At 51.6% G+C, this 57414-nt stretch carries 55 protein-coding genes and 1 riboswitch (2 of these 56 running past the window's edge); of the genes, 7 read left to right on the top strand and 48 right to left on the bottom strand.

Annotated features, from left to right (window positions below):
- Nucleotides 1–886 carry the 5' portion of a carbohydrate ABC transporter permease gene (locus QNH46_RS08210; protein WP_155609322.1) on the bottom strand. 8 nt of this gene lie to the left of the window's left edge, so the window shows 886 of its 894 coding nt (coding positions 1–886); it begins with the start codon at nucleotides 884–886; its stop codon lies off the left edge, out of view.
- Between the two features lie 91 nt (nucleotides 887–977).
- Nucleotides 978–2333, bottom strand: coding sequence for an ABC transporter substrate-binding protein (locus QNH46_RS08205; RefSeq protein ID WP_283927667.1), 1356 nt, complete (start codon nucleotides 2331–2333; stop codon nucleotides 978–980).
- Between the two features lie 553 nt (nucleotides 2334–2886).
- Between QNH46_RS08205 and QNH46_RS08200 the strand changes: the two genes are divergently transcribed.
- Nucleotides 2887–3912, top strand: coding sequence for a LacI family DNA-binding transcriptional regulator (locus tag QNH46_RS08200; protein WP_283928384.1), 1026 nt, complete (start codon nucleotides 2887–2889; stop codon nucleotides 3910–3912).
- Between the two features lie 143 nt (nucleotides 3913–4055).
- On the opposite strand, the gene aroF is transcribed toward QNH46_RS08200, so the two are convergent.
- The 22 genes from aroF to metA form a co-directional block, all read right to left on the bottom strand.
- On the bottom strand, nucleotides 4056–5099 hold the full coding sequence (gene aroF, locus QNH46_RS08195) for a 3-deoxy-7-phosphoheptulonate synthase (RefSeq protein WP_283927666.1): 1044 nt from the start codon (nucleotides 5097–5099) through the stop codon (nucleotides 4056–4058).
- A 218-nt stretch (nucleotides 5100–5317) separates the two neighbouring features.
- Nucleotides 5318–7093: a DUF5605 domain-containing protein gene (locus QNH46_RS08190; RefSeq protein ID WP_283927665.1), complete on the bottom strand. Its 1776-nt coding sequence runs from the start codon at nucleotides 7091–7093 to the stop codon at nucleotides 5318–5320.
- Between the two features lie 15 nt (nucleotides 7094–7108).
- On the bottom strand, nucleotides 7109–7939 hold the full coding sequence (locus QNH46_RS08185) for a carbohydrate ABC transporter permease (protein ID WP_213589058.1): 831 nt from the start codon (nucleotides 7937–7939) through the stop codon (nucleotides 7109–7111).
- Between the two features lie 26 nt (nucleotides 7940–7965).
- Nucleotides 7966–8841, bottom strand: coding sequence for a carbohydrate ABC transporter permease (locus tag QNH46_RS08180; RefSeq protein WP_155609327.1), 876 nt, complete (start codon nucleotides 8839–8841; stop codon nucleotides 7966–7968).
- A 189-nt stretch (nucleotides 8842–9030) separates the two neighbouring features.
- On the bottom strand, nucleotides 9031–10329 hold the full coding sequence (locus QNH46_RS08175) for an ABC transporter substrate-binding protein (RefSeq protein ID WP_283927664.1): 1299 nt from the start codon (nucleotides 10327–10329) through the stop codon (nucleotides 9031–9033).
- A gap of 196 nt (nucleotides 10330–10525) precedes the next feature.
- On the bottom strand, nucleotides 10526–11722 hold the full coding sequence (locus QNH46_RS08170) for a response regulator transcription factor (RefSeq protein WP_283927663.1): 1197 nt from the start codon (nucleotides 11720–11722) through the stop codon (nucleotides 10526–10528).
- A 1-nt stretch (nucleotide 11723) separates the two neighbouring features.
- Nucleotides 11724–13505, bottom strand: coding sequence for a sensor histidine kinase (locus tag QNH46_RS08165; protein ID WP_283927662.1), 1782 nt, complete (start codon nucleotides 13503–13505; stop codon nucleotides 11724–11726).
- 272 nt (nucleotides 13506–13777) lie between these two features.
- Nucleotides 13778–14728 (bottom strand): 4-hydroxy-3-methylbut-2-enyl diphosphate reductase, encoded by a 951-nt coding sequence (locus QNH46_RS08160; RefSeq protein ID WP_213589062.1) that lies wholly within the window; start codon nucleotides 14726–14728, stop codon nucleotides 13778–13780.
- 76 nt (nucleotides 14729–14804) lie between these two features.
- Nucleotides 14805–16262, bottom strand: coding sequence for a sensor histidine kinase (locus QNH46_RS08155; protein WP_283927661.1), 1458 nt, complete (start codon nucleotides 16260–16262; stop codon nucleotides 14805–14807).
- A gap of 2 nt (nucleotides 16263–16264) precedes the next feature.
- The gene (locus tag QNH46_RS08150) at nucleotides 16265–16957 is read right to left on the bottom strand and encodes a response regulator transcription factor (protein WP_280530398.1); all 693 of its coding nucleotides are present in this window, start codon (nucleotides 16955–16957) and stop codon (nucleotides 16265–16267) included.
- Between the two features lie 194 nt (nucleotides 16958–17151).
- Nucleotides 17152–18780 (bottom strand): S1C family serine protease, encoded by a 1629-nt coding sequence (locus QNH46_RS08145; protein WP_283927660.1) that lies wholly within the window; start codon nucleotides 18778–18780, stop codon nucleotides 17152–17154.
- 153 nt (nucleotides 18781–18933) lie between these two features.
- Nucleotides 18934–19596, bottom strand: coding sequence for a response regulator (locus QNH46_RS08140; protein ID WP_283927659.1), 663 nt, complete (start codon nucleotides 19594–19596; stop codon nucleotides 18934–18936).
- 15 nt (nucleotides 19597–19611) lie between these two features.
- A complete protein-coding gene (locus tag QNH46_RS08135; RefSeq protein WP_283927658.1) occupies nucleotides 19612–20640 on the bottom strand; it encodes a sensor histidine kinase in 1029 nt (342 codons plus the stop codon).
- 2 nt (nucleotides 20641–20642) lie between these two features.
- The gene (gene liaF / locus QNH46_RS08130) at nucleotides 20643–21587 is read right to left on the bottom strand and encodes a cell wall-active antibiotics response protein LiaF (protein WP_283927657.1); all 945 of its coding nucleotides are present in this window, start codon (nucleotides 21585–21587) and stop codon (nucleotides 20643–20645) included.
- A 205-nt stretch (nucleotides 21588–21792) separates the two neighbouring features.
- Entirely contained in the window at nucleotides 21793–21954 is a 162-nt protein-coding gene (locus tag QNH46_RS08125) for a hypothetical protein (RefSeq protein WP_283927656.1), read from the bottom strand.
- A gap of 101 nt (nucleotides 21955–22055) precedes the next feature.
- Nucleotides 22056–22610, bottom strand: a complete 555-nt coding sequence (locus QNH46_RS08120) for a 3D domain-containing protein (protein WP_430691925.1) — start codon at nucleotides 22608–22610, stop codon at nucleotides 22056–22058.
- A 213-nt stretch (nucleotides 22611–22823) separates the two neighbouring features.
- Entirely contained in the window at nucleotides 22824–24761 is a 1938-nt protein-coding gene (thrS, locus tag QNH46_RS08115) for a threonine--tRNA ligase (protein WP_283927654.1), read from the bottom strand.
- Between the two features lie 395 nt (nucleotides 24762–25156).
- Nucleotides 25157–26059, bottom strand: coding sequence for a putative sporulation protein YtxC (locus QNH46_RS08110; RefSeq protein ID WP_283927653.1), 903 nt, complete (start codon nucleotides 26057–26059; stop codon nucleotides 25157–25159).
- Between the two features lie 148 nt (nucleotides 26060–26207).
- Nucleotides 26208–27344 carry a cyclic dehypoxanthinyl futalosine synthase gene (gene mqnC, locus QNH46_RS08105; protein ID WP_283927652.1) on the bottom strand — a complete coding sequence of 379 codons (1137 nt, stop codon included), beginning with the start codon at nucleotides 27342–27344 and terminating at the stop codon, nucleotides 26208–26210.
- A gap of 200 nt (nucleotides 27345–27544) precedes the next feature.
- The gene (locus tag QNH46_RS08100) at nucleotides 27545–28735 is read right to left on the bottom strand and encodes a trans-sulfuration enzyme family protein (protein ID WP_283927651.1); all 1191 of its coding nucleotides are present in this window, start codon (nucleotides 28733–28735) and stop codon (nucleotides 27545–27547) included.
- The gene (locus QNH46_RS08095) at nucleotides 28728–29915 is read right to left on the bottom strand and encodes an aminotransferase class I/II-fold pyridoxal phosphate-dependent enzyme (RefSeq protein WP_283927650.1); all 1188 of its coding nucleotides are present in this window, start codon (nucleotides 29913–29915) and stop codon (nucleotides 28728–28730) included. Before QNH46_RS08095 ends, QNH46_RS08100 begins: the two co-directional genes overlap by 8 nt.
- A gap of 19 nt (nucleotides 29916–29934) precedes the next feature.
- Entirely contained in the window at nucleotides 29935–30870 is a 936-nt protein-coding gene (gene metA / locus QNH46_RS08090) for a homoserine O-acetyltransferase MetA (RefSeq protein ID WP_283927649.1), read from the bottom strand.
- Nucleotides 30871–31006: 136 nt separating this feature from the next.
- A riboswitch (SAM riboswitch) is annotated at nucleotides 31007–31131 on the bottom strand.
- Nucleotides 31132–31576: 445 nt separating this feature from the next.
- On the opposite strand from metA, the gene corA reads away from it, so the two are divergent.
- Nucleotides 31577–32512: a magnesium/cobalt transporter CorA gene (gene corA / locus QNH46_RS08085; protein ID WP_283927648.1), complete on the top strand. Its 936-nt coding sequence runs from the start codon at nucleotides 31577–31579 to the stop codon at nucleotides 32510–32512.
- 85 nt (nucleotides 32513–32597) lie between these two features.
- Here corA and QNH46_RS08080 read toward each other — a convergent pair whose 3' ends face one another.
- Nucleotides 32598–33602 (bottom strand): HRDC domain-containing protein, encoded by a 1005-nt coding sequence (locus tag QNH46_RS08080; protein WP_283927647.1) that lies wholly within the window; start codon nucleotides 33600–33602, stop codon nucleotides 32598–32600.
- A gap of 281 nt (nucleotides 33603–33883) precedes the next feature.
- On the opposite strand from QNH46_RS08080, the gene QNH46_RS08075 reads away from it, so the two are divergent.
- Nucleotides 33884–34186 (top strand): DUF3055 domain-containing protein, encoded by a 303-nt coding sequence (locus QNH46_RS08075; protein ID WP_155609345.1) that lies wholly within the window; start codon nucleotides 33884–33886, stop codon nucleotides 34184–34186.
- Here the strand turns inward: QNH46_RS08075 and QNH46_RS08070 are convergent.
- From QNH46_RS08070 to QNH46_RS08025, 10 genes are all read right to left on the bottom strand, one after another.
- The gene (locus tag QNH46_RS08070; RefSeq protein ID WP_283927646.1) at nucleotides 34176–35282 is read right to left on the bottom strand and encodes a phosphodiester glycosidase family protein; all 1107 of its coding nucleotides are present in this window, start codon (nucleotides 35280–35282) and stop codon (nucleotides 34176–34178) included. The two genes, QNH46_RS08075 and QNH46_RS08070, sit on opposite strands and share 11 nt — an antisense overlap.
- Entirely contained in the window at nucleotides 35275–36144 is an 870-nt protein-coding gene (locus QNH46_RS08065; protein ID WP_283928383.1) for a 5'-3' exonuclease, read from the bottom strand. The genes QNH46_RS08070 and QNH46_RS08065 overlap by 8 nt, the downstream gene beginning before the upstream one ends.
- 58 nt (nucleotides 36145–36202) lie before the next feature.
- Nucleotides 36203–36565 carry an arsenate reductase family protein gene (locus QNH46_RS08060; RefSeq protein WP_283927645.1) on the bottom strand — a complete coding sequence of 121 codons (363 nt, stop codon included), beginning with the start codon at nucleotides 36563–36565 and terminating at the stop codon, nucleotides 36203–36205.
- A 47-nt stretch (nucleotides 36566–36612) separates the two neighbouring features.
- Complete coding sequence (locus QNH46_RS08055; protein ID WP_283927644.1) at nucleotides 36613–37584, bottom strand: RluA family pseudouridine synthase; 972 nt, start codon at nucleotides 37582–37584, stop codon at nucleotides 36613–36615.
- A complete protein-coding gene (locus tag QNH46_RS08050; protein ID WP_283927643.1) occupies nucleotides 37581–38156 on the bottom strand; it encodes a cob(I)yrinic acid a,c-diamide adenosyltransferase in 576 nt (191 codons plus the stop codon). Before QNH46_RS08050 ends, QNH46_RS08055 begins: the two co-directional genes overlap by 4 nt.
- Before the next feature lie 174 nt (nucleotides 38157–38330).
- Nucleotides 38331–38576 carry an aspartyl-phosphate phosphatase Spo0E family protein gene (locus QNH46_RS08045; protein WP_155609350.1) on the bottom strand — a complete coding sequence of 82 codons (246 nt, stop codon included), beginning with the start codon at nucleotides 38574–38576 and terminating at the stop codon, nucleotides 38331–38333.
- A gap of 147 nt (nucleotides 38577–38723) precedes the next feature.
- The gene (locus QNH46_RS08040) at nucleotides 38724–39926 is read right to left on the bottom strand and encodes an aminotransferase class I/II-fold pyridoxal phosphate-dependent enzyme (protein ID WP_155609351.1); all 1203 of its coding nucleotides are present in this window, start codon (nucleotides 39924–39926) and stop codon (nucleotides 38724–38726) included.
- A 13-nt stretch (nucleotides 39927–39939) separates the two neighbouring features.
- Nucleotides 39940–40440, bottom strand: a complete 501-nt coding sequence (locus tag QNH46_RS08035; RefSeq protein WP_155609352.1) for an Lrp/AsnC family transcriptional regulator — start codon at nucleotides 40438–40440, stop codon at nucleotides 39940–39942.
- 200 nt (nucleotides 40441–40640) lie between these two features.
- Nucleotides 40641–41033 carry a spore coat protein gene (locus QNH46_RS08030; RefSeq protein ID WP_283927642.1) on the bottom strand — a complete coding sequence of 131 codons (393 nt, stop codon included), beginning with the start codon at nucleotides 41031–41033 and terminating at the stop codon, nucleotides 40641–40643.
- Nucleotides 41034–41064: 31 nt separating this feature from the next.
- Nucleotides 41065–41298: a hypothetical protein gene (locus QNH46_RS08025; RefSeq protein WP_283927641.1), complete on the bottom strand. Its 234-nt coding sequence runs from the start codon at nucleotides 41296–41298 to the stop codon at nucleotides 41065–41067.
- A 186-nt stretch (nucleotides 41299–41484) separates the two neighbouring features.
- Here QNH46_RS08025 and QNH46_RS08020 point away from each other — a divergent pair, with 186 nt between their 5' ends.
- A complete protein-coding gene (locus QNH46_RS08020; RefSeq protein ID WP_283927640.1) occupies nucleotides 41485–42732 on the top strand; it encodes an NAD(P)/FAD-dependent oxidoreductase in 1248 nt (415 codons plus the stop codon).
- A 20-nt stretch (nucleotides 42733–42752) separates the two neighbouring features.
- On the opposite strand, the gene QNH46_RS08015 is transcribed toward QNH46_RS08020, so the two are convergent.
- From QNH46_RS08015 to QNH46_RS08000, 4 genes are all read right to left on the bottom strand, one after another.
- The gene (locus tag QNH46_RS08015; RefSeq protein ID WP_283927639.1) at nucleotides 42753–43940 is read right to left on the bottom strand and encodes an MFS transporter; all 1188 of its coding nucleotides are present in this window, start codon (nucleotides 43938–43940) and stop codon (nucleotides 42753–42755) included.
- A gap of 69 nt (nucleotides 43941–44009) precedes the next feature.
- Entirely contained in the window at nucleotides 44010–44537 is a 528-nt protein-coding gene (locus QNH46_RS08010; protein ID WP_283927638.1) for a hypothetical protein, read from the bottom strand.
- 128 nt (nucleotides 44538–44665) lie between these two features.
- On the bottom strand, nucleotides 44666–45037 hold the full coding sequence (locus QNH46_RS08005) for a DUF350 domain-containing protein (RefSeq protein WP_155610001.1): 372 nt from the start codon (nucleotides 45035–45037) through the stop codon (nucleotides 44666–44668).
- A gap of 65 nt (nucleotides 45038–45102) precedes the next feature.
- On the bottom strand, nucleotides 45103–47469 hold the full coding sequence (locus tag QNH46_RS08000; RefSeq protein WP_283927637.1) for an endonuclease MutS2: 2367 nt from the start codon (nucleotides 47467–47469) through the stop codon (nucleotides 45103–45105).
- Nucleotides 47470–47665: 196 nt separating this feature from the next.
- Here QNH46_RS08000 and QNH46_RS07995 point away from each other — a divergent pair, with 196 nt between their 5' ends.
- Together QNH46_RS07995 and QNH46_RS07990 are read left to right on the top strand one after the other, a co-directional pair.
- Complete coding sequence (locus QNH46_RS07995; RefSeq protein ID WP_283927636.1) at nucleotides 47666–48028, top strand: phage holin family protein; 363 nt, start codon at nucleotides 47666–47668, stop codon at nucleotides 48026–48028.
- 209 nt (nucleotides 48029–48237) lie between these two features.
- Nucleotides 48238–48576: a cupredoxin domain-containing protein gene (locus tag QNH46_RS07990; RefSeq protein ID WP_347342966.1), complete on the top strand. Its 339-nt coding sequence runs from the start codon at nucleotides 48238–48240 to the stop codon at nucleotides 48574–48576.
- Between the two features lie 48 nt (nucleotides 48577–48624).
- Here QNH46_RS07990 and QNH46_RS07985 read toward each other — a convergent pair whose 3' ends face one another.
- The 3 genes from QNH46_RS07985 to pheS all read right to left on the bottom strand — a co-directional run bounded on the left by QNH46_RS07985 (nucleotide 48625) and on the right by pheS (nucleotide 53800).
- A complete protein-coding gene (locus tag QNH46_RS07985) occupies nucleotides 48625–50175 on the bottom strand; it encodes a hypothetical protein (protein WP_283927634.1) in 1551 nt (516 codons plus the stop codon).
- Between the two features lie 112 nt (nucleotides 50176–50287).
- A complete protein-coding gene (gene pheT, locus QNH46_RS07980) occupies nucleotides 50288–52738 on the bottom strand; it encodes a phenylalanine--tRNA ligase subunit beta (RefSeq protein ID WP_283927633.1) in 2451 nt (816 codons plus the stop codon).
- Between the two features lie 27 nt (nucleotides 52739–52765).
- Nucleotides 52766–53800 (bottom strand): phenylalanine--tRNA ligase subunit alpha, encoded by a 1035-nt coding sequence (gene pheS / locus QNH46_RS07975; protein WP_155609362.1) that lies wholly within the window; start codon nucleotides 53798–53800, stop codon nucleotides 52766–52768.
- Nucleotides 53801–54367: 567 nt separating this feature from the next.
- Between pheS and QNH46_RS07970 the strand changes: the two genes are divergently transcribed.
- Entirely contained in the window at nucleotides 54368–54592 is a 225-nt protein-coding gene (locus QNH46_RS07970) for a YwbE family protein (protein ID WP_283927632.1), read from the top strand.
- 87 nt (nucleotides 54593–54679) lie between these two features.
- On the opposite strand, the gene QNH46_RS07965 is transcribed toward QNH46_RS07970, so the two are convergent.
- From QNH46_RS07965 to QNH46_RS07940, 6 genes are all read right to left on the bottom strand, one after another.
- A complete protein-coding gene (locus QNH46_RS07965; protein ID WP_283927631.1) occupies nucleotides 54680–54865 on the bottom strand; it encodes a hypothetical protein in 186 nt (61 codons plus the stop codon).
- Complete coding sequence (locus tag QNH46_RS07960; RefSeq protein ID WP_347342965.1) at nucleotides 54858–55271, bottom strand: hypothetical protein; 414 nt, start codon at nucleotides 55269–55271, stop codon at nucleotides 54858–54860. Before QNH46_RS07960 ends, QNH46_RS07965 begins: the two co-directional genes overlap by 8 nt.
- Before the next feature lie 472 nt (nucleotides 55272–55743).
- Nucleotides 55744–56463: an N-acetylmuramoyl-L-alanine amidase family protein gene (locus QNH46_RS07955; RefSeq protein WP_283927630.1), complete on the bottom strand. Its 720-nt coding sequence runs from the start codon at nucleotides 56461–56463 to the stop codon at nucleotides 55744–55746.
- Nucleotides 56460–56921: a phage holin family protein gene (locus tag QNH46_RS07950; protein ID WP_283927629.1), complete on the bottom strand. Its 462-nt coding sequence runs from the start codon at nucleotides 56919–56921 to the stop codon at nucleotides 56460–56462. The genes QNH46_RS07955 and QNH46_RS07950 overlap by 4 nt, the downstream gene beginning before the upstream one ends.
- Before the next feature lie 59 nt (nucleotides 56922–56980).
- Nucleotides 56981–57130 carry an XkdX family protein gene (locus QNH46_RS07945; RefSeq protein ID WP_283927628.1) on the bottom strand — a complete coding sequence of 50 codons (150 nt, stop codon included), beginning with the start codon at nucleotides 57128–57130 and terminating at the stop codon, nucleotides 56981–56983.
- Nucleotides 57123–57414, bottom strand: partial view of a hypothetical protein gene (locus QNH46_RS07940; RefSeq protein WP_283927627.1) — the 3' portion only. Its footprint extends 212 nt past the window's final position; only the last 292 of its 504 coding nucleotides appear in the window; its start codon lies off the right edge, out of view — the gene reads right to left on this strand; its stop codon occupies nucleotides 57123–57125. Before QNH46_RS07940 ends, QNH46_RS07945 begins: the two co-directional genes overlap by 8 nt.

The raw sequence follows: 57414 nt of genomic DNA, 5'->3' as shown, positions 1-57414 counted from the left end.
CCACCTCTCTCTTGCGCGTCTGTCTTACGGCCACGACAACAAAGACCAAAATAATCAGGAACTGTACAACGGACAGCGCGGACGGAAGTCCCATGTCAAGGCTGCCGCGGAAGGTCTCCTTATAGACGTCATATGCCATTGTTCTCGTATTAAAGCGGCCATCCGTAGTTGCCAGAATAATATCGAAGGTCGACATGGCGCCGATGATCGATAGCAACATGTTTACTGTAAAGGATGGAGCGATAAGCGGGAACGTAATATGGCGGAAGGACTGCCATTTGCTCGTTCCGTCGATATAGCCAGCCTCATACAAATCCTTGGGAACGGATTGCAGGCCAGCGAGAAAGATGAGCATGGAATAACCCATGTACATCCATATTTGCACGAATATAATGTAGCCAAAAGCATGCGTGAAGCTAGCAAAGAACATGTCCTTATAACCGAACAGCCAGTCATACAGCATGTTTACCGGACCGCTCATCGGGTCGAACATCATCCCCCAGATCAGGGCAACAACCGCAACCCCAAGCACAACCGGGAGGAAAAATACGGCGCGATAGAAATAATCGCCGCGCAGCCGCTGATTCAGCAGAACCGCTACGAACAGGGCGACACCGTTCTGCACAATCGTTACTATAAACATGAAAATCAGTGTATTCGTAATGGAGCGCCAACGTTCTCCAGAGTTTCCGGAGTAAAATAAATCATGATAATTTTCCAGCCCGACGAATTTCATCGTACTGCCGGGAAGATTTTTAACATCTGTAAAGGAATAAATCACCGTCATCACAGAAGGTCCAAAATAAAAAACTACGTACAATGCAAAAGGTATTAATAAAAGCAACAGGGGTACGTAGCGGGCCATGCCTTTTCCAAATGGGTACATCTCTCTCACCTCGCGGGTTACGAATCAATAAATGATCGGGGCCTGAACAATCAGACCCCGAGACAGTACAGTATGGTTATCGCTTTGAAACTTATTTAGGAGCCGCAGCTTCCCATTCTTTCTGTTGTACGTCAGCAAGCTCTTTCGCTGTCTTGAACTCTCCGCCTGGTGCAAGGTATTCCGTATGCACGCCTTCAGCAGCAAGATGCTCACCTACGTTTTCGCGGTTGATCATCATGATTTCATAAGCCAGTTCGAAATCGCCAAGATAAGGCGTCAACTCGTTATCGATGAAGTCGCTGTCCGTCGAGATTCCATCCATTGTAGGGATGAATCCGGCAGCTTTAACAAATGTCGTGTAGTTCTCAGGCTCGGAGAAGAACTCCAGCCATTTCAGGGCGCCCTCTTTGTTCGGGCCTTTCTCGGCAACATACCAGGTTACATCGTATTTTCCTACGAAAGAAGCGTTTTTCGCAGCATCTTCGGTAGCCGGCACTGGGAAATAACCGAACTTCAGGTCTGGATTCGCCATAGCGATCGTCGGTGCATCCCAAGAACCGTCAGCCAGCATAGCTACTTTGCCCGTTGCAAAAATTGCAGGAGCGGATGCATAGTCGATACCCATGAAGCCTTCGATCATGTAATTGTCTTGAAGAGTCTTCATTTTCTCAAGCACTTCAACTGCTTCGGCATCATTGAACGCCGTTTCGCCTTTCCATACGCCTTCAATCCATTTTTGCTGATTGCCGCCACCCAGAATTTTCGCTTGCAGCGCGAACACTGGCAGCTTCAGCGGCCATACGTCTTTGCCCGCTACGCCGATTGGCGTAATGCCTTTGGACTTCAGTGTTTCGTTCAATTGAATGAACTCGCTCCACGTCTTCGGCACTTCAAGTCCATGCTCTTCGAAGATCTCTTTATTGTAGAACAAACCGGACATCGCTACTTTGCCAGTAGGAATGGCGTATACTTTGCCTTTATATGTACCGGCTTTTTCAATATCGTTGGCGTTCCATTTGCTGACGAAAGCTTGATCTGACAGATCGGCGATCAGACCGGAGTTGATCCACTGCTCCCAGTCAGGCACCTTTGCGCCAGGCGTCCACTCCTGCGGAGACAATCTCATGCCGGACAAATCGGCAAGAATGTCAACGTCGTTCGCTGTGAGTCTTGCTCTTTGCGCTTGCTTATACTCATCATCCGGTCCTGTCGTCGTGTACTCGATTTTGTACTCCGGATATTTCGCTTCGAACGCTTCATTGATTTCTTTCATTGCCTTATTAATGTTCTCTTGCTTCCAGTGAAGAATCTTGATCACTTGTTTCTGTCCGGAAGCTTTGCTGGCATCGCCGTTGGTTCCGGTAGCTTCTTTGTTTCCGCTGCCGCATGCCGCCAAGCTTAGCGTCAATGCGCCCGCAAGAACGATCGCAGAAATTTTCTTGACCATGATATTTCCCCCTATTTACAGTCATTGATTATTCGAAACCTCATCGGCTGCTTTCTCCATTGAAACATTTAAACTATGAAAATAGCCCTAGCTAACTCAAGCATTTCGCCGTTTCGTATTTTCGTAGTTCCAATGCTCTAACGACAGAATTTCCGAAAGCGGTTTCGTCGAAATCATTATTACATCATTTATTTTTTTTGTAAAGTCCTATTTTAAATAAATTCGTTTTTCTTGTCGTATCCTAGGATTTCTTCTCATATTGTTAAATGATCCCTTATAAATCAAGGGTTAATTATGTCCTTCTGACTTTTTCCGCATTGACCGAGGCAAAAAAAAGAGGTAAGATATTTTACGAAAGTGCTTTCGTGATTTTCGCGAAGCATGAATTTTAACGCTTTTCTGTAATGAAATTTTCGTAAACAAAGCATATCCAGCTATGTCTAAAGCTCCATAATTCGCAGCGAAGCTTGCTTCTCTATGCCAAGGACTAACGGCTTACCATCCGAATGTCCATGTGCTTGCCTTATCAAGAAGGGGGTTATGTCTCTTGTCCATCAATATTAGAACGATCGCGGAAATGGCCGGGGTTTCGGTATCGACCGTATCCAAGATTATTAACAATTATAGCGATATTTCTGAAGATACGAAAAATAAAGTTCTGGAAATTATGAAGCAGACGGGTTACGTTCCTTCCAACTCGGCTAAAACATTGGCAACGAAAAAGTCGAACCTGATCGGCGTTATTTTTGCTGGTAAACTCAATATCGATTTCACCCATCCCTTTTTCGTTGAGGTGCTAAACTCCTTCAAGAAGCAGGTGGGCCTGCTCGGCTACGATCTTCTTTTCTTCTCTAACGAAAAGTTCTATGCCGTCGATGGTGAGTATCTCGCTCGTTGTAAGCACTTCCAAGTAGATGGCTGCATCATTGTTACAGGCCAGCAGCTGGAACCCTCCATCAGCGAGCTGGATTTGAGCGACATTCCTTGCATCGGCGTCGATATCGAGCTCAAGGGCAAAAACTCCGGGTATATTATGTCTGATAATTACAAAATGTCATACAAAGTAGTAGAGCACTTTTACCTGCAAGGCTATCGGGAGCTTGGATATATCGGAAGCACGCAGGAATCAGATATTTCCAATATGCGCGAGGCCGGCTACAAGGACGCGATTGACAGCTTCGGCCTGCCTTTGAACGGGGATTGGTTCGTAAACGGAGAGCATTTTTTTGAAACGAGCGGATATGAAGCGATGAATCGGATGATTCGATCCGGCTCTCTGCCGCGCGCAATCTTTGCCGCCTCCGACCTGATTGCGATCGGCGCCATGCGCGCGCTGAAGGAGCACAAGCTGCGGGTGCCGCAGGATGTGGCCATCATCGGCTGCGACGATATCGAAGCCTGCAAATATACGAATCCGGCGCTTACGACAATCCGGCAGAACAAGGAGAAGATCGGCAGGCTGGCCGGCTTAATGCTGTACGACCTGATGAATAGCCAGTCCGAGACGAGCAGCATCGTCGTGGAGCCCGAGCTCGTTATCCGTGAATCCTGCGGCAGCAGATTCGATAATTTTAAATAAACCGATCTGGAGATGAAATAGACAAAGGGCTCCCACAAAATACAGCGTCCATACAACAACACCCCTCTAGCCGTTCTCATGAAGGCCAGAGGGGTGTTGTTGGTATTTATATAAAAAATTCAATTCGTCGATAGAAGCTTCTCTTATACCTGAACAGCCGCTTTCGGTGTATCGAAACGTTTGCCGACCAATGGGGCGAGCTTCTCCAGATCGCGGAGCAATGCAGCGAATTGATCAGGGAACAAGGACTGTACCCCATCGCCTGTCATCGAATTGTCCGGATCAGTATGCATTTCGATAATGAGTCCGTCCGCGCCTGCGGCAACCGACGCTTTCGTCATCGGTTCTACCAGCTCGCGGCGGCCCGTGCCATGGCTCGGGTCAGAGATGACCGGCAGATGGCTCAAGCCCTGCAATACCGGAATCGCCGACAGGTCCAGCGTATTTCTTGTGTAGGTTTCAAAAGTTCGGATACCGCGTTCGCAGAGCATTACGTTCGGATTCCCGCCTGCCAAAATGTACTCCGCCGCATTCAGAAACTCGTCGTAGGTCGCGCTGAAGCCGCGTTTCAGCAGCACCGGTTTGCCGCAGGTTCCTAGCTTGCGCAGCAGGTCGAAGTTTTGCATGTTGCGCGTACCAACCTGCAGAATATCCGCATACTCTGCGCATACATCAACGTATTCCGGCGTCATCACTTCCGTAATCGTAAGCAGGCCATGCTTTTTCCCAGCCTCGGCCATCATGACCAGCCCCTCTACCCCAACGCCTTGGAAGCTGTATGGGCCCGTCCGCGGCTTGAACGCTCCGCCGCGCAGCACCTGGCCGCCTGCCGCTTTAACCAGCCGGGCGATTTCATCGATCTGCTCCGGGGATTCCACGGCGCATGGGCCGCCCATTACGACGAGATCCCCGCCGCCAATCTTCACGTCGCCGATCTCGATCACCGTATTCTCCGGATGGAACTCGCGGCTGGCCAGCTTGTAGGATTTAGAAATTTTAATGACATTTTCTACGCCCTTCATCTGGCGCAAGTGTTCGGCGAGCTTCGGCTCGATCGCGCCGATCAGCCCGATCACCGTACGGTCGCTGCCCCGCGAGACATGTGCCTGCAAGCCTTCCTTCTCAATGACGGCGATAATTTCCTGAATACGCTCTTCCGGCGTTTGGTTAGAAGTAATTACGATCACGATTCATCATCCTTTCATCGTTTCGGCCTGGTGGCCCTATCTATAACATATCCAGACTTAGTTTGTCGCTTAAACGCTTGTTCGCTTTGAAGCTTTTAACCACTAAAGTAACTATAACCGAATCCGCTCACCTCGTCAAGTATTACATCCGGCAAAACGGCAAAAGCCGCAAACCTCATCTAGCTGGTTTGCAGCTTATCCTCGCCTTAGTTAGCGGCCTATTCTGTTCTTGTCAGACGCACGGCCATATACGGCCTGCCGGGGAGCTCGATGCGGAACGAGCCTTCGTGAACGCCAGCGCTCTCATCGATCGTCATGCCCCATGTGTCTATGATATCTACTTTATACTTGATGCCCGGCCTCATGTGGAAGATCCGAAATTTGGGCTGGTTGAAGCCGAAATAATAGACATAATATTCATCCCGAATGCCGGCGCAGGGAAGATCCCAGTCCGAGCGCAGCGGCTCCCAGCATTGTCCAGGGGCTTCCTCGACCAGGCTGCGCAAGAAACCGATCCGCGCGGGGCTATCCCCAACCAGCTTGCCGCCTTTGGACCACCACAACACTTCCTCGTCGTTCAAATAAGTTTCCCCATGGCCGACATATCCTCCGCGGATCGTTCCTTCCCAGAACCTCCGCACCATTTCCTCGCCGGTAATGTTCCCCCAGCCCTGGTCGATATCGCCCTCATAGGCGCACTCGTCGATAACGATCGGTTTATCCCAGCGCTCCCGCCACTCCAACGCGGCCTCTGAGGTTTTGTAGACATCGATTCTTTGCAGGCTGCAGTGAGTCAGCCAAGGTTTGCTGTGATCGTAAAAAGTCAGCCAATTGTGATTCGACAGCAAGTGCCCATATGGATCGTTCTCCGTAATAATTCGGGCGTAACGCTCCCAATCCTCGCCGGTTTTGGCCCACATCAAATCATATTCATTGGCGAGCGACCACCAGACATGACGGTAAGCGGACAAGCGGGCCACGATATAACGCAAATAGAGGTCATCCTCCTCCCGGCTCATTTCCGAGAACCCCCATCTGTCGTACGGATGGAACAGAATAAGATCCGCTTCGATGCCAAGGCGTCCCAAATCGGCGATCCGCTGCTCCAAATGCTCGAAGAATTCAGGATTAAATACGCTGAAATTCCAGCCTTCCCGGATGGAGCCTTCATAAGGATAGAGCTCGGGCTCGTTCAGGTTATAGAGATATGATTTTGGAAAAACGCACATCCGCATTTTATTGAATGGTGAGCGCGCGAGTGACTCCAGTGTTTGCTGTTCCAGCTCTTCCCCCTGATGCGTCCAGACATAGCAGGTTGTGCCAAACGGCAAATAAGCGGTGCCATCCTCATAGGCGAAATGATATTTATCACGAACCCGGACCGGGCCATGATTCCCCGCCTCAGGGGCGGTGCAAACGAAGGTTCCCTCGTGTCCGTCCAGCGCATTTGCCGTGCTCTCCGTCCGGTAAGTCCAACGCCCCTCCTCACCAGGCATCATACGAATTTTATAAACTCCGTTTCCGTTATAAAACCCTGGAACACGTATGCTGCGCCCATCTTCCTCACAGACAAACGTCGCCTTCAGATCGATGTCCGTATACGGATTTCCATAAGACGGCCCTCTCAGCTCCAGCTCATAGACATCCCATTTGGCAGCAGATTTCGGGGAGCTTATCAGACCTGTGCCTTCGCTATGGCGTCCAATCTCCGCAGCACCCTGTGAGGCTTCCTGCGGCTTATCCACCATTTCCGCACGCCGTTCCAGCGGTTTGCTGGAAGGCAGCTGAGCGAGCTCTTGGAGAAATGCCGCCCTTTCTTGATCCGTGAAGCCCAGCTCCTGCCGAGCATCTAGAAACTCCCGAAGCGTCATAATTTTATAAGAAAAGGCAAGATGCCTCTCCTCTGCAAGGAATGAGAAATGCTTTTCTAATATGCTCCCAGCCGCCGGATCCGTCCATATGCTTCCCATTCTATCCTGCTCCGTAAACATCATGTATCCTCCTTTTCGTTAGCCTTTTACGGCTCCGGCCATCCCCGAAACGAAATATTTCTGAAAGAACAAGTAGACAGCCAAAATCGGTACGATTGATATAAGCACGCCCGCGCTCAGCAGCGTATAGTTCGTGGAATGCTGGCCCTGAAACGTAAGCAGGCCTGCAGTAACCGGCTGCATCGAATCCTTCGTAATAAAAATTTGCGCCAGCAAAAATTCATTCCAGGTCGACAGAAAGTCGAGAATGATCAAGGTCGCAATCGCCGGCATCGCGATCGGCAGTATAATGCGGAAAAATTTGCCCAGCTCCGCGCATCCGTCAATATAAGCCGCCTCATCCAATTCCTTCGGAATGGAGCGAAGAAAGCCTCTCAGCACCATAATGCCAAACGGAATCCCAAAGCCGATGTACACGATAAAAATACCAGGATACGTATTTTCAAGCCCGAAATAATTGAGCATCATATTGAGCGGAACTAACGTTGCCTGGAACGGGATCATCATGCCGACCAGAAATACCGCAAACAGCGCGTTTGCCCATTTGAACCCCATCCGGGTCAGCGCGTAGGCAGCCAGCGCTTCAATCAGAATCCCTATCGGAACCTTCACGACGGAAATAACGAGACTATTGCGGATATACAGCTTCATCTTATCCCAGGCCTCTGCGAAATTACTCCATTGGAATACTTCCGGCAAACGGTACACCGGATTTCTCATCAAATCGGCATTGGATTTCAAGGCCGTCATGACGATAAACGCGATAGGAATAAGAAAGAGCAGGCTCAGGACGATGAGTAATATATAGGTAGCCGCCTTCGAAACAGCCGATTGTTGCACTTCTTCCATAGGGACTTCACCCTCTTTCCCGAAAATCACAGATGCGATTTCTTGTTTGTATAGAAGACGTAAGGAATGATAACAGCCATTGCGACCAGGACAAGGAACCACGAAATAGCCGATCCTACGCCGATATTGTTGAATTTAAACGTCTGATAGTACATCCATGAAGAGAGCACCTGCGTGCTCTGTGCCGGTCCGCCAGCCGTCATGCCGTAGATGATGTCATATACCTTCATGGCATTAACCATTGTCGTCGCGAACACGATGACGAATGTTTCGCTGAGCAGCGGGATCGTGATGAAGCGAAACGATTGCATCGGTCTGGCTCCGTCGATAATCGCCGCCTCATAGCAGTCCTTCGGAATGCTCTGCAGGCCGGCAAGAAACAGAACCATTGGCAGGCCTACGCCCTGCCATACTGCGGCAATGAACACCGCATATAGGGCGGTTTTCGGATCGGCCAGCCACGTGTGAGCCAAATTGCCCAGCCCGATGGCCTCCAGCACCGTGTTGAAAAATCCCCTCGTTGGATGATACAGCCAGGTCCACATGAGGGCGACGATAATGCCTGATAGTACATAAGGAAAATAAAACACGCCGCGAAACAGCGATCTGCCCTTTATTTTCCGGTTTAGCAGCAGGGCGAACAACAATCCTAGTCCGATAATGATGGTTAATGAACCGGCCAGCCACAACACGTTGTTTTTCAAGGCCGTCTGAAATACGGTATCCTCTGTCAGCAAATAAATGTAGTTTTGCAATCCGACAAACTGCTTGTCCGGAGATATCCCATTCCACTTGTAAAAGCTGAGCTGAAGCGTATACAGCGATGGCGCCACGATGACGGCGAGATAAATGAGCAGCGCCGGCAGCAGAAACGTCCACGGCTTCCAAGCTTTGAGTTTCATACCTTGCCTCCCTCGCACAAGGCCCCAGTATAAGAAACACGCTTATCAACGTACTTTCTATGGAGCCCGACCGCTTTTTGCGGTAGTATTCCTTGTGATATCAGGAAGCTAAAGCTCCGTGCTTATTGCTTTCTGATATCCAAGAGAACAGCCTTCCGGCTGTTCTCCCAAGCTATGCTGTTGCCACTTCTAGTTGCTGTTGCTCTTGTACGACTCGGCTGCCTTCTGAATTTCCTTCGCAGCCTGTTCTGGCGTCCATTCATTCAAAATGACTGCATCCTGAGCTTCAAACAGCTTCTGTACAACCGTCTGGGGCAGCGCTTGATCCGCGATCAGAAAATTACCGCCCTTGATCATTTCCGCCATCTCTGACGTATGTGGAGACTGCTCCGAAGTTTTGAACTGCTTCAAGGCCGGAGAGCCGTATACATCGATATATTCATTTACGACTTCCTCGCCGGTAATATATTCAGCCAATTTCAAGGCTGCTTCCTGCACCTGTGGTTCAGATCCTGCGTTAATTTGGAACATTTCCGCAAAGCTCGACATCCGGACTGGCTCCTGATCCGTCGGGAATTTAAAGGTGCCGAAATCGTTAGGATCCGCTCCAGCCTGGCTAATGCTCAGATCAACCCATGCTCCCTCCAGCGCAAAGCCTTGCTGCCCATGATACATCGGCGTTTCCGCTTCAAGCGGGTCCAGGGTGATGAAGCCTTTCTCGAAATAGCCTTTATCAGACCAATCCTTCAGCTTCTGGAAAGTCTGAACGACGGCCGGATCATCCCAGGAGGCTTCCAGCGCGTTCAACCGGTCATGAAGCTCGGTTCCACCGTAATGCTCAATAAGCTGCTCCACCCAGCGCATCAGCATCCAGCCGCCTTTGCCTCCAACGGCAAACGGCGTAATCCCCTGATCTTTCATCAATTGCAATTGCCCCTCGAATTCGGCGAACGTAGCCGGCGGCGTCAAATTCAATTTTGCATACAGCTCCTTCGGATAGAAGACCGAGAGAGATGCTAGATGGAACGGAACCCCATAGGTTTTGCCGTCATATTGAACCAAATCAAGTGCAGCAGGATTATAAATGTTCCCCCATCCATGATCTGCCGCAACCTGCGTCAAATCCATAGCCAGGCCGTTCTCCGGGTAAAAGGAGCCGAGCGAGCCGCCCCAGGTGAACCACATATCGGGCAGCGTCTTGGAAGACGCCGCTACCTTCAGCGATTCCTTTAACGGGTCTGTTCCATAATAAGTAGGCTCCACTTTAATATCCGGATTTTCGCTCTGGAATGCTTTGATGATCGGCTCCAGATAAGAATTCTGATCATTGAGCACCCAAACCGTTACCGTAGTCTTCTGCCCTTCCCCACTGCCGGAGCCGCTGCTGCCGGAAGCTTTCTCCGTACCTGCCCCTCCGCCGCAGGCCGATAACATCAGGACGGTTGACATCACGACCGCAAGCATGGCTGAAATACGTTTCCTGTTCATTGAATAACCCCCTCTTTTGATGTTCTTAAGTCATGGCTGCCTATTGGCTTGCTTCTAAGTCTACTACCGAGAAGCCGTGCCGGGTATGAGGGAAGCATGTCATTTTCTACGCGATCATATCGTCTTGTTCCGCCCGCAAACCGGGCATTTTTCTCCTAAAATAGACGAATCATGCTGTTTCCTACATTCCTATGCACTAACGGTTCCGATACTCCAGCGGGGTCATACCGGTTCGTTCCTTGAACAGCTTGCTGAAATAGTGCGGGTTCGTATAACTCAGAATTTCACTGATTTCGTAGATCTTCTTATTCGTTTCCCGCAGCAGCTTTTGGGCGTATATCACTTTGTTGCGTATGACGTAATCGCTAAAACTTTCTCCTACTTCCTTCAAGAAAATCCGGCTCAAGTAACTCGAGCTGATCGGAATGGATTCCGCTACCTTCATCAAGGTAATATCCTCTAACAGATGGTTGTCGACATATTCTTTAGCTAACCTGACATGCAGGCTGTCGCTCTGCTGATTCACCGGGAACTTCAGCTCAACCTCCAGGTATGCTTCCGGTATTTGCCGAAAATCATCATAGACCGAACTGCAGGAGTAAATGATTGAGGCGTTGAGCAGCTCGAAAACTTTGCTCCGCAGCCTGTCCAGGTACTGCTCCTTGCTCTGGTGATCCTCCAGGCCTTCCTTGGATTTGGCCGGCGCCAGCCACAGTATTTCGCGGTGATTGCGGTGAAACACAATACCTCCCCAGTCCCTGGCTACGTATTCGTCAATCAAATACCGAATGGACATGAATTTGAGATGATCCCTGGCAGGGGCCGCGGCCATATGGTCAGCTGCATCATCGCGAAGCCGCATCGCGGTAATCCACAGCCCCTCGTTAAACTGTCCTTCCGTAAGCTCGGGAAGCAGCATTTTTTGGGGATATGTGTAATCATCCAGCAAAGAAACGAGCCAGTCATTCCGCTCATCCTCTGACCATTTTCTTTCAGGAGCCCTCGCCGTGCTCTGCTCCAACAGCTGAATAGCTTTGCGAAGCGCTGCTGTCACTTCCTTCTCGTCCATGGTAGGCTTGTGGAGATAATCCAGCGCTCCAAGGCGAATCGCCTCTTTTACATAGGGAAAGTCGTCATAGCTGCTCAAATAGATAACCTGTATATGCCCGCCGTGTTTTTCGCGGATATACCTGCCTAGATCGAGCCCGTCCATGCCAGGCATACGGATGTCGGTCATCACGATGTGGATGTCCTCAGCTTCCAGTACCTTCACCGCTTCTTCTCCATTGGAAGCCTCAGCCTTCCAGCATACGCCCTGCGCCTCCCAATCCACCATGTAACGCAATCCCATTCTGACAATCGCTTCATCCTCAACGACAAGAAGATTCCACATCCTAAATCTCCTTCCTTACCGGTTTATAGGGTATCGTAACTATAACTGCCGTTCCCGGCTCCAAGCGTCTCAGCGTCAGACCGTATTCTTGGCCGAACCACAGCCGTATCCGGTCATTCACATTGTTTATTCCAATATTGGCGCAATCGTCTTCCCGCCTTTCCTGCAGCAGGTTCTCGATTTGCTCCTCGGTGATTCCTGTTCCGTCATCCATGATCTCAATGCATAAGGTACGGCCATCCTCCAACAGACGCGCCCTGACGATAATCATCAAAATACGGCTTAGTCCCCTGGAAGCATGAAAAATTGAATTTTCCAAAACCGGCTGAAGCAGCATAGCCGGTATGCCTGCATCCGCCAACGAATCAGGGATGTCCCACTTCACTTCAAAAGTATTCGTATACCGCAAATCCATCAGCTTCTCGTAGTCCTGCAGGAGCTCGATTTCTCTGGACAGCGGCATCAGCTCATCATTCAGCTTGAGATAGGATTGCAGCAAACGGTTTAATGAATGGATCAGCTTGGCGATTTGCGGAGACTGCTGCAATATGGCCAGCATCCGAATGGAATTCAGCGTATTATACAAAAAGTGAGGCTGTATTCTGACCCGCAGCGCATACAGCTCCGCCTTTCGCTTCTGCCTTTCCTTTTCGGCAATCGAGTGGATCAGCTCATTTAGACGTTTGACCATCCGGACGTAGCTTAAATGCAGCTGGCCGATTTCGTCATACCGGTTGGGCACCTCAAGAATTTCAAATCGGCCGGTCTCCACATTGCGCATGGAACGGATTAAGCGGCGAATCGGCCCAGCCAAGCCGTTGGCCAGCAGCCAAGATACCGCCGCCGAGGCGAACATCAGCACAATGGCGATTACGACGGTATATTGGCGTATCTTGCTCGTTCCCTGCAGGATATCAGTTTGATTTTTGCCCATATAAATCGTCCAGCCTAAATACTTGTTCACCCGTACAACGCCGCTGTATTTGACATTTCGTTGTTCCAGACTGCTGTCGGCAACCCACGTTCCATCCGCACCGCTCTCCAGAGGATGCTCCAGCAAATGAGCCGCCAATTGTTCGTCCGAAGCATAGACCAGCTGATTGTCCGCATCGACGACCGTTACGACCGTATCGCGGAGCTGTGAGGAGGTAATGATTCTCTCGATGAAATCGGGAGAAATGTGGATAGCAATGACGGCAAGCGGCCGCATTTGCTCATCCAGCAGCAATCTGGACACCGTTACGGCCTTGAATATTTCTCCTTCGAATTGCTTAACATCGTGTACGCCCGAGACGACAAATCCCCCGTTTTTCTCCAGAGCCTCCTGGTACCACTTTTCTTCACTCACATCATAATTTTTGTTCATTGTAGATGAGCCGCTGAGCCGATAACCGCTAATGCTTTCGTTCATTCCATAGAACACCATTCCTTTAATCGACTTGTTAATCGAGGGATACGCGCTCATCAAGCGGATGAGCTGTTTCTGCGCATTCAGCTCTGCGGAGCCCCATTCTTCCTGGGGAACGTAAGGCTGATTAAATATTGTAAACGCTTCCGGCATATAGTAAGGCAAAATGCTGAAGCGGTCGAAGTCGCTAACCTGCTTCTCGATCGCCGTAATCAATTGCCCGGCAATAATCTGCAAGTCCTGCTCTGTCTGCTGCATTAAAGTTTCCGAGGATTTTTTGTAAGCGATCGTTCCCAGCAATAAGACGGGCAAACTGCTGGCGATAATGAGCACAATAAATAATTTATGATGATAAGATAGCCGCTTCCAAAGCATAATTCAGCCCCCATACTCTCGTTGTCTTTCTTTCAGTCTAATCGGGACAGGATCCATTATCCATCTGCAAATTTTGTTTTTTCCACCCGTTTTATGCGGTCACAATTCCAACAGGGAATGGCAATAGACCAACCATGCTATTTACAACACTTTTATGACTTTATGAACACATTCTGCTCTCGTTCCATCCCCGCGGCGAATAACAGCAAAAAGCCGTCTCTTCCGGCCAAAATACCCGGCCATCGAGACGGCTTCTTAGGAATGATTCCATATTAAGATTTCTTGGCAGCCTTCACGGGCGGCAGCAGCTTCTGCATGTTCACCGTCCGTACAATCTCCCAGGTATCCGCGTTATTCGGGTCATACTGCTCCAAATAAGCGATAACCTCCTTCGTAATCGGCGTCGGCGTAGACGCCCCCGAGGTGACGGCCACCTTGCCGACTCCCTCCAGCCATTCGCGCTTCAGTTCGGTAACATCGGAAATCCGGTAAGCCTTTACCCCGGCTATCTCCTCCGACACTTGGGCGAGACGGTTGGAGTTGTTGCTGCGCGGATCGCCTACAACGATAACGAGATCCGCCTGCCCGGCCTGCTCGGCTACCGCCTCCTGCCGCACCTGGGTTGCCAGGCATATTTCATTATGAATCTCTGCTCCCGGAAACCTCTCCAGCAGCTTCTTCATGATATGCTTGATATCCCATTGGCTCATCGTCGTCTGGTTCGTGATGACGATCCGGTCCGAAGCGATATTCAAAGCATCGATCTCCTCTTCCTTCTCGATCAAATGCACGTGCTCTGGCGCAACCCCAATCGCCCCTTCCGGCTCGGGATGTCCTTTCTTGCCGATGTAAATGATCTCGTACCCTTCCGCAACCTTCTCCTCGATCAGGACATGCGTCTTGGTCACGTCCGGGCAAGTGGCGTCAACCGTAGTCAGCCCTTTATCACGGGCGATTTTCCGCACTTCAGGCGATACCCCATGAGCGGTAAAAATCACCGTGCCGCTCTCCACCTGACTGAGTATATCCAGACGGTTAGGCCCGTCAAGCGTGATGATTCCTTCATCCTCAAAGGATTGGGTCACATGACTGTTGTGGACAATCATTCCCAGTATATATATCGGCCGCGGCAAATCGAGATTCTTGGCGGCTTGCCGGGCAAGCACCATCGCGTCTACGACCCCGTAACAATAACCGCGCGGCGAAATTTTGATCACTTCCATGATTTGCACCCTCGCTTTCTTGTTCCCTCATATCCGAACCGGATCCTGATTAAAGGGCAACAATCTTAATTATAGCCTATTCCGGCTGGTCATTAAAGACAACAGGGAGCCAGATCACAAAAGTTGTTCCCTCGCCGCGCCGGGTAACCACTTCGACCGAGCCCTGATGCTCATCGATAATCCACTTCGCAATAGAAAGGCCGAGCCCCGTACCCTGAGTGACTCCCCGGGATGGATCCGCCCGGTAGAAGCGTTCGAAAATCTGCGGAATTTCGCTGCGATCCATGCCGATTCCGCTGTCCTTGATCCGGATGCCGACCTGATTGCCCGATTTGACTGCATCGATGACGACTTGCCCTTCGGGAGTATACTTAAAGGCATTCTCAATAAAAATGAACAGCATTTGCTGCAGATAATCTTTGTTGCCGTCGATGCAGGCGTCCTGGATGGCCGTTAAATCCCCCTGCAGCCATAAAGCCTTGCGCGGCAAGAAATTGGCCCGTCGTACGACCTCCTCCACGATCGGGCTCAGCAACTGCGGCTGCTTCTCGATCGTCTGGCCGGCATCGGCCCGGGCGAGCGACAGCATATCATTGATCAGGCGGCTCATCCGCTCGGACTCGTCGGCGATATCGCTTACGGCTTCCAGAGAGAATTTGCGGAGCTGCTCCTCATCCATCGCCCCCGGCTCCTCGCCCTCACGGACCCAGATTTTCTTCAGCAGATCAACGTTCCCCCGAATGGTCGTCAGCGGCGTTCTCAGCTCATGCGAAGCATCGGATACGAAGCGGCGCTGGTTCGCATACGCCTCATCCAACTCCTTATAGAACCCTTCTGTTCGGGCCAGCATGTTGTTTACGGTGCCGATCAGCCTGCCGATCTCATCGCCGGGTCCATCATATTCAATGCGGACGCTCAGGTCCGTCCCCTTCTGAATCCCATTAGCCGCCTCGATAACCTTGCCGATGGGCGCCATCGACTGCCGGGCCAGGAATAAGCCGAATGTGCTTGCTACGGCAATCGTAATAAATGATCCGAACAGCAGCACGGTTTTCAGCTGATCCATGATCCGGTTCTCCGCATTGGTATCCGCGGCAAGCTGGAGCAGACCGACGATCGTATTGCCGTAAACAAGCGGCCTTTCATACAGCATATAAGAGTTTCCATTGATGGTAATGCTCTGAAACACACCTTTTTTGCCGATCTGATCGATGTCAGGAACCGGGAAGACCATTTCGCGGTTCAGCATGCCTTCGGAAATGCGCGTGGAATTTTTGACATAGTTATTCAGCTGCCAGAAGATGCGGGCATCCTCCAAACGGAGAATTTGGCTTCGGTCCATTTGCAAATCCAGTCCTTGAGACAGGCTGACGTTCTGGGATTTTTCAATCTGAGCCCCGTGCTCCTCGACCTTCTTCTTCACTTCCAGAAAAATGTTATACCGTACTATTCCATATATCGATGCGCCGAACATAATCAGCGTAATCGCTAAAATCCCCGTATACCATGCTGTTAGACGTAACCGGATCGACATGCCTAGGAATCCCCTCTCAGAATGTAGCCGGCGCCGCGGATCGTCTGAATGATGCGCTTCCCTCCATGCTCCTCCGTCTTCTGCCTGAGCATTGCAATGTACACCTCAAGCACGTTCGATTCGCCGCTGTAGTCATACCCCCAAATTTTGTCCATAATCAGATCGCGCGTCAGCAGCCGCTTCGGATTTTGCATGAACAGATGCAGCAGCTCAAACTCCTTGGCCGTCAGCTCCAGCCGCTGGCCGCCGCGCAGCACCTCGCGCGAATCCATGTCCATAATGACATCCTCGAAGATCAGCCTGTGGCTTCCCGCCTCTCCTCCTGTGGAATCCTTGCGCCGCAGCAGCGCGCGTACCCGGGCCAGCAGCTCCTCAAGCGCAAACGGCTTCACCAAATAGTCGTCTGCTCCGGTGTCCAGCCCCTTAACCCGGTTCTCCACTTCATCTTTCGCCGTCAGCATAAGTACGGGAACCGTGCTGCCCCCTTCCCTCAACCGGCGGCACACCTCGAATCCGTCCAGCTTCGGCATCATCACGTCCAATATGATCAAATCCGGATCTGCAGTCAGCAGCATCGACAGGCCTTCCATCCCGTCATTCGCTGTATAGACGTCATACCCTTCGAATGCCAGGCCCCGGCGGAGCATGGAAGTAATCTTCTCATCGTCATCGATTACCAGTATTCCCGATCTCACGGCCATCTCTCCTTTTTACCAAAGCCGCTGTCAGCTTAACTTCCGTCTTGCGGCTAGTACCATTGTTCATATCTATATTGTACAACAAATGTCTGCTTGTTTCGTCCGTTCATACCTTATCGGCTATATTAAGAGGCGGCAGGGCAAATTAGCCGTGCCGCCTCTCTTTGTTTCTGCAGACTTCTCATCCGGTTTTATTGCTGCAGGTTAGGAAACTCGTTTTTGTCGCCGATCGTCACCTTCAGATCGATATTCTTGCCGTCGCGCACGATGTTAAATGTAACAACCGTACCTACGGTCTGCTTCTGAATATAAGCGATGAGATCTTCCTTCGTCACGAATTTCTTGCCGTCTGCTCCGGTGATGATATCATATGGACGAAGATCCGCATTGTATGCCGGAGATTTGTAGACAATATCAGAGACGACGGAGCCTTCCTTCACATCGGTTCCCATCTGTTTCGCCACTTCATCCGTCATTGTCATCAGGGTAGCCCCAATGAACGGCACCGGCTTCTTCGGAATTTCCTCGTTATTCTTCAGCTTATCCAGCACTTCGGACACCGTTGACGTCGGAATCGCGAATCCGATCCCTTGAGCATCGGAGCTCACCGCCACGTTAATTCCCACAACTTCCCCGTTCAGGTTCAGCAGCGGCCCTCCAGAGTTCCCCGGATTGATCGATGCATCGGTTTGCAGCAAATGCTCGTATTCCCGGTCCTTCTCGCCATTCTCGCCAGCGATGCGGATACCGCCTCTTTCCTTGGCGCTCAGAACCCCTGCCGTAACGGTATGGTCAAAGCCCTGCGGGTTGCCGATCGCTACCAGCCATTCGCCTACTTGCGTGTTGTCGGAGTTGCCGAGCGGAATGGAAGGAAAATTGCTGTCGCCTTCGATCTTGAGCACGGCAAGATCAAGCTCATAGCTTGTACCAAGCACCTTCGCTTCATAAGGCTTCTCACTGTCCTGAAGTGTTACCTGAACGATATCGGCATTATGCACGACGTGCTCGTTCGTCAGAATGTAACCCGTCTTATCGAAGATGAAGCCGGATCCGATACCGGTTGGCACCAGCTGGTTCGAATTGGAGGAGCTGCCCCCGCCGCTGCCGCCTCCATTGTTTCCATACAGGTCGTCGCCGAAGAAGAAGCGGTAGAACGGATCGTTGCTTTGGCTCCGCTGGCTTTGTCTGCCGGCTTTAACGAGAGTCTCGATCTTCACGACTGCAGGACTAGCCTGCTGCACGACACTGGTAACGTCGCCGGGATTTGTCATCGGGAAGACAGCTGTCGAAGTCTTGGATGATGAGCCGCCGTCTCCTGCCGCCGTCTTGGATTCCGGTGCCGTTGCCGCTGGAACATGCGCTGCTGATTCAGGCGTGAACAGATTGGTCCGGTCTGCGAACACCATCGCTCCGGTCAGAATCAGCATGCCTGCCAGCATGCCCGCCAATACCGATTTGAAGGACGAGCGCTTCGGCCGTTCATTGTACTGCCAGTTGTTGTTTCTTGCTGCTGGCGGTGCCGAATTTCCCGTACCGCTGCCGCCAAATGCGCCAGGCGAGCCTTCCGTAGAATTATAGCTCGTAAAAGAAGATGTAGGGATTGGCTTTACTGGCTGCGGCCTGGTGATTTCTACCTCCTCCGGCTGACGGCGCTCGTAGGATGGGCCTTGCCCGGATTTCTCGCCGTTTTTGCCATAGGATTGAAAAGGTCCGTATGAATAGTAATATGAAGAGGACGAGCCGGACTCCGGAGTTTGCTGCGGTTTGTCATTTCCGTTCTCTCCAAAGCCTTGACCCGGTTTATTTTTTTGATCGTCCATGGTGAATACCTCCTTGCCCCCGGCCTTGCTGGGGTTCTTGTTTACTGTTCTTATTTTGTACTATAAACCTTAAACGTACCTTAAAAACAATTAAAAAGGAGATAAAAGCCTGAAACAACCCACTATTATGCTTCTGTAGCAGAGCAAGTCATGCTAGAAACCTGTCACCCATCCTTGCCGGTGGGCATAAATCGCCAGCTGTGTCCGATCCTCCAGCTCGCATTTCATCAGCAGATTGCTGACATGGGTCTTCACGGTCTTGATGCTGATGTGAAGCTCCTCGGCGATGTCTTTATTGCTCTTTCCTTCGGCAATCAGCATCAGAACTTCCTTCTCCCGCTCGGTCATGCCGGAATCATCACCCTGCACGGTGCGCTGGCGTAGCCCGCGCGTTAGCGCCTGGGCGACGTCTCCAGTCATAACGGGCATGCCCCGATATGCTCCCTGCAAGGCATAAATGAGCTCGGCGGCCGAAACCGTCTTCAGCACATAGCTGACCGCACCCGATTCAATCGCCTGAACGACAAGATCATCCTCGAGAAAGCTCGTCAGGATAACGATCTTTATTTCCGGATATCGGCCCAGCACCTCCTTCGTCGCTTCAGCCCCGTTCATGGAGGGCATCATCAAGTCCATCAGGACGATATCCGGCAGCCCGCCCTCGATGCCTTGATCCAGCAGCTTGACAACCTGATCGCCATCGCTGGCCTCCGCTACGACCTCAAAGCCCGGATCAAGCATTAAATATGTTTTGAGGCCCATGCGCACCATATCATGATCATCCACGATCATTACTCTGATTTTCTTGTCGCTCATCTGCCGTTCTCCCCTCTACTCTTCTTCAAACTTTGGAATATGAACGCGAATCGTCGTCCCTGCCCCCGGCTTGCTAATAATCTCGACATTGCCGCCGAGCTTCTCCGCGCGTTCTTTCATCGTCGTAAGCCCGTATGAACCCTGCTTCTGTGCTCCGTTGCTGAAGAAGCCTTGTCCATCGTCGCTAATGCTCAGTACGACCTGCCGCGGCCCTTCCCTCAGCGACAAGCTGACCAGCTTGGCCCCGGAGTGCTTGACGATATTCGCCATCGCCTCTTGGACGATCAAGAACAGCTGGTGCTCCTTGGCCTCGGATAAATCGCCCTGCAAATCCATGTCCTTCATACCCCGCAGCCCGTTCTGCCGGCAATAATCTGGAAACCACTGATCCAGCGCCTCAGCAAGTGTCTTGCCCACCAGCTCCATCGGCCGCAGCTGCGCAATGAGCGAACGCATCTGTTTCTGAGCCATGTTGGACATTTGAATCAACTGGTCCAGCACCGTCTTCGCCTGGGCTTCGTTCATTTCCAATACCTTCGGCAAAGAGGAAGCCGCCATATGAATCGCGAACAACTGCTGGCTTACCGTGTCGTGCAAATCGCGTGCAAGCCTTCTTCGCTCCTCCAGCACCGCGATCTCCGCAGCCTGCTCCTTCTCGATCACTTCCTGCTCTCCGAACTGCTGGAGCAGCTTCATCTTCTTCTCGACGGCCTCTGTCATATTGTTAAATTCCTGGTAGACGCCGGAAAACGTCTGGTCAGCCGTATCCGGCATGCGAACCGCCAGATTTCCCTTTGCTACCTGAAGCATGTTCAAATGCAGGTAATCCAGCCGCCGCTGTATGCGCTGTCCGGCGATATATCCGATAATCAGAATAAACACAAGAATCCCCGCGATGATGTAAATCCATACCCGAGGATCAATCACGAGGACAGCTCCGAAGATCGAGCCGACATAGAGAGCCACTGCCGTCAGGCTCCCTGTCAACAGGAAGTAGAGCAGCAGCTCCCATTTTGTATTTTTTAATATACGCTGCACGATCATAATCAGCCCACCATGTTTACTTTTACGTCGCCGACGAACACGCTGACGACCAGTTTAATCCGCTTGCCAGCCTCCCCGTAATGCGGCGACTGGGCATTTACGTTGCTTAAGAAGCCTCCGCGCTTTTGCGAGAGCACCTTCAGGTCGCCAATGAGCGCGCTGGAGGTGGCAGTAATGCCGATATCCATATCCTCCGGAATGAATACCTTCACGTCGCCGATAAATGCCGATACATTGATTTTGGTTTCCCCGTAGGGGATTTGCGCTTTCGTCAAATCGATGATCGTATCTCCAATGAAATGCGAAATATTCATGGGCTGCAATTGAAAATAATCCTGTCCGAGATGAACGTCGCCAATAAACCCGGCTTTTGTAATCACTTCCCGCTTCCCGGATTTCGTACTGCTGCCGTGAAAAGTATCATAGTTCATCTTCTTGTCCTGCGGCTTCTCACCAAACTGCGCGTCAGCCTTGTTCGGCGTACCAAAGATTTTATCAAGCGGCGATTCCATTTCCGGATGAAAGGCCGGATCGATCGGCGTCTCAAATGGATTATCTACCGGGGGCGGCGGTATAGGAGGCAGCTCCTCTTTTTTCTCCCGGCGATCCCTCGGTTTAAACAGAATGGATAGACCGAATATAATGAGCATGACCGGGATAAACATTTTGAAGAAATCGGATGCAGCAATATCGAGAAATCCCATATTTCTGCCCAGGAAGTACACGCCTAATACGATCAGAACTAGGCTCCAAACGAAGTTGGAGTCGCCACGCTCCCTGTTCACAAGCTGCAATATTCCGGCCATAATCAAAAATACGGGCCAATAGGTGGAAAACAAATAGCCGAGACTAATATCGGTGTAGCCGAGCTGATTCAGCAAAAAGACGACGCCGACTCCAATAAGCACAAGTCCTCCGAAGATTCGGCCTGACATGTCGTTTTTCATTTACATTCCCTCCATCTTAAGAAGCACGAACTTATTCCTTGAATCTGTTCTAAGTGTACACCATCCTGCAGGGAAGGGACAGCGGCGGCAGATGGAAAACCCTCTCCGTCCCAAGACCGATATGATTCCATTTGCTGGTATGTATTCAAAAATAAATGGCTTCTAACAACAAAAAGAGCGCCCCGTTCAGGACGCTCGTGCTGCTTTATTTTCCGCTTTGATTGCTTGGGTTCGAAACAGCCTTGCGGGAAGCTTTCGCTTTTTGAGCGACCGTTGCCATGCTCTCTTCAGCGAATTCTTCATTGTATTTCTCGTTTGGCGTTTTGTAGCCTGGAGAAGCTGCATTCTTTTGATTTTGGTTTGGCATCTATATTCACCTCCCTTAAGCCGTCGCGTGCATGACATGCAGCGATTGCGTGGATGCATTCGTATTATGCAACCCGGGTAGCGATATTATACCAACTCCAATCAAATCGCCTCGTCCCAAATATCCTCGGGAATTTCCTTATTCACCTCAAGCGCCTTACCCAGCTCGCGGAACATCTCCTCCGTCAGCTTGCCCGTGCCTTTACGGATCACCTGCACCTCGACTTCCTTTTTGCCCCATTCTTTAAATACCTGCTTGGTCGTCGTAAAATACAGATCGATCTTGTTTCCTTTGATCGCTGATCCCTTATCGGCTACAACACCGTATCCATAACCTGGGATATACAAAATCGTCCCGAGCGGAAACACTTTTAAATCGGCGGCGATGGTCGAAATGGTATCCTTGTCCCTGCGCACCTTGACTCCGGAATAAGTGATGCCGTATCCCGGGTGATTGGGCCGTTTGCCTGTAGATTCATAACCCGCCGTATAACCGGTAGCTACCACTTTTACCGTTTGAAATTTCGCTTTGGCCGTCTTTTCTCCAGCATTGGCGCCCGCTCTTTTATCGTGCTGCTCCGATGAGCTTGTAATATATACCGGCTGTGGAATAACTCCCTGCCGAGCTAGGATCGCAGTCGTCTTAAACGTGTTCATCGCCGCGATTTGTTCATAATTTTGCTGCTGAACCGGATTGGCATAAACCGTACTATCCTTACTCATCGATGACACAAGCACGAATATCAGCGTACAACACATACCAAGCCGATCCCAAAAAATAGTTTGGCGCATGTGACAATCTCCTCCCTTATTCCAGAGGATGTCCACATGCGCCAAGGTTTATACCTTTGCTAGACCTAATGCATCTTCCTATATCTTATGGTTCTGAATATCGTCCTGCAGCATGGAAATGACTTCGTCCAGCGACTTCGCACCGAGATCGCCTTCGCCGCGTTTACGCACGGAGACGGTTCCTTCCCTTTGCTCGTTCTCGCCGACAACGAACATATAAGGTATTTTCTCCAGCTGGGCTTCGCGGATTTTGTATCCCAGCTTCTCGTTGCGAAGATCGCTTTCGGCCCGAATTCTGCCGGCAAGCAGCTTTTCCTCTACTTCGCGCGCATAGGCTTCGAAATTGCTGGATACCGGAATGACCTTCGCTTGCACTGGAGCGAGCCAGAGCGGAAGATTGCCTGCAAAATTCTCCAGCAGGAAGGCCGTGAAGCGTTCCATCGTGCCGAGAATGCCGCGGTGCAATACGACCGGACGGTGCTTGGCGCCGTCATCACCGACATATTCGAGCTCAAAGCGCTCTGGGAGCAGGAAGTCGATTTGCACGGTGGATAAAGTCTCTTCCTTGCCAAGAGCCGTTTTGATTTGTACATCCAGCTTCGGTCCATAGAAGGCGGCTTCGCCTTCCGCCTCGAAGAACGGCAGACCTTCCTCCTCGACGACCTCGCGCAGCATGCGCTGTGCCGTGTTCCACATATTATCGTCCTTGAAATATTTCTCGGTATCCTCTGGATCACGATAGGACAAGCGGAACCGGTAATCGTTAATGCCGAAATCTTTGTAAACTTGTCTGATCAAGGCGAGCACGCGTTTGAACTCGTCTTTAATCTGATCCAACCGGCAGAAAATGTGTGCATCGTTCAGCGTCATCGCCCGCACGCGATGCAGGCCAGTCAGCGCGCCCGACATTTCATAACGATGCTGCATGCCAAGCTCGGCGATGCGGATTGGCAGATCGCGGTAGCTGTGCATCTCGCTCTTATACACCATCATATGGTGCGGACAGTTCATCGGCCGAAGCACAAGCTCCTCATTGTCCATAACCATTTGCGGGAACATGTCCTCTTGGTAATGCTCCCAGTGGCCGGAAGTTTTATAGAGCTCCACGTTACCGAGCACTGGAGTGTACACGTGCTGGTATCCCAGGCGCTCCTCGATATCAACGATGTATCTTTCCAGCGTGCGGCGCAAGGTTGCGCCCTTTGGCAGCCAGATCGGCAGACCTTGGCCTACGAGATTCGAGAAGGTGAAGATGCTCAGCTCTTTGCCGAGCTTGCGGTGATCGCGTTTTTTGGCTTCCTCGAGCATATGCAAATGCTGATCCAGGTCGGCTTTTTTGAAGAAGGCCGTACCGTATATACGCTGCAGCATTTTATTGTCGCTGTTGCCGCGCCAGTAGGCTCCCGCCACGCTCAGCAGCTTGAACGATTTAATTTTGCCCGTAGACGGCACATGCGGCCCGCGGCATAAATCGAAGAATTCGCCTTGATCGTAAATGGACAGTACGCTGTCCTCAGGCAAATCGCGAATAAGCTCTAATTTATAAGGATCGCCCAGCTCCGTAAAAATCGCCACCGCTTCCTCGCGGCTCACTTCACGGCGCGTAATCGGCAGATTCTCGCCGATAATCCGTTCCATTTCCTTCTCGATCTTCTGCAGATCCTCTGGATTGATCGGATGCTCCAGGTCCATATCGTAATAGAAACCGTCTTCGATGACCGGACCGATGCCCAGCTTGACTTCCTTGTTGCCAAACAGCCGCTTGACCGCTTGCGCCAGAAGATGAGCCGTGCTGTGCCGCATGATTTCAAGGCCTTCCTTGGAATCCGGCGTAATGATTTCGACCGCTGCGCCGTCTTTTAATCTCGTACTCAGGTCAACGGCTGAACCGTTCAGCTTTCCCGCGAGCGCATTTTTGCGCAGGCCGCTGCTGATCGATGCCGCCACATCCTCCAGAGTGCTTCCGTCTGCATACTCCCGAACTGAGCCGTCCGGTAATGAAATTGATACTGCCACTTTCTGTTCCTCCCTTAGTTTCGTAATTCATTGCCGGAGCGGACAAACAAAAAACGCCCGTCCCGGAAAGGGACGAGCGTTATATACCCGTGGTTCCACCCTCATTCGACCGTTCGCAAGCCGCAGCAAGACAGCATTGGAACAAGTCCTTGTTTAGGCATTATATAACGGTAATGAACCGGCATTCCTTAATATTCGGGCGATAGCCCAAAGTTCGGGAATACAGCTACAAAGGGGTAAACCAAAACCGACTCCGAAGGGAATTCCAGCCGACCGTTCCCTCTCTCTGTACCGTTCGCATTTCTGGTTCATGTCTTTGTCAACGCTTTTCGCTTGAATATTTGTAATTATAATGCTAACGAGGGGTACCGTCAAGAACCCTGGTTCGTCCGACGTTACTTAACCTGATCGCGCTGCCTCGTTTCCTGCAGGAAATCCTTGCACTGCGGACAACGCAGGCAGAGCTCCACTCTTTCCCCAAAAATTTGCCGGATCGTCTTTATCGCCAAAGCTTCCGGTTCACAGGTGTGCAGAAGAATACGTTCCGGAGACAAGGATATCAGCGTGCTGACGATCATATTTTCCATCTGCAGCTCCTGATCCGCCAGGCGCATGACGACGTCTCCGGACGAAACTTCAATTTGGTTTAACCCTTCGTTCAAGATGACGAATTCGCTGCCTCGCTTGTGCATAACGTGAATAAACGGCGTAAGCGGCTCCTGAAAATACACGAAGTATTGCAGCAGCGCGATAAAATCCTCATACTGCTTGTCGAGCAAAAACTCCTCCACCGCGTAATCAATCATTTCGCGCAGCTTCAACCCGTAATCCTGCAGCCTAAAGGTGATAAAACCGTCAAGATCAAGCGCTTCCTGCTGCTCGAGCATTTGCAGAAACGCTGCTTCGACAAGCATAATTCGCGCATTTCTAGCCTCGGCCTGTCCTTCTTCCGCGGTTAGAAACCTGCGATATATCGCTTCTATGGCCTGCTTTTCGCTTTCATCGAGTTCATAATTCTTCGTGAGAATTTTGCGGACAATTCCCGGCTCCTTAACATCAACGACATACTCCGCGACAGCGTTAGCCAATTCAAGCGTTATCTTACTCCATGCGGACTGGGAGCCTTTTCTCGGCTTAAGGCTAATGCTCCATTCCGCTCTAGCGTGTTCGGGCATATATACAAATCCGGAGCTGATGCTCCCTTTATGTAAACCCTTGGTCAACCGCTGCATATACTCGGCGAATTGGCTTGCTGACGCCGCGGATGCGACATTCGTGCTAATTGTAAAAAAATCCATGAACTCGCCCCTTTCCGCTTCCTTTTCAAAGTATATGGTGAGGAGGTAGCAGATATACGGGACGGTCCATGGAAACATCAACAGCTATTCCATTGTTTTGGCAAACAGCTTCCGTGCTGAAAAGGTAACCCTTTGATCACGAAGTAAATCAGTTCTGCATGACAAAGTCTTTTTCAACCTGGCTGTCTTGATCGAATACACGCAGGATCTCATATTTCGTGTTGCGCTGTGCCGGGATTTTGCCGGCCTCGCGGATAATAGACAGAATTGACTCGATATTGACCTTGTAGGTTGCCCCTGCAGAGGAGACAACGTTCTCTTCGATCATCGTGCTGCCGAAATCGTTGCAGCCGTATTGAAGCGACAGCTTGCCGATCTCAGGTCCCATGGTCACCCAGGACGATTGAATGTTCTTTATGTTGTCCAGCACGATCCGGCTGATCGCCACAGTCTTAAGATACTCCCGTGGAGTCTGTCTCTCCCGCTTCAAATTCGTGTTGTCCGGCTGGAACGTCCATGGAATGAAAGCCAGGAAGCCCTCGGAGTCATAGCCGTTCTGCAGGCACTCGTCCTGGGCATCCCGGACCCGCATCAGATGAAGCGCGCGCTCCTCCATCGACTCGCCAAAACCAATGACCATCGTCGCGGTCGTATTCATGCCGATCCGGTGAGCCGTTTGCATGACGTCCATCCAGTCTCTCCAGGAGCCCTTCAGGCGGCTGATTTTACGACGCGTCCGATCATCAAGAATTTCTGCTCCCCCGCCAGGCAAGGAGTCGAGACCAGCCTCATGAATTTGCCGAACCACCTCTTCCAAGGACAACCCGTCCGAAACTTCCTTCATTTTCATAATCTCCGCCGGCGAGAAGGAATGCATCGTAATATCAGGAAATCTTTGCTTGATCGCCTTCAACAGGTCTGTATAATAACTGAACGGCAGGTTCGGGTTCGTACCGCCCTGCATCAGAATTTCGGTACCGCCTACATCGATCGTTTCCTGGATTTTCTGAAAAATGACCTCATCCGGAAGCACATACCCTTCTTCCGACCCCGGTCTGCGATAAAAGGCGCAGAACCGGCAGTATACGTCACACACGTTCGTATAGTTTACGTTCCGTCCGATAACGAAGGTCGCTACCGGTTCGGGATGCATCCGTTCCATCAGAATATTAGCTACGTGCCCCATTTTCTCTACTTCGTCAGATTCGAATAAAGCAATCGTATCCTCCAGGTCAAGTCGTTCTCCGCGAAGCGCTTTGTCTAATATGTCGTCGATTGCAGTCATGGGCTGCCTCCTCTTCTCCCTTAGAATGATCTTTGAGCTCTATTTCACTTGCCCTGATATAAATATCAAAAATTTAGAAATTAAATAGTACGGTTTTATCGTAACATAATCCAGACAGAAAAACAGCACCCGATCCAAGATCGGATGCCGCTCCTCTATATAGACAAATAGAATCTATTATTGCTGGATCACGCGGCAATTTATTGCCTCTCCAATGCCTGTTCCAAGTCGGCGAGAAGATCGCCGATATCCTCGAGACCTACGGAGAAACGAAGCAAGCCGTCGGTAATCCCGCGCTCGTGACGGACCTCCTTAGGCATCGATGCGTGCGACATCATTGCCGGATAGGACAAAATGCTCTCCACCGCACCCAGGCTGACGGCAACCAGCGGAAGCTTAACGCTGCTAAGCACACGCTTGGCGCGCTCCGCGGAGCCTACGTCAAAGGAAACAACCGCGCCGTAACCTGAAGACTGCTTCTCATGAATCTCGCGTCCCGGATGACTGGCCAGGCCGGGATAGAATACGGCCTTGATGTCGCTGCGCTCGCTTAACCACTTGGCGAGCTTCGCTGCACTCTTCTCGCTGTGCGCCATGCGCGCGCCGAGCGTCTTCATTCCGCGCATCAACAGCCAGGAGTCCTGCACGCCCAATACGGTGCCAAGGCCGTTCTGCATATATTTCAGCTTGCGGCCCAGCGTTTCTGTTCTAGTCACGGCAAGTCCGGCAAGAACATCGCTATGGCCGCCCAAAAACTTAGTCGCGCTGTGCAGTACGATATCGACGCCTTGTTCGATCGGCCGCTGATAATAAGGCGTCATGAACGTATTGTCGAGGATGCTCAGCAGGTCATGGGCGTGCGCCCACTCCGTTACTTGGGCGATATCGGTAATTTTTAGCGTCGGGTTGGAAGGCGTCTCCAGATAAACGGCCTTCGTATTCGGCTTGAGCGCGGCCTTCACTTCATCGATTTTCGTCATATCGACGAAGGTTGCTTCGATTCCGAACCGATTCAGGATGCCGGTCAGCAGGCGATATGTACCCCCGTACACATCCTCCGTGACGATGATATGATCCCCCGCCGAGAACAGCATGAAGGCCGTCGAGATCGCCGCCATTCCGCTGGAAAAGGCAAGTCCGCGGTGGCCGCCTTCGAGCACGGCAATATAGTCTTCGAGCGCCTGCCTGGTCGGATTCCCCGAACGGCTGTAGTCATAAGAAGGCGGATTATAGATGTCGTGGTGATGGAAGGTCGACGCCTGATAGATCGGCACGCTGGATGCGCCGGTTGCAGCATCCACTTCCCCGCCGAAATGAATCAGCTTCGTATCGAACTTCCTGTCTTCTTTTCCTGCCCCCGATAATTCAATTGGGTTGCCCTGATCACTCATTCTTGCTGCCTCCTTCAACTTCTGCCCGCGCTGCCTCCAGCGCCTGCTCCAGATCCTGGATAAGATCATCCACATGCTCGATTCCGACAGAGAAGCGCAGCAGGCGGTCATCTACACCAACAGCGTCACGAACCTCAGCCGGGATATCGGCATGCGTCTGCACCGCAGGATACGTCATTAAAGACTCCACTCCGCCAAGGCTTTCGGCAAAGGCGATCAGCTTCAGGTTGCGAAGCACCGGTTCGACATAACGCGCGTCGGAAACTTTAAATGAGAAAATTCCCGTATTTCCGCTCGATTGGGCATTCTGAATCTCATAGCCAGGATGATCCGGCAGCCCCGGATAAAATACTTCAGTCACTTGCGGATGGTTCTGCAAATATTTAGCGATGGCTAGCGCATTGCTCTGATGCCGCTCCATACGCAGCGCCAGCGTCTTCATTCCCCGCATAAGCTGGTAGGAATCCGTTGGTCCAAGCACCGCCCCGATAGAATTATGCAGAAAAGCCATTTCCTCGGACAGCTCTTTGCCTTTGGTCACAATAAGACCCGCCAATACGTCGTTATGCCCTCCGAGATACTTCGTCGCGCTATGGACCACAATGTCGGCCCCCAGCTCGATCGGGCGCTGGAAGAACGGAGTCAGCAGCGTATTGTCGACAATCGTCAAAAGGCCGTGATCACGTGCCCACTGGCTGACCGCTCTAATATCTGTGATCATCATCAGTGGATTCGTAGGCGTCTCGATGATTATCGCCTTCGTGTTTGGCTGTTTAGCTTCTTCAAGGGCGCTTAAATCATTCGTGTCTACATAAGATGCGGTAACTCCGTATTTGGACAATACCCGCTCCAAAAGGCGGTAAGTTCCCCCGTACAGATCGAGCGATACGATCAAATGGTCGCCGCTGGCGAACAAAGTGAATACCGTCTGCAGCGCAGCCATGCCGGAACTACAGGCAAATCCAGCGTCTCCGGACTCGAGCGCGGCCGCCGCTTCCTCCAGCACCGCACGGGTCGGGCTCTTCGTCCGCGAATAGTCGAATCCGGTGCTTTGGCCGAGACGCGGATGGCGGAAAGCCGTTGCCTGATAGATCGGATAGTTTACTGCACCAGTAACCGGCTCCTCAACCGATCCGATCTGCGCAAGTACACTTTCAATGCGGTACTTCTTCTCTGACATTTAACAATCCCTCCACAGCCTATATATGATAAATGAGTCCGCCCTGCTGATCGATATCATAAGGCGTCTCTTGATACACATAGTAATTCAACCAATTGGAGAATAATAAATTTGCATGGGATTTCCAGGTCGACTTCGGTGTGCGGGACGGATCGTCATTTGGAAAATAGTTGACAGGCAGAGCAATATCCAGTCCTTTCGCTACATCGCGGTCGTACTCCCATTTCAGTGAACAGGGATCGTACTCGGAATGCCCGGTGACGAAAATGTGCTTGCCGTCCTTCGTCGCGACAAGATACACGCCCGCTTCCTCGGATTCGGCCAGAATATCGAGCTCCGGCACCTTCTCGATGTCGCTGCGTTCCACGTCCGTATGCCGGGAATGCGGAACCTGGAACACCTCGTCAAATCCCCGCAGCAGCTTGACGTTGGGAATGTTTACGGTGTGCGGGAACACGCCGAAGCATTTCTCTTGAAGCGGGATCTTCCGGACCCCGTAGTGATAGTACAAGCCGGCTTGGGCCGCCCAGCAAATATGCAGGGTTGAAGTGACGTTTGTCTTGCTCCACTCAAAGATCCCTTTCAGTTCTTCCCAATAGTTCACTTCTTCGAATTCCAGCTGCTCGACCGGCGCGCCCGTAACAATCAGTCCGTCGAACCGGCGCGATTTGATTTCGTCAAACGTCTGGTAGAACATTTCGAGATGCTCCGCGGGCGTATTTTTGGACGTATGGGACCGGGGATGGAGCAGAACGATTTCCACCTGCAGCGGCGTATTCCCGAGCAGACGCAAAATTTGCGTCTCGGTCGTCTCCTTCGTCGGCATCAGGTTCAGAATGGCGATCCGCAGCGGACGAATATCTTGGCGGTAAGCCCGGGATTCATCCATCACGAATATATTTTCGTTCTCCAGTACTTCTTTTGCCGGTAAATGATCAGGAACTTTAATTGGCATACTTTCTTCAACTCCTTCTTTCGACAAAACGTTGTTGTTGTGCGCAGTCATCCTATAGTAGAAAGCGGACGCAGCCGATACAAGAAAAACCTTTCTCGCTTAGAGAAAGGTCTTCATCGATATCATGAATGCGCCTCTCTCATCTCTCAGAATCCGAAAACGCCTATACGTCAACGGATCTGCAAGAATTAGCACCGTACGATTAAATCGCCGGTTGCCGGGTATCATCGGGCCAGTCCCTCCACCTGCTCTTGATAAGATTTCGCCATATTTAATTATTTACGGAACACTTTCATTCCCTGAGATCACTTTAAAGGATAAATAGGCTTCCGTCAAGAACCCAGCGCTGATTTGACACCACCTGCAGGTCTTCGCCATATGCTGAAAAATAGCCCCAATATGCTAGGTATGGCTTGATCATGTCATATGTCAGGGTTATACTAGACAAGTGTTAATCAGCTTATGAGCAAAGAGGTGAAACCGATTATGGAAGGCGACCCGAGTCCGCAGAGAACTGCCCCACAACAACAATGGCATAGGAAATCGATCAGCAGAGCGCTCACGGATGAATTGGGGCTCTTTCGTTTTCGTTTCCCGGTGTTTTCATAAAACGCCCGTTTAGGCGTTGCCGGCTGCTGGTCCTTTTTCCTGTGCTCAACCTAGAGCATATTATCCGAGGGATTTGGGGAAAAGGAGAGTGATACCCTTGAAAATTCGTCATGTCAAAGACGGCGTATTTACAACGGTTGATGATGTGGAACTAACGACCACGGCACCGGAGGAAGGCTTTTACTGGATTGATGCGGACGGTGAGGATCTGCAAATACTGCAGCCGCTGTTCTCCTTGCATGACCTGGCCGTAGAAGACTGTTTAACGGAAGAGGAGCAGCGTCCGAAAATCGAAACGTATGACAATCACTATTTCATTGTCGTGAACAGCATCCGCTTTGACGATGAAGAGATCTTCCTGCGGGCTCTGAATATTTTCCTGGGCCGGCATTATATCATTACGGTAACCAACCAAAAAATCAACGAGCTCCGCGCGGTCAAGCCGATACTTTGGGAGCAGGAGGTCAGCGAGCCTGACCGGTTCCTGTATCTGCTCATTGACCTTGTCGTGGACAACTATTTCACGGTCAGCGACCGGATCGAAGCAAAGATCGAGAAGCTGGAAGAAGATATCCTCATGCATACGAAGCGATCTCATCTAAGCGAGATTATCGGCCTGCGAAGCGAAATTTTGTGGCTGAAGAAGATGCTTGGGCCACAGAAGGAAGTTATCAATATTTTAAACAAAAAGGATTTGCGCCTGATCGATGATCAGCTCCAGAAATATTTCAGAGATATATACGAGAACGCTGTAAAAATCTCCGAGAACTTTGAAACGTTCCGGGAGCTGATGGGCAACTTGCGAGAAGCCTACCAGTCTTCGATCGCCAACCGGGCGAACGAGATTATGCGCGTCTTTACCGCAATTACAACGATTTTCATTCCGCTGACGTTGATTACAGGTATTTACGGGATGAACTTCGACAACATGCCTGAACTGCACTGGAAATATTCTTATTACGTAGTGATCGGGATCATGATTGTTCTCGGCGCAGGAATGTACTATTTGTTCCGCAAGCGGGACTGGATTTGAAACAGGAAAGGACGAAGGCCTCCGTATTCCCCGGAGACAGCTTTCGTCCTTTTTGGTTGCATCTGACTGTATATTCGCTCCGCTGCTAGCCCGCATCCCGCACGGTGCTTCTGGCCCTTCGGAAGCGAATCCGGATCAGGCGCAGACGTTCATACAGCATTTCCCGATCCTCGGCCTCCGCGGCCTCCTGGCCATAGACCCGCTGAAGCACCGGCTTTAGGAAGGCGTCTCCGAGCTCTTCATAAGCCTCCATGACCGCCATCTGCTCCTCATCGGGCATTTCTTGCAATTCTTTGTTCACCAGCGGCTCAGTACTATATCCATCCTTCTCAAGTTCCTCAAGTAATTCAATCACCTCCCGGCGGCCCATGGCCACGCGCTCGCGAATCTGCTCCACGCTCAACCCCTCGGCAATGCCTTCAAGCAGCTTCCGGCGCACGCCGTATTTCTCCATTTCTACCCGGAATTTCGCTTCTTTCTGTTTATACAACCAGGAGCGGAGCGTTTCCTGACTGACCTCTTCCTCAACCCAATCCAGCGGGAAAGGACTCGGCTGCGGGTGTCTCCGGGTCATCTCCAGCAGCTCGTCACCAAACTCCCCCGCTTTATTCTGGCCTACCCCCGGCAGCTGCAGCAATTCCTCTAGTGTATGGGGAAGAAATACGCTAATCAGCCTAAGCAGGCGATTGCTCGCGATCAAATAAGGCGCCTTGCGCTCCGTGGAGGCTTTTTTCCTTCTCCAATTGCACAGCTCGGTATAGACCGGTTCATTCGGATGCCCTTCGCTATAACAGATTAGCTTCTGGGCGGTCATCGCCTTGCCGCGAAGCTGATCCTTATCCTCCCAAATGCCTTCGACCGTCGGCTGGAATCCTTCCCCCAGCTTGATAACCAGGCGATGCCGGTAGACATGGAGCATCTCCGACCAGGACGAGCCTTCGTACCAGATGTATTCCTGCTCGCCGTCGGCCGTAATTTCATTCCACCCCATGCGCCACATGCTCTCCTCCTCCCCCATCCAAACCTGCGCGCTTCCGACCACGGCGCCGGCCTCCCGCTTCTCCAGACTGTTCAAAAATATAATTCTCACGATCGTTCCCCTCCCTTAAAATTCAGTACCTGAACGGACATCCGGCTGGAGCATTTCTATTGCACGCAAAAAAAGCACCCCTTCTGCAAAGTTACAGAAGAGGTGCTTCCTCCATTCATATACTGTTATATCCAATGATACCATTTTAAGGATGTATGTCAATGCCTGGCATGTTTTTTCCCATTAGCTGCATTATCCGCTATAATATCTAGGAGCAGCAGCTTAATTCTAAAATATGCAAAACGCGATATGCGCACTATTTGTTCAAGGAGGCAATATCAATGACTAACCCGCACAAAGAGCTGGACTTCCTGTCCGACAGCACGGAAAGCACCTCCACCCGGTTCGTGACCTTCATTGGAGCATCCCTAAAGCGCTTCGATTTGGCGATAACTACGACCAACCGCTTCTACGGCAAGAAGCTCGTTACTGATTTGCAAAATGGCAAAACAGCGATTCTAGGCACGGATGACCTGGAAGAGGAAGGCTATCTGGAGCATGTCTACAATCTGGAAGAGGAAGAAGCCGATGAGCTGAAATCCTTCCTGTATCAGGTTGTGGGTGATCCTTATTTTACGGATTAAAGCCCTTTGAATTAAAGACTAGGGTATTGCTAAGATGCCGCCCGGCCGTGGTGAGCATCTTGCCCCCTCCATAAAGCGCGGAGGATGCTCCGCCATCCAAATTCATCGCTTGCTTCGCTCCCAGCGTCTTCATAATATCCGCCCATTGCTTCATCGTGGCTGCAGGGACGGTCGCCAGCATAATGGAACCATCCGGCATGATGGCGATTCCGCTGCGGGCTGCCGAGCTGGTCAATATTTTCGCATCGTTGAACCCCTCAGCAGCCGCATTCAAAGCAACCTTGCCGTCCTTCACCAGGCGAGGCCCTGCACCGACAGCGGTAACGACGTCCTCCCAAGCGGGCAGCGGGTCGCCTTGCGGGTTTTTGTAGCTGAGGCTCAGTTCTACCTCGCTTCCGATTACAAACCGCTCCGCCATGTTCTTCTCTGTTCCCGTAAAGACAAGCACATACCCGTTCTTCGGAATGTCGGCATTGGCGTTGACTTCATTTTTAGCGACCTTGCCTTCGACTACCGTAACGGCCAGACCGCCGGAGAATCCGACCTTGCCGCCTCGGGCCGGCGTAAACATAATGCTGACGTTGCTTCCTGCAAGCGGCACCCGGTTCATGAAGGTGGCATACCAGCCCTTTGACTTGCCTTCCGGAGAGACGACCGTGCCGGTAATGGAAATACGCAGCTCGTCCATGATTGCCGTGCCGTCCTTCTTAAAGCCGATCGTCGTGCCGTTTCCGCCCTTGTGCATCACTTCACCGTCCGCGATCAGTGTACCGTAAGGATCTGGCGGCCCGCCGTAAGCTTCAAAGAAAGCTCCATTAATCGCAGCTTCCGCCTTGTAGCTTTTGATGATCGATGCAAATTCCTCCGTGCTGCCCACCTGCCTCTTGGCTAACCCTACCGTGACCGGCGTGCCCTTTGGAATACGTACGGTTTGCACGGTGAAGCTCTTGTTCCCGACCTTCACTTTCTTCGTTTCTTGCTTGATGCTTGGAGTCTGGGCTGCCGCCGCAATTCTCCCGCTAGCCGTGAAAAGCCCGGCAAGCAGGAAAACGGCAAGGCAAACTGCGGCCCCTCTTCGCCAGTTGCGCTTATTCATTAGTCGCGGCCACTCCCATCCAATTGATGATGCTTGCCATTTCCAATTCTTCGAATTTAGCGGCAACTTGAGCATGGTTCAGCTCTAGGCGGCAAGCCTCCTGATCGCATACAAGCTCTACGTCGCAGCGGATCTCCGCAAGCTGCCTGGACAGATGCAGCATGTCGAGGTCAGCCTCGATCTTGGTGCGAATCGACCTGGAGAGCTTATCCAGATTACTAAGGATGCCGTCGACCGAACCGAACTCCAGCACCAGCTTGAGCGCGGTTTTCTCACCAATGCCGCGAACCCCCGGATAATTGTCGCTCGTATCCCCCATCAATCCTTTAAGATCGACGATTTGGGCAGGAGCCAGCTGCTTCTCCTCCATTAAGCTTTGCGGGGTATATACACTATAGTTGCCATGACCCTTTTTCATAATGATTACGCTTGTCGTCTCATTGACCAATTGGAGCATATCATGATCGCCCGTTAAAATATAGACGTCCATCTGCTCGCTAAAACGGGTGGCCAGTGTTCCGATGCAGTCATCCGCCTCAAATCCGGGAGCGCTGACGTTCGGTATTCCCAAACTATCCATGACTTCCTGAATGAGCGCAAACTGCGGGATCAGGTCGTCAGGCGCCTCGGAGCGATTGCCTTTATAGGCGGCGAATTGCTCCGTCCGGAACGTCTTACTGCCTAAATCCCAGCAGCAGGCGATATGGGTCGGGTTGAACTTCTGCACCGCGTCCCAAAAATATCTCATGAAGCCGTATACCGCATTTGTCGGCAGTCCGGCTTTCGTTCTGCGTATATAGCCCGTGGCAGCCGAGGCGTAATATGCACGAAACATAAGCGCCATCCCGTCCACCAGCAGCATGCTGTCTTTACTCTTAGGTATAACCGTCAAATTACTCTCTCCCTATAGCGGCCTGGCGCTAATTGCCCCAGACCCGTTCATATTCTTCAGGCTTGAAGCCAACCGTGACCTGTTTGCCGTCACTGACCAATGGACGTTTGATCAGCATTCCCCTGGATGAGAGCAGCGCGATCTGCTCTTCGCGGGACATGCCTGGCAGCTTGTCCTTTAATCCTTCCTGTCTATATATCTCTCCAGACGTATTGACGAATTTCTTCAGTTCAAAACCGCTTCGGTCAATCCAAGCGGACAATTCCTTCGCGTCCGGCGGAGATTCCTTAATGTCGCGAAGCTCCAGCTCATGGCCTTGCGCCTCCAGCCACTTTACCGCACTGCGGCAGGTGCTGCATTTCGGGTATTGATACACAATCAGCTTACTCATTGCTGCACAACCTCCTGATCCAATAAATAAAATTATCATCTCTATGATTAAATCATAGCTATCAATGCCTGCTCCAGACTTGCCATATCCGGAGGAAATGGAGCATGAAAGCTCATAAATTCTCCGGTCAGCGGATGACGGAAGGCCAACTCGGAGGCATGCAGAGCCTGACGCTGGATAAGGCCATCCAGCATTCTGCCGGGATTAGCCTCATCCCAATCGGCCTGATCCGGCGAACCTGGACTGCCCGGCCTTTGATACATCTTATCTCCGATAAGCGGATGCCCAATCGAAGTCATATGCACCCGAATCTGATGCGTCCGGCCCGTGCCCAGCCGCAGCTCAACTTTGGATGCCGGTCCCATCGCCTGTGCCGTTGAATAATAGGTCAGCGCCGGATAACCGGACGAAATGACGATCCGGCGATGCGGCTGCTCGGGATCGCGGTCAATCGGCCCGTCAATTGTTCCTTCTGGCGGATCTGGCGTCCCATGCACGAACGCCACATATTTTTTATCCACCTGTCCTGCGATCATCTGTTCGGAAATATGCTGATGCACGTAAGCATTTTTGGCGATGGCCAGCACGCCGCTCGTCTCCTGGTCCAAACGGTGCACGGGCCTGAACCGGAACATTTCGCCTTTCTCCCGCCAATAATGCACCACTCCATTCGCCAAAGTCTCCGTATAATGCCCGTGGGTTGGATGGACGATCATTCCTGGCGACTTATTGACGATTAACAGTGCGTCGTCCTCGTAAATGCAATCGAAAGGAATCGGCTGCGGCAAAATGTCCTCGGATGTCTCCTTCTCCAGAGATATGGCAGCGATATCCCCGCTCTTTACGGGAACGCTGATATACACCCTTTCCCCGTTCAGTGTAATCCCCTTCTCGGTCAGCTTCAGTCTGGACATCAGCTTTCTGGATACGCCCAGCCGGCGCTGTAGGAGCTTCTTAAGCTGCCAGCCGTCCTCTTCCTCCGTTACTACGTATACAATAGGGTCGTAGTATTGCGTCATGATTTCCGACCGAACACCTTTGCGCTGCGCACATATTCTGTATCCTGCACGTGCATGCGGGCATTCGCCGTCCGGGCCGCGGCAAAGAAGTAATCCGACAGCCGGTTCAAATACGTCAGCACCTCCGGATTGACCTCATGCTGATGGCCCAAGGTAACCGCCCGGCGCTCGGCGCGGCGGCATACCGTCCGGCATACATGCAGTATAGCTGCCAGGGAAGTCCCTCCGGGCAAAATGAACTTTTCCAGCGGCGGGTTATTCTGTTCCAGGCGATCTATCCATGTTTCCAGCCGTTCAGCCAGCTCGGCTCCGACCTTGTAACGATCCTCGTTCAATCTGGCATAAGCCAGATCGGAGCCGCAATCGAACAGCTCATGCTGGATTTGCAGCAGTTCTTCCTTCAGGTCCGCGAATACCCCGGAATTGGTATCCATCAAGCTCACGGCCTGACCGACAAAGCTGTTCAGCTCATCAATCGTTCCATAAGCCTCGATTCGGACATCGTCTTTATCCACTCTGCCGCCGATGATGGAGGTCTGTCCCGCATCCCCGGTTCTTGTGTACAAATTCACTTTAATCCCCCATTCAAGCAAAAATCATATATGTCCAATATAACATATTCCTGCCCTCGTTTACTCCATCGTCCCCTTCCCAGCCTGAGCCGTTGCAGCGTCGCCGGACATAAAAGAGGCGATCCGTCTTCCGGATCACCTCTTTGCGCAGGATGCTATAGATACAAGCCTGGATTATTTTGCTTTCTGACTCTTCATAAATTCATTGATTTTTAAATCAAGCAGGCTGCTGATCTCGATGACAATGTCTGATGTAAAAGACTTCTCCTCTAAAAATATTTCTTCCATTCTAGTTCGGAGCAGTTGAATTTCATCTTCCAATGTCAATGCTTGTGGTGATATCGTCCGGCCTTCTTCGCCCATCCATTGATTCGTTGCATCGCCTTCAGCAATATGACCGCCCATCTTCTCGTACGGCATGTTGTATTCACCACAAAACAAAAGTTATCCCTCCCTGCGAAACTCAAGCTCTACCAAAACCAAATTATAACATGATCATTGGACAATGATCAAATAATAAATGAGAAATTTGTTAATAACCCCCATTTACTAAAAATCACCGGAAGCTCAGCCCTGCTTCAGCTTATGAACGAATTTCCCCATCCGGTCCAGCGCTTCATTAATCTGATTGACCGAAGTCGCATAGGAGCAGCGCAGGTATCCTTCGCCGCCAGCGCCAAAAGCAGTGCCGGGTACGGCTGCCACTTTAGCTTCGAGCAGCAGTCGCTGGGCAAATTCATCCGAGCTAAGGCCGGTAGTTTCTATGCCAGGAAAAGCATAAAACGCGCCTTGCGGCTCGTGGCAGGATAATCCGATGTCCCGAAGTCCCTGGACAATCAGCCTTCTTCGCTGATTATAGGATTCGACCATCTGATCCTTCTCCTCCAAGCCATTCTTGAGCGCTTCTAAAGCGGCGACCTGTCCCATCACGGGTGCACACATCACCGTATACTGATGGATCTTTAACATCGCATAAATCAGTTCCGGATGGCCGCAGGCATAACCCATTCTCCAGCCCGTCATGGCAAAGGCTTTCGAAAAGCCGTTGACAAGAATCGTGCGATCCTTCATTCCCGGAAGGGAGGCGAAGCTGACATGCTTGCTGCCGTAAGTAAGCTCGGCATAAATCTCGTCGGAAATGACAATCAAATCATGCTTCTCCACCAATTTGGCAATCGGAAGCCAGTCTTCGTAAGTCATGATTCCGCCCGTTGGATTGCTGGGATAATTCAAAATCAGCACCTTGGACTTCGGCGATATTTTCGCTTCTAGGTGCTCCGCCTTTAGCTTGAAATTATCCTTCGCGTAAGTTTCGATCTCCACGGGGACTCCTCCGCCGATAAAAGATATCGGGGAATAGGAGATGTAGCAAGGAGCTGGAACAAGTATTTCATCCCCCGGCTCAATCAGCGCGCGGAGCGCCAAATCAATCGCTTCACTCCCGCCTACCGTAACCAGAATTTCATCCTTGGGATCATAGTTCAGGCCGAACCCATTGTGCAAATACTCCGCAATAGCCTCGCGCAGCTCGGGCGTACCGGCGTTGGAGGTATAGCTCGTGTAACCCCTCTCCAAAGAATAGACGCAGGCTTCCCGGACATGCCATGGCGTAATAAAGTCAGGCTCGCCCACGCCGAGAGTGATGATATCTTTATTGCCGCTGGCAAGATCGAAGAACTTCCGGATCCCGGAAGGCTGAATCTCTCTTACCCGGGGGGCCAAATAAGATAACATCGATTTGTCCGAATATTGTTGCGATTCTACTGTCATAATATTACTTCCTTTACGGAGAAATCATGAGACGGCGGTCTTCTTCGGGATCTTCAAAGATAATGCCGTCCTGTTTGTATTTCTTAAGTATGAAATGGGTCTTTGTCGAGAGCACCGACTCCAGTGTCGACAGCTTGTCGGAGACGAAGCTGGCTACCTCTTTGAGCGTGCGCCCTTCGACTTCTACTAGCAAGTCGTAGGCTCCTGACATGAGATAGACCGATTTGACCTGAGGGAACAAATAAACCCGCTCGGCAATGGCCTCGAACCCTCGCCCGCGCTCCGGGGTAATTTGCACCTCGATCAAGGCGGTTACTTTCTCATCATCCAATTTGCCCGAGTTGACGACCGTCGCGTATTTGACGATGACGTTGTCTTCCTCTAGCTCCGCGATCGCCACAGACACCTCATCCTCAGTTACTCCCAGCAGGGTTGCCAGAAGAGCAGGGCTTCTTCGGGCGTCTTCTTTCAGAAGGTCCAGCACTTTCAGTTTCAATTCGCTAAGTGGTTTCATGCTTCATCCTCCAGCGCTGTTCCAGTGGAGCGGGACACTCGTTCCCCCTGCTCACCGGAATCTAAATTTAATACTTATATTACATGAATTTAGGAGTCCTGCAAAGAAAAACCGTCCGTTTCGGGAGGCGCTCCTTAGGCGGACGGTTGTATGGGGCTGCTCTTTAACTCTTGTGCTTGAGCCGCTTCAAAAACGGGTTATTAACTGTAAGTATGGTTTCCTGCATTTTGCTGCATATTGGCTTGCGGCGCCTGGCTGCCGCTGCTCATTTGCGCGGTGCGCTGCTGCGTAAATTGCTGAAGCTGCTGCTGGGTCTGCTGAGCCTCCTGCAGCTTCTTGTCAACCTCCGTACGAGTCGCCTTGGATGGAGCCGTATACATATTTTGGCTGCTCAGCAGCTGGAACAATTGTCCTTGGAGCTGCAGCGTGCTGTCCGTCAATTGAGTAAACATTTGCCGTACGGAAGGGCACGCGGACTCGGTCGTCGCTGTCGTATATTCCCGTACGGTCCGTTTAAGGTCGGCCAAAATGACATTTAGCAAATCTTCCTCGGGCAGCAGGTTTGCATTTTGAAATTGTGAAGTAGAGGTCAAAGGAATTCCTCCTGTTCAAAGTTCGAATGATTTAATGGGCTTGCGTCGGGGCGAGCGCCTGATGCTGCTGTATTGCTTGGATAAGCTGATTGATATGCTGCTCATGCGTTCCGAGCTGGCTTTGGATCACGTTCTGGATGTTCGGATTCTGCGATACGGCTAAAGCTGCCGCAGTCAATTTTAGCAGCATTTCTTCATTGGATACCGAATCGGAAATATACTCTAGTTCTTTGGCCGTAAGCGGCTGCATTTGCGAAGCATTCATTAGGTTACCTCCTGGAAAAATTGGTTGCATTCCATTCAGGAATATTATGTCCAAGAGGACCATGGATATGTAACCGCGCATAAAATGTACAAGGTTTATACATATGGAGCGATATTTTGCGCACCATTTTAAAGTAAAAAACAAGATCTTGACCATTCCCATGTGATAAAGGAGCGATAGCCGTTCATGAAGCTGCACAGCGGAAATTTCGCCTGGCAAAATACCTTACCTGTTCCACCGCAATACGAAACGCTCCAGCACGATATATCCTGCGATTGTCTTATTATTGGCGGAGGAGTCAGCGGGGCGCTGTGCGCCTATCTCCTAGCTGAATCCGGCATCCATACCGTACTGATTGACAAAAGAACAATAGCATCCGGCAGCACCTTGGCGAACACGGGATTAATACAATTTTCAAATGACAAAACATTGACATCATTAATCCATACGTTTGGAGAGAAGCAGGCCGTCCGGTTCTATCAAATGTGCCGGGAAGCCGTAAGCAAGCTGTTTAAGCTTAGTCAGGGCCTGAAGCCGGAAGCTCGTTTCCTTACGAGAAACAGCCTGTACTTCGCCAGTACCGATGACGATGTAGGCATGCTGCATCAGGAATATGAAACGCTTCGAAAATACCATTTTCCGGTCGAATGGTGGGACAGAACGCATATTGCAGACCGCTTCCCATTCGAGAAGCCGGGAGCTATTTATAACGTTGGAGATGGTGAGGGAAATCCCGTCGCTTTCGTTCATGGGCTGATCGAAGCCGCTTCCGCCATGGGACTGGCCGTCTTCGAGAACACTGAAGCGACCGGCTTTGAATTTGAGCAGCACGGTGTCCTGTGCCGCGCTGGGAACTATGTGATCCGGGCACGGCATGTTATTTTTGCAACGGGATATGAGACTCAGGAGTTCCATAAAGAAAAAGGCGCATATTTGTCATCAAGCTATGTGGTGGTCACCGAACCCGCTGAGCATTTTGACGATTGGTTCGAACGCTGCCTTCTTTGGGAAACAGCCCGGCCGTATCTTTATTTGCGGACAACGCCGGACAAGCGCATATTAATCGGCGGCCTCGATGAGCCGCTGCCAGGCGGGAAGCTGAATGAGAGCCGGTATTTGAACCAGGGGAAGAGACTGCTGAAGAAGTTGCATGAGCTGTTTCCGGGTAAACGGGAGTTGAAGGCTGATTATGCTTGGGGTGCCGTGTTTGGACAAAGCCGGGACGGATTGCCGTTCATCGGCACTCACCCGAGTTATCCCTGCTGTTATTTCATCGAGGGCTATGGAGGCAATGGCACGGTATACAGCATGATCGCCGCGGAAATGCTGACCGACGTGCTTCTGGGAAAGGATCGGCCAGACATGGAATGGTTTTCGCTGACAAGAACCTCGAAACCAGCCCCGGCAGCGAGCCACTTAAGAACCAGGCGCTGAAACTGAAGGAGTTTCAAGACCTAAGCCGTCAGCAGCTTCCGCATGGCAAGCCAGCTCATCAGGGGAGCGGCCCCTAAACCGGCCATCAGCCATAAGATCGTCGACATGTGCGGGGAACGGGTGTAGAGCCAGATAAAGATGGCTATGCCTGCTAATCTTCCGACCATCATGCTGATTTCGCGCAGAACGATCAATTCCACGCGATGCTCGGCATCCGTTTTGTCCCGACCCATTAAATCGAACACCGAAGAGATCATGGGGATAATGTACAGCGGCATGAACAACGAGGTGCCTACCCCAAAAATAAGCAAGGTCATATAGCTTATTTTCCATAGCAGCGGAATGACGATGAGCGTCATCATGAATGCGCCTATCAGCATCTCCAACCAGCGGTGACGTATGGCCAGCCACTTGCCTGCCGCCCAGTAGCTGACCAAGGATACCAGGGAAGTGATCAGCATATATTGCCCGACCTTCCACTCCGAAGACGTGCTAATATAGACGAGCAGATTAATCATAAATATGAAGACCCCTTCTCTAAGACCGTAAGCGATCGACGCGGGAACGGCCTGTCTCCAGGGGCTTCCTGGCTTAAGGCGCCGCACGGGCTCCAGCCATCGGTACCCCTTGCCCCTCTCCCGTTTTTTTAAACGGAAGCTTAGCAGGACTCCTCCTCCATACACGATCAACGATATCGTGAAAATAACCCTGTACCCCCGTATGCCAGGCATCACTGAAATCAGCCATCCGGACAGCCACGGACCGATGATCCCGATCACCGACCCCATAACACCTACCCAGCCGTTAAAGAGATCCCGATTAGCCTTGTCGGTCACTTCAAAGTAAACGACGTTGAACGCGAGCCAGAAGATGCCCGCCCCAATGCCGGATAGGATGCCAAGGGGCCAAATATAATGCACCATTCGAGCGCCGCTCGCTAGCACCAGCAAATAGAACAGTCCGGAAATGATGATCCCCAACCGCAGAATAATCATTTTATCCCGCTCCTTCACCCATTTGCCGGCAATCCAGAACGTAAGGCCTATAGCCAACTGCTGGCTAAAGGCGAACCAGCCGATCATTGTGAAGTCCTGCTTGAATTTCCATAAGTATACGTTCAGGAAGGTGCCGGACAATGCTCCAGCGAGTACGAACAAACTATTAACGGTTAACAGCAGCTTGCATTGTTGATCTAGCGCGCTCTTCATGCTTGCTCCTCCACAGGTTACTGATTTCCCCAGTAAGGATGCCCAAAAAAAGAAAAAAGCATGATCAAATCATGCTTTTTCACTCACTGTACGGATGAAGGTATTGCGCTCTTCCTCGGCCAAAAAGCGGCTTACGCTGAAGCAGGCCGAACATACATAGACGTTAAGCTTCAGCGTGCCGGACAGCAGCGGACTCTGCATGCCCTTCGGGACGACCGGTTCAAACGAGCCGCCGCTGATCTCCTGTTGCCCTGCGTGCAGCATGTACTCGCGGCAATGCGGGCATTCCGGAACTTCATCCTGGCCATCCAGCACTTTCTCTACGCCGGATTCATAAGCGAGCAGATCGCCTCCGCCGGCTACAAAGCTCTCAACCCGGCGAATCGCGTCCAGGTGCGTATCGCCCTCTTCCCAATAATCCGCCTCTTCCTCGTCACCGTCAGCTTCGTCCTCGAACTCTTCTTCATCTCCAAGCTGAATGTTCAAGGTGCGGTAGCCCTTCAGCTCATTATGGCAATAAGGGCATTGCTCCTCCGCTCCCAGTTCCTCATCCCACACGATTTCCGTTTGACACCAGGGACAAATCGTCGACTCCATATACAGCCCGTCCTTTCTAACTCGTTTATGACTTCCACAGAAAAACAATCCCGCCGATCAGGAACAATATGGCGGCCACAAGTATGACGCTTGTCAGGTTTTTAATAAAATTTCGCATGACGCCCCCCTTATCCTATGCAGACTCCGATCAAAAAAGATACCGATACCGATACAGACATCGCAATGAATCCAACAGCGACATTGCCCTTGGCGATTTCCTCATCGATGCGGAACACCGGGGTTAAAAATTCAAACAAAATATAAGCTGCAAAGAGCAGTACGGCCCCGACCAATGACCAAATCATGAATTCATAAATCGGGGAATGGACTGCAGCATAACGAATGACGTTGCTGATACCGAAGATTTTGCCGCCCGTGGCGATCGATGCCGCCAGGTTGCCCTGCTTGATTTCCTGCCAGCAGCGATACTTGGCCACCAGTTCGAAGCAGGACAAAAACACGATCAATTCCATTACAGCGATGGATAGATAGCCGATCATCAGCCCGAACGGCTGCTCCAGCAACGGCTCAATGTTTCCTGTCAATTCGCCTTCGCTCCTCCCGCTTATTTCAGCTCGGCTACCGTAACTCCCGTACCGCCTTCTCCGTAATTGCCCAACCGGTAGCTTTTTATATGTTTATGCTTGCGGAGATACTCTGATATTCCTGTCCGCAAAATTCCCGTTCCTTTGCCGTGAATGATGTAAATCTGCCCCAGGTTGCCGAGATATGCCTCGTCAATGAAGCGGTCCACCTCAATCAGCGCTTCCTCCAGGTTAGCGCCCCGCAGATCGAGTTCGCTGCGCACGTTCTCGTCGCGCGTACGCTTGACGCTGGCTACAGCCTTTTGAGCGGCCTTCGCCGCAGACGGGGCCGAGGTTGATATAAGCTCCAGATCATCAAGGCTCACCTTCATCTTCATAATTCCGAGCTGAACAAGCGCCTCTTTTCCGGCGAGCTCCACGACATGCCCTTTCTGGTTCAGGCTGTAGACCATAACCTCGTCGCCGGCCTCGATTTTGCGCGAAGCTTTATTCCCTTGGCGAGCCGGCCCGCTCTTCTTCCGCTTCGGCTCGGCCTCCTCCAGTTCCTTCCTGGCGGCAATCAGCTTATGCTCCTTCACGGATGCGCCCTCTTCAAGGGCAAGCTTCCGCAGGTCCTCAATGATCCGCTCGGCTTCGCTGCGCGCCTTGGCTATGATCGCTCTCGCTTCATCCTCGGCCTTGTCGATCCGCTTGTCGCGTTCACGCGTCAGCTTGTCCAGCTCGGCTTCATGCCGCTTCCGCAGCTCCTCGAGCTCTTTGCGCAGCCGCTGCGCCGTCTCCCGTTCCTGCTCGGCGCCAAGACGGTTCTCTTCAAGCGAAGCAATCATGTGCTCGACCCGCAAATCCTCTTCCTTGACTTCACCGCGGGCAAAATCGAGGATCTGCTCCGACAATCCCAGGCGTTCTGCAATCGCAAACGCGTTGCTTCGCCCAGGCACTCCAACAAGCAGCCGATAGGTCGGACTCAGCGTGTTCACGTCAAATTCCATGCTCGCATTGATGACGCCTTTACGTTCGTACGCATAGGCTTTGAGTTCACTGTAATGCGTGCTCGCTACCATCCGGCATCCTAGCGAATGAATATGCTCCAGAATGGCAATGGCGAGCGCCGAGCCCTCTGCCGGATCCGTTCCCGCTCCGACTTCGTCCAGCAGCACCAGGCTCTTGGCCGTCATCCGGCGCAAAATGGAAATAATATTCGTCATATGGCTGGAAAACGTACTGAGACTCTGTTCAATGCTCTGCTCATCGCCAATATCGGCATAGATTGCATCAAACACGCAGAGCTGGCTGCCATCCTCCGCCGGAACAAACAAACCCGACATCGCCATCAGGCTCAGCAGTCCGATCGTCTTCAAAGTTACCGTCTTTCCCCCGGTATTCGGGCCAGTAACAATGATCGAGGTATACTGGTTGCCCAGCTCCACATCAATAGGTACGACTTGATCCGCCGGGATAAGCGGGTGGCGCCCCTTCTTCAGCTTCAGAAAGCCGCGGTCGTTCATGCGCGGCAGCTCAGCCTTCATCTCTCTGGCCAAGCGGGCTTTCGCAAAAATGAAGTCGAGCTGGGCCAGCACGTCGCTATCGTAGCTGAGAAGCTCGGCTTGCTCGCCGACGAGCGCCGTCAGCTTCTGCAAAATCACTTCGATTTCCCGCTCTTCCTTCAGCCTCGTCTCCCGCAGCTTGTTGTTCATGGCTACGATCGATTCAGGCTCGATGAACAAGGTTGCACCGGAGCCGGACTGATCATGGACAATGCCGCCAAAATGCGCACGGTACTCCGCCTTCACGGGAATGACGAAGCGGTCTCCACGGATTGTGATCAGCTGATCCTGCAGCATCTTCGCAACGCTGGAGGAACGAATCATCGCATCCAGCTTCTCCCGAATCCGCACTTCGCCGCCGCGCAGCTCCCGGCGTATTTGTGCCAGCTCGGGACTGGCCGAATCCAGCACCTCCGCGCTATCGTCGATACAACGTTTGATCTGATCCTCGAGCGGTTTCTGCTCGCTGAGCATATCGGTTAGCGTAAATAGCTGCTCTACGGGCTCATCCTCATGGATGTTGGCAATATACCGCTTCACGCGGCGCGAGCCCTCAAGCGTGGTCGCGATGCCCAGCAGCTCATGCGGATTCAGTGTGCCGCCGATCCGCGCCCGCTTCACGGCAGGCATAATATCGACAATCCCGCCGAAGGATGGAGCCCCTTTTAGCCGATCCACCTTAAAGGCTTCGTCTGTTCCCTGCAGCAGCCGTTTGACTTCTTCAAGGTCAGAGACGGGTGCTAGGCGTTCCGCCGCCGTCTTGCCCAGCGATGTCTGAGCATATTTCACAAGCATATCTATAATTTTATGATATTCCATCGTTTTCAAAATTTTCTCATCCAAAAACGATCACAACTCCCCTCGGGACTATGTTCTAAATACTTCAGCGTGATCAAAATGGAGCTTTTTGAACAACTCCTATTATAGCGAAATCACACATTTTGCGCCATTTTGCAAAGTAACACACATAAGAAACGCACTTACGGAACATTATATACACGTATACGAAACGTTAACTTGACAAAGGAGGCCTTGTGCCATGAATTTCCTGGGACACGTCGTTCGCTTTATCGTATCTGCCCTGGTACTGCTCGTCGTTGGCTGGATCGTCCCGCAATTCAGCGTAGGCGGTTTCGGCAGCGCCCTTCTGCTTGCTCTGGTCATCGCGCTTCTGGGCTGGGCTATTGAAGGGATCTTCGGCAAACGTGTTACCCCTTTCGGCCGCGGTATCGTCGGATTTCTCGCCAGCGCTTTGGTCATCTGGCTTGCGCAGTTTATCATCTCGGGCGTATCCGTCTCGATTCTCGGGGCGCTGCTGGCCGCTCTCGTCATTGGGATTATCGACCTGTTCATCCCGGTCGGCTCGCCGTTCGATGCAGCGAAAGACAAATCAGACCGTTAGCCCTCAGGCTGCCGGTTTGCAAGCAGCTCCCTGCCTTATAAGCAGGGAGCTGCTTGCATTTAACCCGAGAGTTCATGAATATTTCAAATCCTTGGCAGTCAAGTCCATTTTTTTGCGTTATGATATAAATAAATTCGCGATTTGTCACAAAATACTTTGTATTTAGGGGGATTTTTATGAAAAAAGCCATTGCTATTATGATTAGTTCTATGCTATTGGTTCTCCTGGCTGCATGCGGCGGCGACTCCAGCAGCGGTGCCGGGGAAAGCAATCTGACACCCGAATCGGAAATCGTCATCGAGGCGACAAACTTCAAATTCGATCAGGAGGAATATCGCGTCAAGAAGGATTCTCCGGTAAAAATTACGTTCAAGAACGTTGAAGGCAACCACGGAATCATCATTCCTGCCCTCAAGCTGGAGCTTAAAGGCAAAAGCCAATCCAAAGTGGTTGTTCCTAAAGAAACAGGAGAATTTGAAATCGCCTGCTCCATTATGTGCGGTTCCGGACACTCTGGCATGGTCTCCAAACTGATCGTCGAAGAATAAACCATAACGAAGAGCCTTCGGTCATCCGAGGGCTCTTCTCTTATGCCATCAATCACTTCCGGCCTGTTCGATCAGTTCGATCCACTCATTAAATTCTGTCTGGAGCTTCGTATAATCGTCCTTCAACCGTTCGTACTCGGCCTTCGTCTTCTCCAAGCTCTCGCGCTCCATTTCGCGAGCCGTTTGCAGCAGCCTGTATTCGTGGGAAACGACCTCATAGCTGCCCGAGATTTCTTGAAGCTGCTCTTCAAGCCGCTGCTTCTGCTCCTCCAGCTCGCGATATTGTGAAGACAGATCCATCACCTGCTCTCCGCCTGCCGCGCACTGCTGCTGCCATTCCTGCAGCTGGCGCTGAAGCTCAGCTTCTGTCTCACGCCAGGAGACGAGCTCCTGCTCGGCTGAAGCGAGCTGCTGTCTCCACTCCTGCTCTCTCCGTTCGGCAGCAAGGCGAGAGTTCTCCTGCTCCTCGGCAAGGGCGACATAGCCCTGCAACTCCTGTTCCAATTCTGTCAGCTTGTCGCCAAGCCGCTGCACTTCCTCACGCAACCGGGCATTTTCCTGTGCGGTTGTCCCCGCAGACTGCAAGGTATTCTCATGCTCCTGTCTGATCCGGTTTAATTCGGATTTAAAAAATTCCGCTTCCTGGACCAGTTTGACTGCACTAGCCTGTTCGCTCTCATAGTTCTCCCGAGCAGCCGCAGCCTCCTTCTTCGCCGAATTTAATTCGGCTTGCAGCTGTTCTCCCAGCTCGGAAGCCTCTAAGAGGCTGATTTCAAGCCGGCTGATCTCTTCATTTCTTTTCTCGGCCAACCTCTGCCATGATTTCTCGTTCTGAGCCGCTTCGGATGCTTCCGCACGGAGCTTCTCCTCACGGGCTTTGGCTTCCTGAAGCTGCCCCTGCTGCCGCTTCTTCTCCTCTTCAGCTGCTTGCAGCGACTGCTGAAGGCTATTCGTTTGCCGCTCCAGCTTCGCGACACTATCCTTCAAGCGCTGCTCCGCAGCCTTCGCGCTATGCTCGCGCTGCATGGCTCCCTTCAGCTGCTCGGCGAGCTTCTCACGTTCTTCCTTCTCGCGTTTGACCTCCTGTTCCGTCCCGCGCAGCTTCGCCTGCAGCTGAGTCGAGCTCGCTCTCTGCTCCTTGAGCTCGCGCTCCAGATCGCTGATACGAGCATGAAGCTTGCGGACGATCGCTTCCTGCTCCTTGAGCGACGCCTCGGCCTTGGTTAGCTGCTCGGAGGACGCTTTCTTCTCGCTCTTGAGCTGGTGATGCTCCTCCTGCAGCTGCTGATGCGCCTTCTCCTGCTTGGATTGGAGCGCCTGCATCACGGATATTTCCTGAACAAGACCCGCCTTCTCATGCTCCATCTTCTGCAGTTCTTCCTTGAGCTGCTCCGTCTTCATCGCCTCTTCGGCCATGCGGACAGCAGCGAGCACCGCTAAACGCGGGGTATCCAAATGGGAGTACATTTTGGCTATGGCTTGCATATGGTTATCGACGCGGCGCGCTACCTCTTTCATGTAATCGGCGCTGCTGCCTACGATCTTATAAGATGTACCGTAAATTTCAACATTTACACTAATACGGTCAGGGGTAGTCAAAATGTTGTGCCTCCTTCGGTCCTTACGTTTCATCTAAGGTGTCTGTCCTTGCACGAAAGTCACATCGAATCGATGCTTACACTTGATTCGATGTGACTCTGTTCAATTCCTGCTATTTTCTTAATTCAGCTGCAAAAGTTTGCTCAAGCACCGACACGACTTGGCCATGAACGGCAGCGATCTCCTCATCGGTCAGTGTGCGCTCTTTGTGGCGGTATACTAAAGACAAGGCGACGCTCTTCTTGTTCTCGCCAAGCTTGCTGCCCGTGTAGACGTCAAATACACTCAGTTCTTCCAGCAGTTCGCCAGCCGTATTCCGAATAGCGGCCAGAAGAGCTCCCGCCTCTACGTCCGCATCCACGACAACGGCAATGTCGCGCTGCATGGAAGGGAATCTAGGCAGCTCGCGGTATACGGCAGTATCCCCCGCATACTGGTATACCGGCTCCAGAAGCAGCTCCGCAACATAAGTATCCTCAAGATCGTGCTCACGCTGCAGTTCAGGATGAAGCTGACCAAGCGAGCCGAGATGTTGTTTGCCTGCAGGCGCATTTAAATAGACGGAAGCCGACCGCCCAGGATGGAAGCCTTCCGGCGCATCCGCTTCGTAGCTGACAAGATCGCTGATTCCAAGATATGCGAAAATGCTCTCCAGCACACCCTTGAGATCGAAGAAATCGACCTTATCCGGACTTGCGTTCCAACGCTTCTCTTCGCGATCCCCTGCAAGCAGCAAGCCCAGCACTGGAACCTCCGCAGGCTGCTTCGTTAATTTCTCCTCGTCCGTCAGGAAGACGCTGCCCATCTCGAACAAGGCCAGATTGTCCTGCTTGCGATTACGGTTGTAGGCGGCAATCTGAATAAGGCCTGGAATGAGGCTCATGCGTAGCACGCTGCGATCCTCGCTCATCGGCATCGCCAGCTTCACTTCGCTTCCGCCTGCCGCCAGCTTAGGGAACTGCGGGCCAAAACCTTCATGGATGAAGGAGTAGCCCATGACCTCCTGCAAGCCTCCGTGTACGAGTAAACCTTTCAAGGCGCGGCGAAGTGCCTGCGGTTTCGTATATCCGCCTGCCGTTGTCGGCCCTTCGATTGCTGTCGTCGGGATGTTGTCGTAGCCATACAGGCGCGCTACCTCCTCAATGAGATCCACGTCACGCGTAATATCACCGCGGCGTGTCGGCACGCAAACCTCCAGCACATTATCCGCTGAATCCCCGCACTCGAAATGCAGTCTTGCAAAAATCGCCTTGGTCTCCAGCGTGGAAATATCCGTTCCCAAATACGCGTTCAATTTCGTCAAGGAGAGACGAATGATCTTGTCCTCCGCCTCTGACACGACGGATTCAACGATTCCCTGGTGCACCTTGCCCCCGGCATAGAGCGCCATCAATTCAGCCGCCCGGTTTAGAGCAGGCAGCACCGCAGCAGGATCGACCTCCTTCTCGAAACGCAGCGAAGCCTCGGAACGCAGTCCCAGATTACGCGATGTTTTGCGTACGGAGCCCCCATCGAATTTAGCCGATTCGAGAACGATATTTACCGTGTTCTCTGTAACCTCCGTATGAAGACCGCCCATGACTCCGGCGAGGCCGACCGGCCGATCTTCGCCGTCGACGATCAACAAGGCGCCCGCTTCCAATTCCCTCTCCTGGCCATCCAGCGTGACCAGTTTCTCGCCTGCTTTTGCTTCGCGTACCCCGATTACGCCGCCTTGAAGGGTATCCGCGTCAAAAGCATGCAGCGGCTGACCGTATTCCAGCATGACGTAATTCGTAATGTCCACAATGTTATTGATCGGACGGATGCCCGCCGCCATCAGACGATTTTGCATCCATTGCGGGGAGGAGCCGATCGTCACTCCGGAAATATATCTGACCGCATAGCGGCTGCACAGCCCTTTCGCGTCGATTCTGACGGAAATCCGTTCCTTGGCAGGTTCTCCTGCCTCGATCAGGTTCTTGTCCGGCTCCGGCAGTCTCACGTCCCTGCCAAGAATCGCCGCCACCTCATAGGCTGCTCCGAGCATGCTCAGGCAGTCCGATCTGTTCGGCGTAAGATCGAAATCAAGCACCTTATCGTCAAGCCCGAGCAGCTGCGAGATCGGCGTACCGATTTCGGTGCTCTCCGGCAGTACGAGAATGCCCTCCTGCTGCTCCTTCGGCAGCAGCTTGTCATTCAGGCCAAGCTCTTTGGCCGAGCAGATCATCCCTTGGGAGAGCACGCCCCGCAGCTTGGCCTTCTTGATGTCCAGCCCGCCCGGCAGCTTGGCGCCAACGAGCGCGACAGGCACCATTTGGCCGGCATCCACGTTTTTGGCACCGCAGACGATCTGCAGGTCTTCCTCCTGGCCGGCATCGACGATGCATACGTTCAGCTTATCCGCATCAGGATGCTTCTCCTTGCTTTTCACATAACCGGCAACTACTTTCGTAACTCCCTTGTTCCGGTCCTCAATTGCATCGATCTCAATGCCGGAGCGGGTAATTTGCTCCGCCAAATCCTCGATGTTGACTTGCTCCAGTGATACATATTCCGACAACCATTCGGTTGATACTTTCATGCCAGTTCCCTTCTTTCTTATACAGGTTTAAATTCGGGCGAACTGCCCCAAAAAGCGCAAATCATTATTAAAGAAATGACGAATATCGTCTACGCCATATTTAAGCATCGCAATCCGCTCTACGCCCATCCCGAAGGCAAAACCGCTGTATTGCTCCGGATCGTAGCCGCTCATTTCCAGGACGCGAGGATGTACCATGCCGCTGCCCAAAATCTCCAGCCATCCGGTCTGCTTACATACCCGGCAGCCGTTCCCGCCGCACTTGACGCAGGTAACGTCCACTTCAACGCTAGGTTCGGTGAACGGGAAAAAGCTTGGCCGCAGCCGGATTTGCGTGTTCGGTCCGAACATCTCGCGCGTAAATTGGAGCAAGGTGCCCTTCAAGTCGCTCATCCGGATGTTTTTGCCGATCACGAGCCCTTCGATCTGGTGGAACTGGAACGAATGCGTAGCATCGTCATCATCGCGCCGGTACACGCGCCCCGGGCAAATCACCTTGACAGGGACCTCGCCCTTCATCGCTTCCATTGTCCGCACCTGAACCGGAGAAGTCTGCGTGCGCATCAGCAAATCTTCGGTCAAATAGAAAGAGTCCTGCATGTCACGAGCAGGGTGATTCTTGGGCAGATTCAGCGCCTCAAAGTTATAGTAATCCGTCTCAACCTCTGGACCTTCCGCAATGCGATAGCCCATCCCGATGAAAATATCCTCGATATCCTGGATAACCTGGTTGAGTGGATGGATGCCTCCCTGCTTTAATGGGCGGCCAGGCAAGGTGACGTCTACCTTCTCCGCCGCAAGACGCTCTTCCGTCTCGCGTCTTTGGAAATACTGCTGCTTCTCTTCCACCAGCTCTTCGATCGCTGAGCGAACTTCATTCGCTACCTGCCCGATGACGGGACGTTCCTCCGCGCTCAACGCGCCCATGCCCCGCAAAATTTCAGTCAATGCACCCTTCTTGCCCAAATATTTGACCCGAAGGTCGTTCAATTGAGCTGCATCAGCCACGGCATTCAATTGGGCCACAGCTTCATGTTTGAGTGCTTCCAAACGTTCTTTCATGGATAATCCTCCTTAGTATTGAATAAAAGAAAAACGTCTATCGACGTACATTCTCAGCAGACAGACCGCCTATATCCAACAAAAAAAGGCCTTCTCTCCCTGAAAGGGACGAAAAGACCGTGGTACCACCCTTGTTAGAGCATAAGCAGGATTTGCACATACATGCCTCGCAAAGCATTGCCGCAATTCAGGACAAACCGCTAACCTGCCAGTTGACTCTCACTTGAACGATATAACGGATCGCGGCCGGTATCCCCTACTTATCGCTGCCCAAAACATTGCTGCACGCGGGTTCAAGGAACTGCTCAGGAGCGAACTTCGGCAGTCTGTTTCCCTAGAGACGCTCTCAATCTGCGGCGGCTCTTCCCTGTTAGGAGGCTTCTGCTTACTCTTCTCCATCATTGCATTTACTTTAATTATCGCCTCGTCTTCATAGCCCTAAGGCGATGGCTTATCTGTTATTATATGAAAAGTTCGCAGTGATGGCAAGGCTGGTGCTTTATTTTATCATATGCCGTAAATATGTTAAATTAAATACACTGACCTAATGTCCAAGGAGCTGACAAAATGAACGGCAACCTCCGCAGCAATGTTAAACCTGGCCTTACCGTTGATATCGTTCTCAAAAAAGATCAGGCCACCGGCCGGCTGACCCGCGGGATCGTAAAGGACATCCTGACCAACTCGCCGAACCATCCCCATGGAATCAAAGTTCGCCTGCAGGATGGCCAGGTAGGCCGCGTTAAAACGATTATAGCCGACCCCAGTAACGAAATACGGCCGACAGAATAAATTTCCGGATTCTATAACCAAAACAGAACGGGCAGCGAGTGCTGCCCGTTCTTCTTCTATATTTTCTAACATTTCTGAAATACTTCGTTACCAAGTTCTGCGATCCTTCCCTATATCTCTTGATCTGCGATAATTCGTCTGCTCCCCATCTTCGTCCCGTTCCCTCATAGCTTCCTCTCCGTTCTCCGGCGGAATTTCTTGATAAAAAGTTCCCGCTGTTTCTCTCGTCTCCATTCCCGTTCCAGCGCTTGGCGCTTCAGTCTCTCTAGGCATGGTGGCATTCGCAGGATGAACGCCGGTTAGTCCGAAGTTCCGGGAGTTCATGGCCTTGGTTATTGCGGAAAATCTGATATATATCGTTTCTTTGGGCATCATTCCCGTCCACGATGACTAGAATTCTACCACGCTCTACGTGACTGCTGTATTCCTTGGCTTCAGTTTCGGGGATACCTAAGCCAATTAATCCTCCGACCAGACCTCCTGCTCCCGCGCCAACTGCCGCACCCGTAAGTGTAGCTGCAATAGGGCCTGCTGCGACGATCGGGCCGATTCCTGGTATCGCCAGCGCTCCCAGCCCTGCCAGCAGTCCTGTAAGACCGCCTACGAGGCCTCCAGCAGCCGCTCCCGAAGCGACGCCTTCCGGCGCTTTCGTTCCCGTCTCCTCGCGCATGACATCCATGTGGTCTTTGTTCCGCCCGACCACAGAAATGTCATCGGTTAAGAAGCCGTATCGTTTCAGATCCTCTATTGGGTTCTCTTCCCTAAAGCTGTTGTAAAATAAAAAAACCGCCTACTAGGCAGTTTGTCATTGCTTTATGGAGCGGGTGATGGGAATCGAACCCACGCTACCAGCTTGGAAGGCTGGCCTTGGGGCTTTGCAATAGAGATCAGAGATGTTAAGAACCCTTATGTTAAGCGGGTTCGCAAAAACAGATTAATCAAGAGTTGAATTATTTGAGCAGGATTAATCAGAGTATCTGCCCCATTTTTGCCCCTTTTGATAAGGGGCATTAATTTTTTCCTTCATTATATAGCAGTTAGCTAAAGACAAAAAAAGGAGCCCCGCCAGCAAAGTGCCAGCAGAGCTCCTTTTTACCGAGGCTATCGGATTGCATATCAGGGGTGCTGATATGTTGACCATATTATACCATTTATTTAATCAATCTTCCAAGTATAGTTCCCAGCGTGCCTACGTCCACCGGATCGGTTGCCTTCCAGTCTGGACTGATTCCCGCATTCTTTATCAGCCATTCCCGGCCTTTCTCTTTCCAAGGCTGTGCTTGTGCTGCATTCTTATCATCTGCCTCGGCTGCCCTCTCCTTTCGCTTCAAGCCTAAATATTTAGCGATCCCGATTACGTGACCAGCTATGATCGCGTCGATGAACTCTGTCCGCTTAAGCCTGACTGCGTCAGCTGCCACGTCAATGAACAAATTCTCTGTCAGCACCGCGGGCATTTTACTTTCCCGTACCATGTGCAAGTTCTTCGACTTCTTCCCCCTGTCGCTGACACCAAGAGGCTTCAGCGCGGCCATGATCTCGGCGTGTAATACATTTTGAAACGATGTACTTTTAGAGGATGCATTTGTATAACGGAACGTCTCAAAGCCACCAGCACCGCCGCCAGCATTGCAGTGAATGGATACCAGTACATCGGCGCCTGCCTTATTTGCTTTGTCGGTGCGCTCCTTAAGCGTCAAATAAATGTCTGTGCTACGGGAGAACAACACCTGAACGCCGTCATACTGCGATTCTAGCTGCCTCTTAACACCAAGGGACACCGCAAGCACGATGTCTTTTTCCTGTAATCCGTTTGCTACTGCTCCCGGGTCCTTACCGCCATGACCAGCATCGATGAATACTTTTTTCATTTAGTAGCCCCTCCTTTTTCGTTCAACTGCTCCAAGAAATCTTTAATCTTCGGAGGCAGGTACACGCCCAGTACGCCTAGATTTTCCACTACGGAAAGACCTTCTCGGCCAGCATAAAAGTAAACGGCCAAGATACGAAACACAGATGCATCCCCTCCAACCCAACCGTCAATTAGCACGGCGAGTCCGACAACAAAAAGCACCGTAATCTTGCGGATACCTCCCCAGAACATTACTTCGCTATTAAGTGTCTTTGTCTTGATTGCCCCCAAAATTCCTGTAATGTAATCAGCGACCATGAGAACGACGAGAAGTTGTAACGGCTTATCCCAACCGCCCAGCAAAGTTGCAATTAGGCCGACAGCTGCAGCTACCCCGCCGGCAGCAGCCTCTTTACCTGAAGCACCAGCCGCAGCGGCCAGTACAGTACTACCAAATACCTTAATTTGATTTAACATGGTTCACCCATCCTCTCGGAAATATAAATAGCCCCCGGGGATCCCGAGGGCATAATAGCTTATTTGTACTTGTTGCCGGTGATGGCTTTAAACTCCGATGTGTTGATCACCCCGAACTGTACATAGAGCCGGAGCTGCGCTTCACTGACCCATTTGTACTTGTAAAAGTAGATCAGGCGGTCATATTCGCTATTAAACATCCTACTCATCGCCTCCTCCTCTATTTGTAACATCAAGAAGCTTCAGCTCCAGCGCTACCATCGATTTGCCTAATGCCTCATACTGCGTAGATAAGTCACGAATCAGCAACTCCTGAGCAACAACCTGAGCGCCCAGCGTGGTGTTTTGCTGCTTAAGCTCTAATACCTCCAATTCGCGCCGAACTGACTCAGCAGCCAGCACCCTATCCGAAGTGATCACATCCTCAGGCTCCATAAGCTGTTCAATTTCCTTCTTCGTCATGTCTTCAGTCCAGTAGGCTGTAGGTTCCAGA

The organism is Paenibacillus woosongensis (genome assembly GCF_030122845.1).
GTDB classification, from domain to species: Bacteria; Bacillota; Bacilli; order Paenibacillales; family Paenibacillaceae; genus Fontibacillus; species Fontibacillus woosongensis_A.
This window is presented reverse-complemented; position numbering and strand designations above follow the sequence as displayed.

What these genes read in the sequence shown, in the direction of transcription:
- QNH46_RS08205 (WP_283927667.1), bottom strand. Translation starts at nt 2,333, where the DNA reads ATGGTCAAGAAAATTTCTGCGATCGTTCTTGCGGGCGCATTGACGCTA.
- QNH46_RS08190 (WP_283927665.1), bottom strand. Translation starts at nt 7,093, where the DNA reads ATGATGTTTACGGAGCAGGATAGAATGGGAAGCATATGGACGGATCCG.
- QNH46_RS08185 (WP_213589058.1), bottom strand. Translation starts at nt 7,939, where the DNA reads ATGGAAGAAGTGCAACAATCGGCTGTTTCGAAGGCGGCTACCTATATA.
- QNH46_RS08180 (WP_155609327.1), bottom strand. Translation starts at nt 8,841, where the DNA reads ATGAAACTCAAAGCTTGGAAGCCGTGGACGTTTCTGCTGCCGGCGCTG.
- QNH46_RS08175 (WP_283927664.1), bottom strand. Translation starts at nt 10,329, where the DNA reads ATGAACAGGAAACGTATTTCAGCCATGCTTGCGGTCGTGATGTCAACC.
- QNH46_RS08170 (WP_283927663.1), bottom strand. Translation starts at nt 11,722, where the DNA reads ATGTGGAATCTTCTTGTCGTTGAGGATGAAGCGATTGTCAGAATGGGA.
- QNH46_RS08165 (WP_283927662.1), bottom strand. Translation starts at nt 13,505, where the DNA reads ATGCTTTGGAAGCGGCTATCTTATCATCATAAATTATTTATTGTGCTC.
- QNH46_RS08160 (WP_213589062.1), bottom strand. Translation starts at nt 14,728, where the DNA reads ATGGAAGTGATCAAAATTTCGCCGCGCGGTTATTGTTACGGGGTCGTA.
- QNH46_RS08155 (WP_283927661.1), bottom strand. Translation starts at nt 16,262, where the DNA reads ATGTCGATCCGGTTACGTCTAACAGCATGGTATACGGGGATTTTAGCG.
- QNH46_RS08145 (WP_283927660.1), bottom strand. Translation starts at nt 18,780, where the DNA reads ATGGACGATCAAAAAAATAAACCGGGTCAAGGCTTTGGAGAGAACGGA.
- QNH46_RS08140 (WP_283927659.1), bottom strand. Translation starts at nt 19,596, where the DNA reads ATGAGCGACAAGAAAATCAGAGTAATGATCGTGGATGATCATGATATG.
- QNH46_RS08135 (WP_283927658.1), bottom strand. Translation starts at nt 20,640, where the DNA reads ATGATCGTGCAGCGTATATTAAAAAATACAAAATGGGAGCTGCTGCTC.
- liaF (WP_283927657.1), bottom strand. Translation starts at nt 21,587, where the DNA reads ATGAAAAACGACATGTCAGGCCGAATCTTCGGAGGACTTGTGCTTATT.
- QNH46_RS08125 (WP_283927656.1), bottom strand. Translation starts at nt 21,954, where the DNA reads ATGCCAAACCAAAATCAAAAGAATGCAGCTTCTCCAGGCTACAAAACG.
- QNH46_RS08120 (WP_430691925.1), bottom strand. Translation starts at nt 22,610, where the DNA reads ATGAACACGTTTAAGACGACTGCGATCCTAGCTCGGCAGGGAGTTATT.
- QNH46_RS08110 (WP_283927653.1), bottom strand. Translation starts at nt 26,059, where the DNA reads ATGGATTTTTTTACAATTAGCACGAATGTCGCATCCGCGGCGTCAGCA.
- mqnC (WP_283927652.1), bottom strand. Translation starts at nt 27,344, where the DNA reads ATGACTGCAATCGACGACATATTAGACAAAGCGCTTCGCGGAGAACGA.
- QNH46_RS08100 (WP_283927651.1), bottom strand. Translation starts at nt 28,735, where the DNA reads ATGAGTGATCAGGGCAACCCAATTGAATTATCGGGGGCAGGAAAAGAA.
- QNH46_RS08095 (WP_283927650.1), bottom strand. Translation starts at nt 29,915, where the DNA reads ATGTCAGAGAAGAAGTACCGCATTGAAAGTGTACTTGCGCAGATCGGA.
- metA (WP_283927649.1), bottom strand. Translation starts at nt 30,870, where the DNA reads ATGCCAATTAAAGTTCCTGATCATTTACCGGCAAAAGAAGTACTGGAG.
- QNH46_RS08075 (WP_155609345.1), top strand. Translation starts at nt 33,884, where the DNA reads ATGACTAACCCGCACAAAGAGCTGGACTTCCTGTCCGACAGCACGGAA.
- QNH46_RS08070 (WP_283927646.1), bottom strand. Translation starts at nt 35,282, where the DNA reads ATGAATAAGCGCAACTGGCGAAGAGGGGCCGCAGTTTGCCTTGCCGTT.
- QNH46_RS08065 (WP_283928383.1), bottom strand. Translation starts at nt 36,144, where the DNA reads ATGCTGCTGGTGGACGGGATGGCGCTTATGTTTCGTGCATATTACGCC.
- QNH46_RS08060 (WP_283927645.1), bottom strand. Translation starts at nt 36,565, where the DNA reads ATGAGTAAGCTGATTGTGTATCAATACCCGAAATGCAGCACCTGCCGC.
- QNH46_RS08055 (WP_283927644.1), bottom strand. Translation starts at nt 37,584, where the DNA reads ATGACGCAATACTACGACCCTATTGTATACGTAGTAACGGAGGAAGAG.
- QNH46_RS08045 (WP_155609350.1), bottom strand. Translation starts at nt 38,576, where the DNA reads ATGCCGTACGAGAAGATGGGCGGTCATATTGCTGAAGGCGATGCAACG.
- QNH46_RS08040 (WP_155609351.1), bottom strand. Translation starts at nt 39,926, where the DNA reads ATGACAGTAGAATCGCAACAATATTCGGACAAATCGATGTTATCTTAT.
- QNH46_RS08035 (WP_155609352.1), bottom strand. Translation starts at nt 40,440, where the DNA reads ATGAAACCACTTAGCGAATTGAAACTGAAAGTGCTGGACCTTCTGAAA.
- QNH46_RS08025 (WP_283927641.1), bottom strand. Translation starts at nt 41,298, where the DNA reads ATGAATGCTTCGCAAATGCAGCCGCTTACGGCCAAAGAACTAGAGTAT.
- QNH46_RS08020 (WP_283927640.1), top strand. Translation starts at nt 41,485, where the DNA reads ATGAAGCTGCACAGCGGAAATTTCGCCTGGCAAAATACCTTACCTGTT.
- QNH46_RS08015 (WP_283927639.1), bottom strand. Translation starts at nt 43,940, where the DNA reads ATGAAGAGCGCGCTAGATCAACAATGCAAGCTGCTGTTAACCGTTAAT.
- QNH46_RS08010 (WP_283927638.1), bottom strand. Translation starts at nt 44,537, where the DNA reads ATGGAGTCGACGATTTGTCCCTGGTGTCAAACGGAAATCGTGTGGGAT.
- QNH46_RS08005 (WP_155610001.1), bottom strand. Translation starts at nt 45,037, where the DNA reads ATGATCGGCTATCTATCCATCGCTGTAATGGAATTGATCGTGTTTTTG.
- QNH46_RS07995 (WP_283927636.1), top strand. Translation starts at nt 47,666, where the DNA reads ATGAATTTCCTGGGACACGTCGTTCGCTTTATCGTATCTGCCCTGGTA.
- QNH46_RS07990 (WP_347342966.1), top strand. Translation starts at nt 48,238, where the DNA reads ATGCTATTGGTTCTCCTGGCTGCATGCGGCGGCGACTCCAGCAGCGGT.
- pheT (WP_283927633.1), bottom strand. Translation starts at nt 52,738, where the DNA reads ATGAAAGTATCAACCGAATGGTTGTCGGAATATGTATCACTGGAGCAA.
- pheS (WP_155609362.1), bottom strand. Translation starts at nt 53,800, where the DNA reads ATGAAAGAACGTTTGGAAGCACTCAAACATGAAGCTGTGGCCCAATTG.
- QNH46_RS07970 (WP_283927632.1), top strand. Translation starts at nt 54,368, where the DNA reads ATGAACGGCAACCTCCGCAGCAATGTTAAACCTGGCCTTACCGTTGAT.
- QNH46_RS07965 (WP_283927631.1), bottom strand. Translation starts at nt 54,865, where the DNA reads ATGCCTAGAGAGACTGAAGCGCCAAGCGCTGGAACGGGAATGGAGACG.
- QNH46_RS07960 (WP_347342965.1), bottom strand. Translation starts at nt 55,271, where the DNA reads ATGGATGTCATGCGCGAGGAGACGGGAACGAAAGCGCCGGAAGGCGTC.
- QNH46_RS07955 (WP_283927630.1), bottom strand. Translation starts at nt 56,463, where the DNA reads ATGAAAAAAGTATTCATCGATGCTGGTCATGGCGGTAAGGACCCGGGA.
- QNH46_RS07950 (WP_283927629.1), bottom strand. Translation starts at nt 56,921, where the DNA reads ATGTTAAATCAAATTAAGGTATTTGGTAGTACTGTACTGGCCGCTGCG.
- QNH46_RS07945 (WP_283927628.1), bottom strand. Translation starts at nt 57,130, where the DNA reads ATGAGTAGGATGTTTAATAGCGAATATGACCGCCTGATCTACTTTTAC.